The organism is Streptomyces sp. NPDC026673, assembly GCF_040638135.1.
In the GTDB taxonomy this organism is placed as follows: domain Bacteria; phylum Actinomycetota; class Actinomycetes; order Streptomycetales; family Streptomycetaceae; genus Actinacidiphila.
On sequence record NZ_JBEZXR010000040.1, the window covers coordinates 1 to 57,671 of the forward strand.

Genomic DNA, 57,671 nt, shown 5'->3' on the forward strand with positions numbered 1-57,671 from the left:
GCGCCCGCCTCGACGCCGAGGTACGCGTCGGCGGCGAATCCGGCACCGGCGAGACCGTGCTGCTCCGCCTGCACGGCGAACTCGCCGACCACGCCGAGAGTGTCGTGCTGCCGCTGCTGCTGCCCGACGCCCCCGTCGTGGTGTGGTGGCCTGAGGACGCCCCGGCGAACCCCGCCGAGGACCTGCTGGGTCAGCTGGCCGCGCGCCGGATCACCGACGCGGCGGCCACCGAGGACCCGGTCGCCTCGCTGGGGCTGCGCGCCGAGACGTACATCCCCGGCGACACCGACCTCGCCTGGACCCGGATCACCCCGTGGCGCAGCGTGCTGGCCGCGGCCCTGGACCAGAAGCAGGCCGCGGTCAAGGGCGCCGTCGTCGAGGGCGAGGCGTACAACCCGAGCACGGAGCTGCTCGGGCTGTGGCTCGCTCGCCGGCTCGGTGTGCCCGTCAAGCGGAAGATCTCCGACGGCCCCGGCATCACCGCCGTACGGCTGGCGACCGCGGACGGGGAGATCTGCCTCGACCGTCCGACCGGCTCTCTCGCCGAGCTGGCCATCCCGGGTCAGCCGGACCGGCACGTGGCGCTGCAGCGGCGGGCGACCTCGGACCTGATCGCCGAGGAGTTGCGCCGGCTCGACCCCGACGAGGCGTACGCGGCCTCGGTCAAGTTCGGCGTGGACCAGCTGGTGCGCGCCGAGGACGCTGCCGCCGAGCCGGCCGCCGCTGCGGCGGGGCCCGCGCAGAACGGCGGCCCGGGCAAGAAGGCGGTCGCCAAGTGACGGCACCTCAGGTGGTCGTCCACCGGGACAAGGAGCTGATGGCGCAGGCCGCGGCGGCCCGGCTGATCACGAAGATCGTGGACGCCCAGGCCGCCCGCGGCTCCGCCTCGGTGGTGCTGACCGGCGGCCGTAACGGCAACGCCCTGCTCGCCGCCCTGGCCGGTTCCCCGGCCAGGGACGCGGTGGACTGGGCGCGGCTGGATCTGTGGTGGGGCGACGAGCGGTTCCTGCCCTCGGGCGATCCCGAGCGCAATGACACCCAGGCCCGTGAGGCGCTGCTCGACCTGGTTCCGGTCGACCCGTCGCGGGTGCACCCCATGCCCGCCTCGGACGGGCCGCTCGGCAACGACGCGGACGCCGCCGCCGAGGCCTACGCGCAGGTACTGGCGGAGGCGGCCGGGCCTGAGGACCACGGCCCGGTGCCCTCCTTCGACGTGCTGATGCTCGGTGTGGGGCCGGACACGCACGTGGCCTCGCTGTTCCCCGGCCACCCCGGGGTGCGCGAGACCGAGCGCACGGTCGTCGGCGTGCACGGCTCCCCCAAGCCGCCGCCGACCCGGATCTCCCTCACCCTGCCCGCCATCCGCGCCGCCCGCGAGGTCTGGCTGCTGGCGGCGGGTGAGGACAAGGCGGGCGCCGTGGCCATCGCCCTGTCCGGGCCCGGCGAGATCCAGGCCCCGGCGGCGGGCGCCCACGGGCGGGCCCGCACGCTGTGGCTGCTCGACCGCACGGCGGCCGCGAAGCTGCCCCCGCAGCTCTATCCGCCGTCGTCCCCGTGACGCCGTAACCGGTTGGCGGCAGAAGGCGGAAGACGCCGGGCGGGCTCCTCGGAGCCCGCCCGGCGTCCGCGTCTCAGCGGCCGCGTAGCGACCGGTAGGCGGCCACGAGGGCCTGGGTGGACGCGTCCAGCCCGGCGACGTCCGCGCCCACGGTCAGGGCGGGCTCCACGCGCTTGGCGAGGACCTTGCCGAGTTCGACGCCCCACTGGTCGAAGGAGTCGATGTCCCAGATCGCGCCCTGGACGAAGACCTTCTGCTCGTACAGCGCCACGAGCTGGCCCAGCACGGACGGGGTCAGCTCCTTGGCGAGGATGGTCGTCGTCGGGCGGTTGCCCTGGAAGGTGCGGTGCGGGACCTGCTCCTCCGGGACGCCTTCGGCCCGGACCTCCTCGCTGGTCTTGCCGAAGGCCAGCGCCTGGGTCTGGGCGAAGAAGTTCGCCATCAGCAGGTCGTGCTGGGCGGCGAAGGCCGACTCCAGTTCGTCCACGGGGTTGGCGAAGCCGATGAAGTCGGCGGGGATGAGCTTCGTGCCCTGGTGCAGCAACTGGTAGTAGGCGTGCTGCCCGTTGGTGCCGGGGGTGCCCCACACGACCGGGCCGGTCTGCCAGCCGACGGGCCTGCCGTGGCGGTCCACGTACTTGCCGTTGGACTCCATGTCGAGCTGCTGCAGGTAGGCCGTGAACCTCGACAGGTAGTGGCTGTACGGCAGGACCGCGTGCGCCTGCGCGTCGAAGAACTGGCCGTACCAGACGCCCAGCAGGCCCATCAGCAGCGGCGCGTTGGCCTCCGGAGGGGCGGTGCGGAAGTGCTCGTCGACGAGGTGGAAGCCGGCCAGCATCTCCCGGAACTGCTCCTCGCCGATGGCGATCATCAGCGAGAGCCCGATGGCGGACGGGTACGAGTAGCGGCCGCCGACCCAGTCCCAGAACTCGAACATGTTGTCGGTGTCGATACCGAACTTGGAGACCTCCGCCGCGTTCGTGGAGACCGCCACGAAGTGGAAGCGGACCGCGGCTTCGTCGCCGCCCAGCCCGTCGAGCAGCCACTCGCGCGCCGAGGTGGCGTTGGTGATGGTCTCGATGGTGGTGAAGGTCTTGGACGCGACGATGAACAGCGTCTCCGCCGGGTCCAGGTCGTGGACGGCCTCGTGGAGGTCGGCCCCGTCGACATTGGACACGAAGCGGAAGGTGAGCGAGCGGTCGGTGTACGCGCGCAGCACCTCGTAGGCCATCGCCGGTCCCAGGTCGGAGCCGCCGATGCCGATGTTCACGATGTTCTTGATGCGGCGTCCGGTCGAACCGACCCACTTGCCGGTGCGGACGGAGTGCGCGAAGCTCCCCATCCGGGTGAGCACATGGTGGACGCCGGGCACCACGTTGACACCGTCGACCTCGATCTCGGCCGACAGCGGCGCCCGCAGCGCCGTGTGCAGCACGGCGCGGTCCTCGGTGACGTTGATCTTCTCGCCGCGGAACATGGCGTCCCGCAGCTCGGCGACACCGGTGGCCGCCGCGAGCTCGCGCAGCAGACGCAGCGTCTCGTCGGTCACCAGGTGCTTGGAGTAGTCCAGATGGAGATCGCCGACCTGCACGGTGTAGCGCCGCGCGCGGTCCGGGTCGGCGGCGAACAGCTCCCGCAGGTGGGTCGCGCCCAGCTCCTCGCGGTGCTTGGCGAGCGCGTGCCACTCGGGCCGCTGGTCGAGACGGGTTCGGCCCTGCGTGTTGGTATCGGACATCAGTCCACTTCTCCTCGTCCTCCTACTGCAGGTCCAAACTAGTTGATTACTTGCACGCCGTTCTTTCACGTCCGGTGTCCGGCGTGGTGACGATCGGACGAAGAACGGGCAACGCGCACCCCAGCAGCGCGGCCGCGAGCAGCAGCGGGGCGTTCAGTGCCAGGACCTCGGCGGCGACGCCGCCCAGCAGGGCGCCGAGCGGAGCCCCCGCGACGCCCAGGGTGCGCATCGCCGCGCTGACCCGGCCCAGCAAGTTCTCGGGGGTGCGCTGCTGCATCAGGGTGGTCTCGTTGACGTTCCACACCATGCTCAGGGCGCCGAAGACGGCCAGCGCGACCGCGGTCACCGGCAGCGAGCGCACGGTGCCGGCCAGGACCAGGCAGCCGGCCTGGAGGGCAAGGCCCGGCGCCAGGCTCTTGACGCGGCCGCCCAACAGCGCCGAGAGCCGCCCCGCGGCCGCTCCCCCGGCCACGCTGCCGACACCGTACGCGACCAGCACGAGCGCGTACCCGGTGTGGCCGGCGTGGAGCCACCCCGTGACATGGAGGACGAGGGTCGCCACCAGAGCGCCGATGCCTATGTTGACGACGGTGTTCGCCGTGCACAGCGCCCGCAGCACACGATCCCGCCACAACACCCGCAGGCCCTCGGCGATGTCCTGCCGCAGGGTGCGGCCCGGGGCCCGCGCGGGTCGCTCGGGCGCCGCCGGCCGCAGCGAGGCCACCAGCACCGCGGCGGCCGCGTAGGTGAGGGCGTCCACCCCGAAGGGCAGGGCCGCCGCGAGGCCGAACAGCGGCGGCACCAGCGGTGCGGCCAGGAACGTCCCGGCCACGGTCTGACCGGTCATCAACCGGGCGTTGGCACGGCCCAAGGCGCCGGTGGGGACCACCGCCGGCAGCAGAGCCGTCGCGGCGTTGTCGAAGAGCGTCTGCAGCGACGTCAGGGCGAAGGCCAGCGCGAGCAGCAGCACGATGCCCGCCCGGTCCAGCCACACGGCGAGCGCGAAGGCCGCCATGAGCGCCCCTCGTACGGCGTCCACGGCCCACATGGCGCGCCGCTGGTCCACCCGGTCGGCGACCGCGCCGCCGAGCAGCCCGAACAGGATCCACGGCACGAACCCGGCCGCGGTGACCAGCGAGACCAGCAGCGGCGAGTCCGTCAAACCCACGGCGAGCAGCGGCAGCGCCGCCCCGCGCAGCCCGTCACCGAAGCGCGAGACCGCCGCGGCCGTCCACAACCGCCCGAATCCGCCCCGCCACGCGGGCGCGCGTTCCTCCTGGCGCACGGTCCCGACGCTCATGATGCCCCCCGCGGTCACTCGTCGATCTGTCGTGACAGACCGTAGCGGGGGCCACTGACAATTCCCCTTCGCCGCAGGTCGGAGGGCTCTGTTCAGAAGCCGCCGCGGTGCAGTCGCTCTCCGTAGTGCTGCTCCAGGACGAGATTGCGCTCGAAGCCGCCGGGAACGTTGGCCGAGACGTAGACGGGCGCCTGGTGGCCCTCGGCCGTCATGAGGCCGACGGCCTCGGCGACGGCCATCTGGACGAGCAGGGCGGAGGTGATGGTGGAGATCCCGCACAGCGAGCCGCCGTCGGGCAGCGGGAGCAGGGCGTCACCGGTCGGCGCGCCGTTGTCGAGGACGACGTCGGCGAGGTCCGCGAGGTGCTTGCCGCTGGGGTGCAGGGCGGGGACGGAGCGGGTGTGCTGCAGCGAGGTGAGGGCGATCAGCGGGTGACCCGCCTCCTTCACCTGCAGGGCGAAGTCGACGATGGAGTTGTTGACGCCGGAGTTGGAGATGACGACGAAGACGTCCCGCGGATGCGGGGCGCTCAGGTCGTACAGGCGCTTGCCAAGCCCCGGTGACCGCTCGAGCAGCGGGTCGGAGAGCACCGAGAGGTCCTCACCGCCGCGCAGCACCAGGTCGGACAGCCCGATGCGGTTGGTGGGGATCAGTCCCCCGGCGCGTCCCGCGATCTCCAGCGCCGTGGCCTGCGAGTGGCCGGTGCCGAAGGCCTGGACGACACCGTCCGCGGCAACGCAGTCGGCGAGCAGCCGGGCCGCGGCGGCGACGGAGTCCTTGTTGGCGGCGACCACGCGGTCGATGACCGTCCTCGCCTCGTCGGCGAACCGGGCAGCGGTGGTCGTCACGTCGTCGGCCATGGCCGATTCCCCCTGAGTCAGGTGATCCGGTGGATGCTCACCGAAACGATGGACGAGAGGTCTAGTCCACGTCAATCCCCCGGGGGTGACGTCCTGTCGGAGCCGCCCGAAGCCTCACGGTCCGGCCCGGTTCAGTCCCCGCTCGCCCGCAACCGGGCCAACGCCAGCGCGCCGGCGCCACCGTCACGCACCGGCTGGACGTGCAGGTCCATCTCCTCCGCCCGGGCCACGACACGGCCCAGCAGCGGACCCGTCGGCCCCAGCAGCCCCCCGGTGACGACCAGGGGCTCACCCGCACGCGGGTCGAGCGCGGCGACGGTGACGGCGAGTTCGTCCGCGGCGTCGTCCAGCAGCGCTCCGGCGACCTCGTCGCCGTCCCGGTCTGCGGCGACGGCCAGCGGACTCAACCGGGCGAGCCTGACCGGCGGTTCGGCGTACACCATGGGAACCAGGCGGTTGCGCAGCGCATGGCACTCCTGCCCGCCGGGACGCTCCTGGGCCAGGTACGGCCCGCCGGGAGAACCCATGTAGTGGGACAGCACGCCCTCGACGAGGATCGTCCACGGCCCCCGCCCGTCCAGCGCGCGCAGCGCGGCCCGCATGACCTCGCGGCCCAGCCAGAACCCGCTGCCCTCGTCGCCGACCAGCCATCCGTTGCCGTCCGCGACGAGGGTCTGGTGGCGCTTCTCGATCCGCGCCGCGACCGCCCCCGTCCCGGCGACCAGCGCCAGGCCGTCCGCGGGCGTGCCGGGCGCGGAGGCGAAGGCGACCTCGATGTCGCCGCAGACCGTCACATCGAGCGCGCCGATGCCGTGGCTGTCGAGCGCCGCCCGCAGGCAGGAGGTGGCGAGCGGATGGCCGGTGTCGGGGCCGGTACCGAGCGCGGCGCCGGCGAAGCCGCCCACCACGGCCGTGACCTCACCCCTGCGGTCCTCCGGGACCGCGCCGCGGATGGCGTCCGCGAGGTGCTGCGTCAACGCCACCCGTTCGACGGTCATCGCGTTGCCGGGCCCGCCCTCGCCCTCGCCGAGTACGGCCCCTTCGGGCGCGACCTCGGCCAGGTAGGCGCGCGTCCGGGTTCCGCCCGCATCGATGCCGATCACCAGAGACACGACACGGAGTATACGTATCGGTAACGCTCAGTCGAAGGGACGCGACGGGCCCGGTCCGCGAAAGAAGGGTCTTCCTCGCGAGCCGGGCCCGTGGAGCATCAGCCGTTACGGCTCAGATCTCACCGCGGAGTTTGGCGAGGGCCTCGGCGAGGATCGCCTCGCCGTCGGCGGCGCTGCGCCGCTCCCGCACATACGCCAGGTGCGTCTTGTACGGCTCGGTGCGCGGCGGCGCCGGCGGGTTCTCCTCGTCCTGTCCGGCGGGGAAGCCGCAGCGCGGGCAGTCCCAGGTCTCCGGGATCTGCGCGTCGCTCGCGAAACTCGGCCGGGTCTCGTGCCCATTGGAGCACCAGAAGGAGATGCGGAGGCGCGGCGCGGACTCGCCCCGCTCGGCCTCTCCCATCGGCCCCGCCCCGACCCGACTACCACGGATCGCGTTGCCACTTGCCACGGTCGTAACTCCCTGCGTGATGGTGCTGCGAGGTCGCCCAATTTACGGAGACCGGTCCACCCCCCGCGCCTGCGGGGAAAGGGCACCGTATCCCATGACGCGCTCCCATGATAAGTCGCGCCGGCGACGAGGCGTCAGTTCTCCCCGGAAGCCGAGGACTCGGTCACTTCTGGAACTTCAGCAGAAGCCCGAGGGCGACAATGCACGCAAACCACAGCAGACCGATGACAACGGTGATCCGGTCGAGGTTGCGCTCGGCCACCGAGGAACCGCCGACGGACGACTGCATGCCACCACCGAACATGTCGGACAGGCCGCCGCCCTTGCCCTTGTGCATCAGCACGAGCAGCAACAGCAGCAGGCTGAAGATGATGAGGGCGATGGAGAACCCGATGACCACAGCTGGACCAACTCTCTCGGTGACCTAGGACGACGCGGGGGCCGGTCCGCTGCCTGGCAGCGTTCCGACCCCCGACAGAGTACTTCGGGCAGGGCCCGACAGCCTACTGCCGCGAAACTTACTGGTCGCGGAAGCGGATGATCTTGGTGAAGTCCTCCGGGACCAGGCACGCCCCGCCGACCAGCGCACCGTCCACGTCCGGCTGCGACATGATCGCCGCGACGTTGCCCGGCTTGACGGAGCCGCCGTACTGGATGCGCACCTTGTCGGCCACCTCCTGGCCGTAGAGCTCGGCCAGGCGGACGCGGATCGCCCCGCAGACCTCCTGGGCGTCCTCGGGGGTGGCGACCTCGCCGGTGCCGATGGCCCACACCGGCTCATAGGCGATGACCAGGGTCTCGGCCTGCTCGGCCGGGATGTCCTTCAGCGCGCCGTCGACCTGGGCGAGGGTGAACGGGACCTGCTCGCCGGCCTTGCGGACGTCCAGCGCCTCGCCGACGCAGACGATCGGCGTCAGCTCGTGCCGGAAGGCCGCCTTGATCTTGGCGTTCACGAGCTCGTCCGTCTCGCGGTGGTACTGGCGGCGCTCGGAGTGGCCGATGACCACGTAGGAGCACTTCAGCTTGGCGAGCATCGCGCCGGAGATCTCACCGGTGTAGGCGCCGGACTCGTGGGCCGACAGGTCCTGGGCGCCGTACTTGATCCCCAGCTTGTCGCCCTCGACCAGGGTCTGCACCGAGCGCAGGTCGGTGAAGGGCGGCAGGACGACGACGTCGACGGCGTCGTAGTCCTTCTCGTTCAGCGCGAAGGCGAGCTTCTGGACGTGGGCGATGGCCTCGAGGTGGTTGAGGTTCATCTTCCAGTTGCCCGCCATGATCGGCGTGCGCGAGGTCATCGGTCAGTCCTCCAGTGCGGCGAGGCCGGGGAGCGTCTTGCCCTCGAGGTACTCGAGGCTCGCGCCACCACCGGTCGAGATGTGGCCGAAAGCGGTTTCGTCGAAGCCCAGGATACGGACGGCCGCGGCCGAGTCGCCGCCGCCCACCACCGTGAACGCGGGGCTGTCGATCAGCGCCTGGGCGACCGCGCGGGTGCCCTCGGCGTAGTCGGGGTGCTCGAAGACGCCCATGGGGCCGTTCCAGAAGACGGTGGCCGCGTCGGCGAGCTTCGAGGCGAACAGCTTGCGGGACTCCGGACCGATGTCCAGGCCCTCCAGGTCGGCCGGAATGGCGTCGGCGCCGACGACCACCGGGTTCGTGTCGACCGGGTTCTTCAGGTCCGGGAAGTCCGGGGCGGCGACGACGTCCACCGGCAGGACGAACTCCACGCCCTTGGCCGCCGCGCGCTCCAGGTACTCCGTGACCGCGGGGATCTGGTCCTCCTGCAGCAGGCTCTTGCCCACCTCGTGGCCCTGGGCCTTGAGGAAGGTGTAGGCCATGCCGCCGCCGATCAGGATCCGGTCGGCCCGCTCCAGCAGGTGGTCGATGACCCCCAGCTTGTCGGAGACCTTGGCGCCGCCGAGCACCACCGCGTAGGGACGGGAGACGTCCGCGGTGAGCTTCTTCAGCACGGCGACCTCGGTGGCGATCAGCAGGCCCGCGGCGTGCGGCAGCCGGGCCGGCAGATCGTAGACGGAGGCGTGCTTGCGGTGCACCGCGCCGAAGCCGTCGCCGACGTACAGCTCGGCCAGCGCGGCCAGCCGGTCGGCGAAGGCGCCGCGCTCGGCGTCGTCCTTGCTGGTCTCGCCCGCGTTGAAGCGGAGGTTCTCCAGCAGCGCCACCGAGCCGTCGGTGAGGGCGTCCACCGTCTCGCGGGCGCTGTCGCCGACCGTGTCGGTCGCGAAGGCCACCCGCGTGCCGAGGAGTTCTCCCAGCCGCGCCGCGACGGGGGCGAGCGAGAACTGCGGGTCGGGCGCGCCCTTGGGGCGGCCCAGGTGGGAGGCGACGATCACCTTGGCGCCGGCCTCGGCCAGCTTGGCGATGGTCGGCGCGACGGCGCGGATACGGCCGTCGTCGGTGATGGTGGTGCCGGACAGCGGCACATTGAGGTCGGCGCGCACGAACACGCGCTTGCCGCCGACCCCCTCGTCGATGAGTTCGTCGATCGTCTTCATGGTGAAGGCTCCCCTGCCTTGGTCCTGCCTGGTCGGATCGCTACGTCATGGGACAGGGCCCGGACGACGGTGCGTCGTTCGGACCCTGTCCTCATCGCATGGCGGACTGCCGAGCCGGCGTCAGAGCTGGCCGCCGACGAAGACCGTGAGGTCGACGAGGCGGTTGGAGTAGCCCCACTCGTTGTCGTACCAGCCGATGACCTTGACCTGCTTGCCCTGCGCCATCGTCAGCGAGGAGTCGAAGGTGCAGGAGGCCGGCCAGTTGACGATGTCCGAGGACACGATCTGGTCCTCGGTGTACTCCAGGATGCCCTTGAGCTGGCCCTCGGCGGCCTTCTGGAACGCGGCGTTGACCTCGTCCTTGGTGACCTCGCGCTCGAGCTCGATCACCAGGTCGGTCACGGAGCCGGTCGGGACCGGGACGCGCATGGCGATGCCGTCCAGCTTGCCCTTGAGCTGCGGGAGGACCAGGGCGGTGGCCTTCGCGGCACCCGTCGAGGTCGGGATGATGTTCTCCGCGGCGGCACGGGCGCGGCGCAGGTCCTTGTGCGGGAAGTCCAGGATGCGCTGGTCGTTGGTGTACGCGTGCACGGTGGTCATCAGACCCTTGACGATGCCGAAGTTCTCGTCGAGGACCTTGGCCATCGGCGCCACACAGTTGGTGGTGCAGGACGCGTTCGAGATGATGTTGTGCTTCGCCGGGTCGTACTTCTCGTTGTTGACGCCCATCACGATGGTGATGTCCTCGTCCGAGGCCGGCGCCGAGATGATGACCTTCTTGGCGCCGCCGTCGAGGTGCTTCTTGGCGTCGGCGGCCTTGGTGAAGATGCCGGTGGACTCGATCACGATGTCGACGCCGAGCTCGCCCCAGGGGATGTCGGCGGGGTTGCGCTCCGACAGCACCTTGATGGTGTGCCCGTCGACCGTGATGGAGTCGGCGGTGTGGGACACCTCGGCCTTGAGGCGGCCGAGGATCGTGTCGTACTTGAGCAGGTGCGCGGTGGTGGCCGTGTCACCCAGGTCGTTGACAGCCACGATCTCGATGTCCGCACCCTGGTCCAGGGCGGCACGGAAGAAGTTGCGACCGATGCGACCAAAGCCGTTGATGCCTACGCGGATCGTCACGAACCGATCTCCTCGCTGGTGTGCCGGAGGCCATTTCGCTCCGGCTGCGACGTATTGGGATGTCCCCGACCAAGGACGACCCTACCTCCCCGGGCACCGGCCGGTGACATCGGCGCCACCGGTGCCCGCCGTACGGAACGGTAACCGGACACCGCCGGCCGGCCCGGCGGCCTCAGCCCACCATCTCCTCGGTCAGGTTGGACTCGGTGCCCGGGATGCCGAGGTCGGAGGCGCGCTTGTCGGCCATCGCCAGCAGACGCCGGATCCGGCCCGCCACCGCGTCCTTGGTCAGCGGCGGTTCGGCGAGCGAGCCCAGCTCCTCCAGCGAGGCCTGCTTGTGGTCCATGCGCAGCCGCCCGGCCGCCGCGAGGTGCTCGGGCACGTCGTCGCCGAGGATCTCCAGCGCCCGCTGCACACGCGCGCCCGCGGCGACCGCGGCGCGGGCCGAGCGGCGCAGGTTCGCGTCGTCGAAGTTGGCCAGGCGGTTGGCGGTGGCGCGCACCTCGCGGCGCATCCGGCGCTCCTCCCAGGCGAGCACGGACTCGTGCGCGCCCAGCCGCGTCAACAGCGCGCCGATGGCGTCACCGTCACGGACGACGACGCGGTCCACGTTCCGCACCTCGCGCGCCTTCGCGGCGATCTGCAGCCGGCGGGCGGCACCGACCAGCGCCAGCGCCGCCTCGGGGCCGGGGCAGGTGACCTCCAGGGAGGACGAACGGCCCGGCTCGGTGAGCGAGCCGTGGGCGAGGAACGCGCCGCGCCACGCCGCCTCGGCGTCACAGGTGGCCCCGGAGACGACCTGCGGGGGCAGCCCGCGGATGGGGCGGCCGCGACCGTCGACGAGCCCGGTCTGGCGGGCCAGCTGGTCACCGCCGGCGACCACCCGCACCACGTACCGGCTGCCGCGCCGCAGCCCGCCGGGCGCCATGACCACCAGGTCGGAGGAGTGCCCGAAGATCTCCAGGATGTCCTTGCGCAGCCTGCGGGCGGCGATGCCCGTGTCCAGCTCCGCCTCGATCACGATGCGCCCGCTGACCAGGTGCAAGCCCCCCGCGAACCTCAGGATCGCCGAGACCTCCGCCTTGCGGCAGCAGGTCCGGGTGACGGGGAGCCGGGAGATCTCGTCCTTCACCGCTGCCGTCATCGCCATGGGCCGATCCTTCCATGCATACGAAAAATCCGGTCGAACGCGGCCGCCAGCAGTTCCGGATCGTGCCGCGGCCCGTCGGGGGCGGCGATCCGGGCCAGCTCCACCGTGCCCGACAACCGCTCGGCTGCCTGTATGAGGCTGTCGCGGTCGAGTACGGCGGCCTCGTCGGCCAGCACCACGTCGATGGTGAGTTTAGGGGCGTGTCGGGCCAAAACCTCCAAGTGACGCTGCGGAGAAAAGCCCTCGGTCTCTCCCGGTTGCGGCGCGAGGTTGAGCGCGAGCACCTTGCGGGCCCTCGTCTCCATGAGCGCGGACACCAGATCCGGCACCAGCAGGTGCGGCATCACGGAGGAGAACCAGGAGCCGGGGCCGAGCACCACCCAGTCCGCGTCGAGCACCGACTGCACGGCCTCGGGAACGGCCGGCGGGTCGTGCGGCACCAGTTGCACCTCCTGCACCTCACCCGGAGTGAGGGCGACGGTGGCCTGGCCGCGGACGGTGGAGACCTCGTCCGGCCGCTCCGGGTCGTGCCCGCGCACCGTCGCGGTGAGCTCCAGCGGCACCCCGGACATGGGCAGCACCCGGCCGTGGGCGCCGAGCAGCCGGCCGACCCACTCCAGGGCGGCGACCGGATCGCCGAGCTGCTCCCACAGCGCCACGATCAGCAGGTTGCCCACGGCGTGGCCGTGCAGCTCGCCCTGGCTGGCGAAGCGGTGCTGGACGACCCGGGACCAGGTGCGGCCCCACTCGTCGTCGCCGCACAGGGCGGCCAGCGCCTTGCGCAGGTCGCCGGGCGGCAGCACCCCCATCTCCTTGCGCAGGCGGCCACTGGAGCCGCCGTCGTCGGCGACCGTGACCACCGCGGTCAGGTCCTGGGTGATGCGGCGGAGGGCGGAGAGGGAGGCGGACAGTCCGTGCCCGCCTCCCAGTGCCACGACCTTGGGCGCCGCCCCGCTGCGCCGTGCCGACCGGCGCAAGCGCCGAGTCGTCCTGATCACTCGCGCCCCATGTCCCGGTGGACGACGACCGTCTCCACTCCGTCGGCGGACAGTCGGGCGGCGAGCCGCTCGGACATGGCGACGCTGCGGTGCTTGCCACCGGTGCAGCCGACGGCGATCGTCACATAGCGCTTGCCCTCGCGGCGGTATCCGGCGTTGACGATGTGCAGCAACTCGGCGTAGCGGTCCAGGAACTCCTTGGCGCCGGGCTGGTTGAACACATAGGTGGCGACCTCGTCGTTGAGCCCCGTGTACGGCCGCAGCTCCGGCACCCAGTGCGGGTTGGGCAGGAAGCGGCAGTCGGCGACCAGGTCGGCGTCGACGGGCAGACCGTACTTGAAGCCGAAGGACATGACGGTGGCCCGCAGCTCGGGCTCCTCCTCGCCGGCGAACTGGGCGTCCATCTTGGAGCGCAGTTCGTGGACGTTGAGGCTGGAGGTGTCGATCACCAGATCGGCGTCGCCGCGCAGTTCGCTCAACAGCTCCCGCTCCTTGGCGATGCCGTCGACGATGCGGCCGTCACCCTGCAGCGGGTGCGGGCGGCGCACGGACTCGAAACGGCGCACCAGCGTCTCGTCGGACGCCTCCAGGAAGAGCACCCGGCGCTTGACGCCCTTGGAGTCCAGGTCGGCGAGGGACTCGCGGAGGTTGTCGAAGAAGCGCCGGCCGCGGACGTCCACGACCACGGCGATCCGCGCCACGTTGCCCTGGGAGCGGGCACCGAGGTCGACCATGGTGGGGATCAGGGCGGGCGGCAGGTTGTCCACGACGAACCAGCCGAGGTCCTCCAGGCACTTGGCCGCGTGGCTGCGGCCGGCACCGGACATGCCCGAGATGATCACGAGTTCGGGGATGGCCTCGGCCGCCTCGCCCGCTCCGCCGGTTGTCACCTGTGCTCCGCCTCCGTCGTTCGTGTTCATGAGCTGTGCCCCCGTTCCGTGGGGACGGTCACCGGACCGGCCGTCCCCTCTTCCTCAATGATCTCTCCTGTGGCGGTGTTCACCGCGGGCCCGGCCGGAGCGGCCCCGGCCAGCGCGGCGAGCACGGCCTCGGCGGTGCGCCGGCCGACCCCGGGGACCTCGCAGATCTGCTCCACGGTCGCCGCGCGGAGGCGCTTGAGCGAACCGAAGTGCTTCAGCAGCGCCTGCCGGCGGCTCTCGCCGAGGCCGGGCACCGAGTCCAGGGCCCCGGCCTTCATCGACTTGGAGCGCTTGTTGCGCTGGTAGGCGATGGCGAAGCGGTGGGCCTCGTCACGGACCCGCTGCAGCAGATACAGGCCCTCGCTGGTGCGCGGGAGGATCACCGGGTCGTCCTCGCCGGGCAGCCAGACCTCCTCCAGGCGCTTGGCGAGGCCGCAGACCGCGACGTCCTCGATGCCCAGTTCCTCCAGGGCCCGCCGGGCGGCGGCGACCTGCGGTTGCCCGCCGTCGACGACGACCAGTTGCGGGGGGTAGGCGAACCTGCGCGGCCGGCCCGTGTCCGGGTCGATGGGGCCGCCGGCGACCTCGCCGCCGGTCTCCGCGGCGCCGTCGCCGTCCCCGTCGACCCACTCGCCGGTCTTCTGCTTCTCGAGCAGATAGCGGCGGAAGCGCCGGGAGACCACCTCGTGCATCGACCGGACGTCGTCCTGGCCGGCGAAGCTCTTGATCTGGAAGCGGCGGTACTCGCTCTTGCGGGCCAGCCCGTCCTCGAAGACCACCATCGAGGCGACGACGTCGTCGCCCTGGAGGTGGGAGATGTCGAAGCACTCGATGCGCAGCGGCGCCGAGTCCAGGTCCAGCGCCTCGGCGATCTCCTCCAGGGCGCGGGAGCGCGTGGTGAGGTCGGAGGCGCGCCTGGTCTTGTGCAGCACCAGCGCCTGCTGGGCGTTGCGCTGCACGGTGGCCATCAGGTCCTTCTTGTCGCCGCGCTGCGGTATCCGCAGGCTGACCTGGGAGCCGCGGCGCTCGGTGAGCCACTGCTGCACCGGCTCGTACGGGTCGGGCAGGGCGGGCACCAGTACCTCCTTCGGCACCCCCTCGCCCCGCTCCTCGCCGTACAGCTGCTGCAGGGCGTGCTCGACGAGCTCGGCGGTGCCGACCTCCTCGACGCGGTCGGTGACCCAGCCGCGCTGCCCGCGCACCCGGCCGCCGCGGACGTGGAAGATCTGCACGGCGGCCTCCAGCTCGTCCTCGGCGACGGCGATCAGGTCGGCGTCGGTCGCGTCGGCGAGGACGACCGCGCTCTTCTCCAGGGCGCGCTTGAGGGCCTCGATGTCGTCCCGGAGCCGGGCGGCCTTCTCGTACTCCATCGCGGCGGCCGCGTCCTTCATCTGCTGTTCGAGGCGGCGCAGATAGGTGCCGGTGCGGCCGGCCATGAAGTCGCAGAACTCATCGGCCAGTTCGCGGTGCTCCTCGGCACTGACCCGGCCGACGCAGGGCGCCGAGCACTTGCCGATGTAGCCGAGCAGGCAGGGGCGGCCGATCTGCGCGGAGCGCTTGAACACCCCTGCGGAGCAGGTGCGGACGGGGAAGACCCGCAGCAGCAGGTCCACCGTCTCGCGGATCGCCCAGGCGTGGGCGTAGGGGCCGAAGTAGCGCACGCCCTTGCGCTTGGGGCCGCGCATCACCTGGACGCGGGGGTACTCCTCGTTCAGGGTGACGGCGAGCGAGGGATAGCTCTTGTCGTCCCGGTACTTCACATTGAAGCGCGGGTCGAACTCCTTGATCCAGGAGTACTCCAGCTGCAGCGCCTCGACCTCTGTGGTCACCACCGTCCATTCCACGGAGGCGGCGGTGGTGACCATCGTGCGGGTGCGCTGGTGCAGGTTCGCGATGTCCTGGAAGTACGAGGAGAGCCGCTGGCGCAGGCTCTTCGCCTTCCCGACGTAGATCACCCGGCCGTGCTGGTCCCGGAACTTGTACACCCCGGGGGAGTCGGGGATCTGTCCCGGCTTGGGGCGGTAGCTGGAGGGGTCGGCCATGCCACCACCCTACTGACTGGCGGTGACATTCCCGTTGCCTCAGGCCGAGCTTCCCGCGACGAGCTTGCCGTCCTTGACCTGGACGTCGACCGCCGTCAGGGGCTTGGTCGCCGGGCCCTTTTCGACGGCGCCGGTGGCGGCGTCGAAGACGCTGCCGTGGCAGGGGCAGGAGAGGGTCGTGCCGTCGACCTTGTCGCAGACGCAGCCCTGGTGTGTGCAGACGGCGCTGAACGCCTTGTAGCTGCCCTTCGTGGGCTGCGCGACGACGATCTTGGCCTCGCGGTAGAGCATGGCGCCGCCGACCGGGACCTCGCCGGCCGCGCCCAGTTCGACGGGGCCGTCGTTGGTCGTGGAACCGGCGCCACCGCAGGCGGTGAGGCCGACCCCGGCGACGCCGGCGAGGGCCGCGCCCTTCAGGACGGTGCGGCGGCAGGCGGGGAGATCGGTGATGTCGGCCATGTGGGGACTCCGCTTCGGCACGTAAGGAAAGAGCTTGAAAGCTGCACCTTACGTGCCGAAACTCTGAGTCGCCTATCAGGCCTTCGCCGCCGCCTTCTTCCGCGGAGCGGCCCTCTTCTTGGCCGGGGCCGGCGGTGCGTCGGAGATCCTCTCGGCGCCCAGGATGTCCCTGAGGAACTTGCCGGTGTGGCTCGCGCCCACCCCCGCGACCTGCTCGGGAGTGCCCTCGGCGATCACCAGACCGCCGCCGCTGCCGCCCTCGGGACCCATGTCGATCACCCAGTCGGCCGTCTTGATCACATCGAGGTTGTGCTCGATGACGACCACGGTGTTGCCCTTCTCGACCAGCCCGGAGAGCACCTTGATCAGCTTGCTGATGTCCTCGAAGTGCAGGCCCGTGGTCGGCTCGTCCAGCACATAGACCGTGCGGCCCGTCGAGCGCTTCTGCAGCTCGGAGGCAAGCTTCACGCGCTGCGCCTCGCCGCCGGACAGGGTCGTGGCGGACTGGCCGAGCCGGACGTACCCGAGCCCGACCTCGGTGAGGGTGCGCAGGTGCCGGGCGATCGTGGGGACCGCCTCGAAGAAGTCCAGCGCCTCGGAGATCGGCATGTCCAGCACCTCGGCGATGGACTTGCCCTTGTAGTGGACCTCCAGGGTCTCCCGGTTGTACCGGGCGCCGTGGCAGACCTCGCACGGCACATAGACGTCCGGGAGGAAGTTCATCTCGATCTTGATGGTGCCGTCGCCGGAGCAGTTCTCGCAGCGGCCGCCCTTGACGTTGAAGGAGAAGCGGCCCGGCAGATAGCCGCGCACCTTCGCCTCCATGGTCTCCGCGAAGAGCCTGCGGACATGGTCGAAGACACCGGTGTACGTGGCCGGGTTCGAGCGCGGGGTGCGGCCGATCGGCGACTGGTCGACGTGGACCACCTTGTCGACCAGATCGTCACCGTCGACCCGGGTGTGCCGGCCCGGGACGCCCCGGGCGCCGTTCAGCTCACGGGCCAGGTGGGTGTAGAGGATGTCGTTGACCAGGGTCGATTTGCCGGAACCCGACACCCCGGTGACCGCCGTGAACACCCCGAGCGGGAAGGACACGTCGATGTCCCGCAGGTTGTTCTCACGGGCGCCGTGCACGGTCAGCCGGCGCTCCCCGTCGACCGGGCGACGCATCTCCGGAATCGGGATCTGCCGCTTGCCCGCCAGATACTGGCCTGTCAGCGACTCCTTGTTGCGCAGCAGCGCGTCGAGCGAACCGCTGTGCACGACCTTGCCGCCGTGCTCTCCCGCGCCGGGGCCGATGTCCACCACCCAGTCCGAGGTCTTGATGGTGTCCTCGTCGTGCTCGACCACGATCAGGGTGTTGCCCAGGTCGCGCAGCCGCACCAGGGTCTCGATGAGCCGGTGGTTGTCGCGCTGGTGAAGGCCGATCGACGGCTCGTCCAGCACATAGAGCACGCCGACCAGGCCCGAGCCGATCTGTGTGGCCAGCCGGATGCGCTGGGCCTCGCCGCCGGACAGGGTGCCGGCCGCGCGGTTGAGCGAGAGATAGTCCAGGCCGACGTCGACCAGGAAGCGCAGCCGCTCGTTGACCTCCTTGAGCACCCGCTCGGCGATGGTCTTCTCGCGTGCGCTCAGCTTCATGCCGCGCAGGAACTCCGAGCAGTCGCTGATCGACATCGCGGCGACCTCGGCGATGGACTTCTCCTGGACGGTGACCGCCAGCACGATCGGCTTGAGGCGCGTGCCCTCACACGTGGGGCAGGGCACCTCGCGCATGTACCCCTCGAAGCGCTCGCGGCTGGAGTCGCTCTCGGACTCCGCGTGCCGGCGCCGGACGAAGGGGATCGCGCCCTCGAAGGAGGTGGTGTAGGAGCGCTCGCGCCCGTAGCGGTTGCGGTAACGCACCGCGATCTGCGTCTTGTGACCGTTGAGCAGGGCCTTCTTCGCGCGCTGCGGCAGCCCCGCCCAGGGGATGTCGGTGCGGAAGCCCAGCTCGTCGGCGAGTGCGCCGATCAGGCGCTGGAAGTAGTCCCGGGTGTGGCCGAGCGACCAGGGGGCGATGGCGCCCTCGTCGAGCGACTTCTCCTCGTCCGGGATGATGAGCTCCGGGTCGACCTCCATGCGGGTGCCGATGCCGGTGCACTCGGGGCAGGCGCCGAAGGGCGAGTTGAACGAGAAGGAGCGCGGCTCCAGCTCCTCGAACGACAGATCGTCGTACGGGCAGTAGAGGTGCTCGGAGAACATCCGCTCACGCTGCGGGTCGTCCTCGGGGAGATCGACGAAGTCCAGGATGACCATGCCGCCGGAGAGGCCCAGGGCGGTCTCGACCGAGTCGGTCAGCCGGCGCTTGGCACTGTCCTTGACGGTGAGGCGGTCGACGACCACCTCGATGGTGTGCTTCTCCTGCTTCTTCAGCTTCGGCGGGTCGGTCAGCTGGACGGTCGCGCCGTCCACCCGGGCGCGGCTGTAGCCCTTGGTCTGGAGGTCGGAGAAGAGGTCGGCGAACTCGCCCTTGCGCTCGCGCACCAGCGGCGAGAGCACCTGGAAGCGCGAGCCCTCCTCCAGCTCGAGCACCCGGTCGACGATCGCCTGCGGCGACTGGCGGGAGATCGGGCGGCTGCATTCGGGGCAGTGCGGCTTGCCGATGCGGGCGAAGAGCAGACGGAGGTAGTCGTAGACCTCGGTGATGGTGCCGACGGTCGACCGCGGGTTGCGCGAGGTCGACTTCTGGTCGATCGAGACCGCGGGCGACAGGCCCTCGATGAAGTCGACGTCCGGCTTGTCCATCTGGCCGAGGAACTGCCGCGCGTACGAGGAGAGCGACTCCACGTAACGGCGCTGGCCTTCGGCGAAGATCGTGTCGAACGCCAGCGAGGACTTACCCGACCCGGACAGGCCGGTGAACACGATGAGCGAGTCCCGTGGCAGGTCGAGCGAGACATTCTTCAGGTTGTGCTCGCGAGCGCCACGGACGGTGAGACGATCGGCCACGCCAGTGCGCACCTTTCAAAAGACAGACAAGGGGACAGCACCCCCAGACAGCCTAAACGGGGCGCCAACGAGTTTTCTTCCGGTTGCGACGACTGCGAGCCTATAGCACGCACATTCGATTTCCGGCATCGGTGCGGCAGCTTCACCCGAACGAGTGTCCCGCGCTAGCGTCTCCGCGGAGACGTCGATCACGTCCGAACCAGGAGGCCCCGTGTCCGTCCAACGACCCGACCCCGACCACGATGCGGCCGAGCTCCGAGAGGCCACCGAACGGCTGATCGACACCGTGGCCGCGATGCCCCCGGCCTCCGTCACCGAGCCGTCCCGGCTGCCCGGCTGGACCCGCGGCCACGTCCTGGCCCACCTGGCCCGCAACGCGGACTCCCTGGTCAACCTGCTGATCTGGGCGCGCACCGGGGAGGAGACCCCGCAGTACGCGAGCACCGACAGCCGGAACAAGGACATCGAGGACGGCGCCGGCCGCACGCTCGCCGAACACCTGGACGACCTGCGCGCCTCCGCCGGCCGGCTGGCGGAGGCCATCGACGAGATCCCGCCGCAGAACTGGGCCGCGCAGGTCGTCATGCGCTCGGGACGGGTGATCGCGGCGGCGGAGATCCCGTACCTCCGGCTCATGGAGATCTACTTCCACCACGTCGACCTGGGCCTTGAGTACACCTGCGCGCACCTCCCCGAGGACTTCGCGTCCCGGGAGCTCGGCGCCATCATCGACGACCTGTCGGGCCACGAGGGCGTCGCGGCCGTCCGCATCCACGACACCGAGAGCGGCGAGAAGTGGGTGATCGGCGCCGCCAACGAGCCCGAGCTCACCGTCGGCGGGCCGCGGCACGCGCTGCTGGCCTGGGTCAGCGGCCGCTCCGAGGGCGAGGGACTGACCGCCAGGCCGGACGTGCCCCTGCCGGTGCTGCCGCCACTAGGCTGACGCCATGACGTACAGCGGCGAGGTCACCGTCGGGGGCGCACCCGACGTGCACGAACTCAAGGACCTCATCATCACCAAGGTCGCGGTCGGCCCCATGGACAACAACGCGTACGTGTTGCGCTGCCGCGCCACCGACGAGCAGTTGCTCATCGACGCGGCGAACGACGCGCACACGCTCATCGAGGTCGCCGGCAACGACGGTCTCGCGTCCGTCGTCACCACGCACCGGCACGCCGACCACTGGCAGGCGCTGCAGGCCGTGGTCGACGCCACGGGCGCCCGCACCTACGCGGGCCGCCACGACGCCGAGGGGATCCCCGTCCCCACCGACGTGCCGGTCGAGGACGGCGACCGGATCCGGGTCGGCCGGGTCGAGCTCACCGCCCGGCACCTGGTCGGCCACACGCCCGGCAGCATCGTCCTGGTCTACGACGACCCGCACGGGCACCCGCACATCTTCACCGGGGACTGCCTGTTCCCCGGCGGCGTGGGCAACACGCACAACAACCCGGACCACTTCGCGAGCCTCTTCGAGGGGGTCAAGGCCAAGCTCTTCGACCGGCTCCCGGACGAGACCTGGGTCTACCCCGGCCACGGCAAGGACACCACGCTCGGCGACGAGCGCCCGCACCTCGACGAATGGCGCGAACGGGGCTGGTAGGAACCCCGGGCGCCGTCCCTGCGGCGGCGCCACCCCCGCGCACGTGGGTCGTTGGACCCACGTGCGCACCTCCCCCTCCACCCCCTCCATGGCCCGGATCGCCGCCGCGTCGGCGGCCGGGACCGCGATCGAGTTCTACGACTTCTTCGCCTACGGCACCGCGGCCGCCCTCGTCCTCGGGCCGCTGTTCTTCCCCGACGCCTCGCCGCTCGCCGGCACCCTCGCCGCGTTCGGCACCTTCGCGGTGGGCTTCGTCGCCCGTCCGCTGGGCTCGGTCCTCTTCGGGCACGTCGGCGACCGCGTGGGGCGGCGCCCCGTGCTGGTCGGCTCCCTGCTGCTGACCGGGCTGGCGACCACCGCCGTCGGCTGTGTGCCCGGCTACGCCGCGATCGGCCCGGCCGCTCCCGCGCTCCTGGTCGCCCTGCGCTTCCTGCAGGGGCTGGGGCTCGGCGGGGAGTGGGGCGGAGCGGTCCTGCTGGCCGCCGAGCACGCGCCGCCGCGGCGGCGCGGACTGTGGACGAGCCTGCCGCAGACCGGTCCCGCGGTGGGCTTCCTGCTGGCGAACGGGATCGTGCTCGCGCTGTCCGCGGGGCTGAGCGACGCGGCCTTCCGCTCCTGGGGCTGGCGGGTGCCGTTCTGGGTGGCGGGCGTGCTGGCGCTGGGCGGGCTCGCGCTGCGGGCCGCGCTGCCGGAGACCCCGGAGTTCACGGCGGCGGCGGGACGCGGGGACCTGGCCCGGGTGCCCGTCTCGGAGCTGCTGCGCGAGCACGGGCGCCTGGTGCTGCTCACAGCGGGCGCCATGGCGTGCGGCTACGCCGTCTTCTACACGGTGACCACCTGGTCGCTGGCGTACACCACGGAGTACCTCGGCATGGACCGCACGGCGGTGCTGGGCTGCGTGCTGGCGGCTGTCCTGCTCAAGGGGGCGCTCACGCCGCTGGCGGGGCTGATGGGCGACCGCTTCGGACGGCGGCGGATGGCGCTGCTGGGTACCGCCGCGATGGGCGTGGTGGTCTTCCCGTACGCCGGACTGCTCGCGAGCGGCTCGCCGGTGGCGATCGCCGTGGGGTCCGCCGCGGAGCTGATCGCCTTCATCACGGTCTTCGCCGTGCTGGGCGCGTACCTCCCGGAGCTGTACGCGCCCCGGGTGCGCTGCACCGGCGCCGCCCTGGGCTACAACCTCGGCGGCGTCCTGGGCGGCGCCCTGACCCCGCTCGTGGCGACCCGGCTGGTGGCGGGCACCGGCACTCCGTGGCCGGTTGCGGTGTACGTCTCGGCCGTGGCGCTGCTCAGCCTCGGGTGCTTCGCGGCGCTGCCGGAGACGCGGGGTGCGGCCGCGGCGGACGCGAAGGCGGGGTGCACGGCGGACCGCCGCGCACCCCGCCCGGGCTGAGGAGCCGTGGGTCAGGCGTCGATGTGCTCCTCGTCGCGCTTCTCCGCGGCCGCCTGCTTCTTCGACGCCCGGAGGCTGGTCACCGTGGTGACGGCGAGGACGACGACGATGAAGCCGAGGGAGAACGGGATGCTGATCTCCGGGACGTGGACCCCCACCTCGTGCAGGGCGTGGAGCACGAGCTTCACGCCGATGAAGCCGAGGATGATCGACAGCCCGTAGGAGAGGTGGACCAGCTTCTTCAGCAGACCGCCGATGAGGAAGTACAGCTGACGCAGGCCCATCAGGGCGAAGGCGTTTGCGGTGAAGACGATGTACGGGTCCTGGGTCAGACCGAAGATCGCCGGGATGGAGTCCAGGGCGAACAGAACGTCGGTGGTGCCGATCGCCAGCATGACCACGAGCATCGGGGTCATGATCCGCTTGCCGTTCTGCTGGATGAACAGCTTGGTGCCGTGGTAGCGGTCGGCGACGCCGAAGCGGCGTTCGGCGGCCTTCAGCAGCCTGTTCTCCTCGAACTCCTCGTCGTGCTCCTCGGCCCGGGCCTCCTGGACCAGCTTCCACGCGGTCCAGATGAGGAAGGCGCCGAAGATGAAGAACACCCAGGAGAAGCTGGCGATGATGGCGGCGCCCGCGGCGATGAAGATCGCGCGCAGGACCAGTGCGATGAGCACGCCGAAGAGCAGGACGCGCTGCTGGTACTGGGACGGCACCGCGAACTTCGCCATGATCAGCACGAAGACGAAGAGGTTGTCGACGCTGAGCGACTTCTCGGTGATGTAGCCCGCGAAGAACTCGCCGGCGGGCTGTCCGCCGGCGAAGAACAGCAGGCCGAGCCCGAAGAGGGCGGCCAGGACGATCCAGACGATGGTCCAGATCCCGGCTTCCTTGACCGACACGTCATGGGGTTTTCGCCCGATGAAGAAGTCGGCGGCGATCAGGGCGCACAGACCGGCGATGGTCAGCACCCACAGGGTCAGGGATACATCCACGCGATGCCTCCGGCAGATGGGCTGGCGATTGTCAGCGTTGTCGCTGCCGGAGGTCTCCTCCACCCGGGCCGCTGGGCCGGGGCCGGTGTCCCGGGGCCTTTCGGCCCGTGATGACGGGATGCACCGCAAAGCAGGGAGTACTCCCCTCCGCGTAAAGGAGAGTACATGAAATCCCAAGGAAAGGTAAAGAGAGTAAAGTGATGGTCAATCAGGAGGGAATGATCGCATCCCCCCGGAGCGCCCGGACCCGTGATCAGTGGCGGCCCGGATCGTAGGTCCGGCGGGCGGCGGCCACCTGGCGCAGCACCTGCGGCACGATCCCGCTGCCGGGCGGGGCCAGCAGCGGCTCGTACGTCCAGGCGTGGCCGACCCAGGGATCGGCGAGGTGGTCGTCGGGCACAGGGGTGAGCCGCATCATCGAACGCCACAGCGGGTCCAGGAGCGGACCGTACTCGCGGGCGTCCTCGCGGTCGCCGACCAGGATCAGGTGGACGCCGACCCGGGGGCCCTCGTCGGCGAGGTAGCGCAACTGGTTGACCGTCCGGTCGTCGAACCCGTACGGGAAGTCGTTGACGACCAGCACCTGGCGGGCCGGATCGACACCCGGCGGCAGCTCGGGCGGCGCGTCGGCACGCAGCGCCATCTGCACCAGGTCGACGCGCTGGGTCAGCCGGGCGAGGAGCGCCGCGACCCCGGCGGCACCGGTGGCCGGCGGCTCGCGCAGGGCGCCGGAGTCCGTGAACGGGGCCAGCGCCGCCACGGCGGAGCCCGCCGGGTCGATGACATGGACGGCGCACTCCCCCGCCGGGTGGGAGGCCAGCAGCCGCGCGGCGAGCGCCACGGCGACGTCCATCGCCCTGCGGCGGTCCTGGGCGCTGTCCACCCACAGCCCGCGCTCCAGCGGCATCCGCAGCAGCAGGGGGATGCGCAGATCGGGCCGCTCGGGCAGATGGAGGTCGCCGATCCGGACCGCCATCGGCGGCTCGGCGGGGGTGCGGTAGCCGTGCCACACGGGGCTCCCCCAGCCCGCGTAGGGCGGCGGCAGCGCGGGTTCGACCACCTCGGACTCGGCGATGAGCTGGACCAGATCGCGGTCGAGCACGGCGCGGGCCCGGTCCGTCAGCTCTGCCTGGCGCGCCCTGGCCTGGTCGCGGGCGGCCTCGGCGGCGGGGCCGACGCGGGTGCGCGGGTCGGCGAGGATCGTGTCCAGCTCCTGGTCGAGCCGGGACTCGGCGAAGTCGACGGCGCTGCGGTACGCGGCGATCGTCCGGGCCAGGTCCTCGAACATGCCCCAGACCTGGTTGTACAGCCGTTCCTCCATGCTCCAGCCGGAGGCGTCGCCCGCGACGGGCGCCGGGGTCGGCGGCACCGTGTGCGGGGGTACGGCGTCCGCCGGGGGCGGCGTGGGAGGGGCGGGGGGCGGTGGCGCCGGGGCGGCCGGGGGCGGCGTGGGGGACGGTACGACGGGCGCGGGCCGCACCGCGTCCGTCATGCGGGCGGCCACGGCGTCCGCCTCGGGGCGGCCCAGTCCCTGGTCGCGCAGGAGCTCTGCCAGCCCGCCCGCGTATCCCTGGCCGAGCGCGCGGACCTTCCAGCTGCCCTGGCGGCGGTAGAGCTCCAGGGCGACGATCGCCGTCTCGGTGCCGAGACCGGTGACGGTGAAGCTCACGACCGGCGCCCCGTCCGGGCCGGCGACGGTCAGATGGGGAGCGGGGCAGGCCCCGAAGCGGGTCGGCGCCCCGGCGACCGGCGGCAGCGCCAGCAGGACGTGAACGCGGTCCACGCCCGCCGGGACGGCGGCCAGGTCGGCGGTGAGGCGCTGCTCGGCGGCGAGCCGCGCGGGCACCTCGATGCCGGGCAGCCGCGGCGCCCCGGGATGGGCGACGGCCTCGGGGCCGCTCACGCGTCCCTGGCCGTCGCCCAGCGAGACGCCGGCCACCACCGGTGTGCCGGCCGACACCCGTATCTCCAGCAAGGTGCCGGGTAGCGGATGGTTCTGCCCGTGGACCAGCTCGGTGGTCATGCCCGCGCCCCCCTGTGCCCGATCAGAGGGCCGGCAGGATCGCCGGCATGAGGTCCTGGAAGGTACGGCCGTTGGCCGGGGTGCCGATCGCGGTCATCGACCAGCCGGCGTCACTGCGCTGCACCTTCGCCATGATCTGCGCGGTGTAGGAGCCACCGCCGGTCAGGGTGTAGCGGGCGAGCTCCTGGCCGTTGCTCTCGTCGACCAGGCGGCAGAAGGCGTTCTGCACCTCCTGGAAGGACTGCCCGGTGAAGGAGTTGACCGTGAAGACGATCTGGTCGATGTGCACCGGCACGCGCTGCAGGTCGACCAGGATCGCCTCGTCGTCGCCGCCCTGCCCGGCACCGCCGACCAGGTTGTCGCCGGTGTGCCGCACCGAGCCGTCGTCGCTGACGAGGTGCCGGAAGAACACCACGTCCACGGGCTGCTTGTCGGCGAAGAGGACCGCGGAGGCGTCGAGGTCGATCTCCCGGGTGCGGCTGCCGAAAAGCCCGCGCCGAGGGGCGGCCTGCCAGCCGAGCCCCATCCGGACCGACGTGAGCGTCCCCCCGTCCGACTTCTGCAGGCTGATCTTCTGACCCTTGGTCATGTTGACCGTCACGCGCTGTCCCCTCTCAACCGTTTTGCCGTCGTGCGGTTGCTCCGCACCCTATGGGGAGACGCACGGGTAGGGCACCGTGGTTCGGCAAGAGATTCGACAGCCGGTACGGTCAGGCCACGCCTGCCTCCCTCATCTGCCGCAGCTCCTTCTTCAACTCGCCGACCTCGTCGCGCAGCCGGGCGGCGACCTCGAACTGCAGATCCGCGGCGGCGGCGTGCATCTGGTCGGTCAGCTCGCCGATGAGCTCGGCCAGTTCGGCGGCGGGCAGGCTCTTGGCGGCCCGCTTCTCCCCCGCCTTCGCGGACAGGCCCGGCACCGGCGCCTTGCCCCGCGAGCGCTGGCGGCCCGAGCCCAGCAGCTCCTCGGTGTCGGCGTCCTCGCGGGCGAAGGAGTCCAGGATGCCGGCGATCTTCTTCCGCAGCGGCTGCGGGTCGATGCCCCGCTCCTCGTTGTAGGCGATCTGCTTGGCCCGGCGCCGGTTCGTCTCGTCGATGGCCTTCTCCATCGCCGGGGTGATCTTGTCGGCGTACATGTGGACCTGGCCGGAGACGTTGCGCGCCGCGCGGCCGATCGTCTGGATCAGGGAGGTCCCGGAGCGCAGGAAGCCCTCCTTGTCGGCGTCGAGGATGGCGACCAGCGACACCTCGGGCAGGTCCAGGCCCTCGCGGAGCAGGTTGATGCCGACCAGGACGTCGAACTCGCCGGCCCGCAGCTCGTTGAGCAGCTCCACTCGGCGCAGGGTGTCGATGTCGCTGTGCAGATACCGCACCTGGATGCCGAGTTCCAGCATGTAGTCGGTGAGGTCCTCGGACATCTTCTTGGTGAGGGTGGTGACCAGGACGCGTTCGTCGCGCTCGGCGCGCACCCGGATCTCGTGCACCAGGTCGTCGATCTGCCCCTTGGTGGGCTTGACGATCACCTCGGGGTCGACCAGGCCGGTCGGGCGGATGATCTGCTCGACGACACCGTCGCCCCGGGAGAGCTCGTACTTGCCGGGGGTGGCCGACAGGTAGACCGTCTGACCGACCCGCCCCAGGAACTCCTCCCACTTCAGCGGCCGGTTGTCGAGGGCGGAGGGCAGCCGGAAGCCGTGGTCGACCAGGGTGCGCTTGCGGGAGGCGTCGCCCTCGTACATGGCGCCGATCTGGGGCACGGTGACGTGCGACTCGTCGATGACGAGGAGGAAGTCCTCGGGGAAGTAGTCGATGAGGGTGTCGGGCGCGGAACCCGCCTCGCGGCCGTCGATGTGCCGCGAGTAGTTCTCGATGCCGGAGCAGGTGCCGATCTGCCGCATCATCTCGATGTCGTACGTGGTGCGCATCCGCAGCCGCTGGGCCTCGAGCAGCTTGCCCTGCTTCTCCATGACCGCGAGCTGCTCACCGAGCTCCTTCTCGATGCCGGCGATGGCGCGCTCCATGCGCTCGGGGCCGGCGACGTAGTGGGTGGCGGGGAAGACGTACAGCTGCTGGTCGTCGGTGATGATCTCGCCGGTGAGCGGGTGCAGCGTGTAGAGGGCCTCGATCTCGTCGCCGAACATCTCGATGCGGACGGCGAGCTCCTCGTAGACCGGGAAGATCTCGATGGTGTCGCCGCGCACCCGGAAGGTGCCCCGCGTGAACGCCACGTCGTTGCGCGCGTACTGAATGTCGACGAACCTGCGCAGCAGGGCGTCCCGGTCGATCTCGTCGCCGACCTTGAGCCGCACCATGCGGTCGATGTACTCCTGGGGCGTGCCCAGGCCGTAGATGCAGGACACCGAGGCGACCACGACGACGTCGCGACGGGTCAGCAGCGAGTTGGTGGTGGAGTGGCGGAGCCGCTCGACCTCCTCGTTGATCGAGGAGTCCTTCTCGATGTAGGTGTCCGTCTGCGGGACGTACGCCTCGGGCTGGTAGTAGTCGTAGTACGACACGAAGTACTCGACCGCGTTGTTCGGCAGCAGCTCGCGGAACTCGTTCGCCAGCTGGGCGGCCAGGGTCTTGTTGGGCGCCATGACCAGGGTCGGGCGCTGCAGCCGTTCGATCATCCAGGCCGTGGTCGCCGACTTGCCGGTGCCCGTGGCGCCGAGCAGGACGACATCGTTCTCGGCCGCGCGGATGCGCCGCTCGAGCTCGTCGATGGCGGCCGGCTGGTCGCCGCTGGGCTGGTAGGGGCTGACGACCTCGAAGGGCGCCACACTGCGTTCGATGTCTGATACGGGCCGCATGGGTCAACGGTACGACCCCCCACTGACAACCGGTCCCGGAGCGGCCCGGGGCGGCGGCCGCGGCGCGGGCCGGGCGGCGGGGGCGTCCGCCGGGACGACGGAGTGAAGCCGGCCGGCGGCGGGGCGTGAGCCGGCCCGGGGACGCCCGGCCGGACGCGGACGCGGACGCGGGTCCAGACGGACGTGTGCCCGGGCGGACGCGGTCACCGGACGGACGCGGTCACCGGGCGGCCCGTGCGGGCGCCTGCGGGGAACCGACCTCGCCGGTGCGCTCGAGCTTCTGCCAGCGCAGCCGGCCACCGGTCAGGGCTGTCACGCAGGAGTGGATCAGCACGAGGTACATCAGCTGGCGGTAGACGATCTGCTGCAGCGGCAGCATCAGCAGGTAGCGGTATCTCTCGCGGTCCAGGCGGAAGGCGTAGGCCGCGCACAGCAGCTGCGCGGAGAGCAGCGCGGTCCACGCGAGGACCGACTTCACCGGGTCGACGAAGACGGCGCCGTAGAGGGTGAGGAGGTCGATCAGCGGCGCGAAGACCGGCGTGACGATCTGGAAGAGCACCACCAGCGGCATGCCGACCCGGCCGAAGCGTCCCGAGGGCCCGCGGTCCACGAGTGAGCGCCGGTGCTTCCACAGCGCCTGCATGGTGCCGTAGCTCCAGCGGTAGCGCTGCCGCCACAGCTGGCCGATGCTGCCGGGCGCCTCGGTCCAGGCGCGGGCGTTCTCGGCGTACACGACGCGCCATCCCGCGCGCTGCAACGCGATGGTGACGTCGGTGTCCTCGGCGAGGGTGTCGCCGCTCATGCCCCCGGCCTCGAGCAGGGCGGTGCGCCGGAAGCCGCCCGCGGCGCCGGGGACGGTGGGCATGCAGCCCAGAACGTCGTACATGCGGCGGTCGAGGTTGAATCCCATGACGTACTCGATGTGCTGCCAGGCGCCGATCACCGTGGTGCGGTTGCCGACCTTGGCGTTGCCCGCGACGGCTCCGACAGAGGGGTCGGCGAAGGGCTGGACGAGCCGGTGCACGGTGGCGGGTTCGAAGACGGTGTCGCCGTCCATCATCACGAGCAGTTCGTGACGGGCCTGTTCGACGCCGTGGTTGAGTGCGGCGGGCTTGCCCGCGTTCTCCTGGCGCACGACGCGCACCTGGGGCAGGCCCATCGCCTCGACGATGTCGGCGGTGCCGTCGGTCGAGCCGTCGTCCACGACGATGATCTCCACGGGGTGCGTGCTCGCCGCGAGCGAGCCGACCGTGTTGGCGATGCACTCCTTCTCGTTGTACGCGGGCACGATGACGCTGACCGGCTCGGTGACCCGCGGCCCCCAGCTGAAGCGGCGGTTCCCGCGGAGCCGGGCGTGCCGGCGGGCGAGGACGAGCATCATGGCGAGGCGCGCCAGGACGGCGGCGCCGACCACGACAAGCAGCCAGAACAGGACGGGCATGGTGAACTCGGCGAGGGCCACGGCCCAGATGAGGGCGCGGCCCTGCCACAACTCGGCACCGCGGGCCCGGTGGTTGGCGGTCGTCGCCCCGAGGCTCGCGGTCAGCGTGGTGAAGGTGTAGCCCTTCGCCTTCATGGTGTCGATGTACGTGCCCAGGGCTTCCACGGTCTGCGAGCGGTCGCCCCCGGCGTCGTGGAAGAGCACGGAGGCGCCCCTGCCGTTCTCCGGAGTGGCGTCGCGGATGATCCTGGCGACGCCGGGGCGTCGCCAGTCCTCGCTGTCGGTGTCGACGAAGGCGCTGATGTACCCCTTGGTGCCGAGGTACCGGTAGACGGGCCAGGTGGTGTCGTCGATGGCGTCGGGTTCGGAGGAGTAGGGGGCGCGGAAGAGCGAGGTGGTGATGCCCGCGGCACCGGCGAGGGCGAGTTGGGTCTGGGCGAGCTCCCGGTCGATCCGTGCCCTGCTCTGGTACGACAGGTCGACGTGGGAGAAGGTGTGGACGCCGATCTCGCTGCCGGAGTCGACGATGTCGCGGATCAACGCCGGGTGGCGGGCGGCCATCTGGCCCACGACGAAGAAGGTGCCCGGCACTTGGTGCGCGCGCAGCACGGCGAGCACCTTCGCGGTCCACCGGGGATCCGGCCCGTCGTCGAAGGTGAGCGCGATCGTCCTGGGGGGCAGGGTGTGGCTGACGGGTTCGCCGTCGGGTGCGAAGGTGAGGACGGGGCCGCCTTCGAGGACGGAGGCCGGCACGTCGCCGGAGCCCCCGGACTCGTGGACGCGGCCGTCGTTGCCGATCTCGGAGTGCAGATAGCCGTCCAGCAGCATCACGCACACCAACACGAAGAGTCCCAGCACGGCCATGACGACACGGGGTCTGGGCACGGCCTGCCTGCCGGCCGAGGCCACCCTGGTGATCGTGCCGGGCGCCGCGTGCCGTCCCGTGCGCGCCATGTCCGCTCAGTCGTCCCAGCCGTCGCCGGGGTCCGTGGCGTCGCCCGGGGGGAACGCCGGGGCGTCCGGTGCGGGCGTCGCCGGGACGGACGCCGGAACGCTGGGGGTGGCGGCGGGCGTACGGGGGGCCGTGGGCCGCGGGGAGGCACTGGGGGTCGCCGTGGCCTGGGCCGCGCCCGCACCGGTGGACGGGGTCCCGGAGGGTGCCGCGCCCTCGCCGGTGGCGGAGGGGGTGACCTCGGTGTCGGCGGCGCGGCGCGGAACGGCGGGAACCCGGACCGCCGGAGGGGTCGTGGGAGCGGCGGCCGAAGCACTCGCGGCCGGTCGCACGGCGTGCCCGCGTCCGCCGCCCGCCTCGGCCCGCACCGAAGCGCCGGCCGGGACGTCGGCGCCCGGAATCAGGGTCTGGGGCGCGAACGGAGTGCCTCCCGCGAAAGCCATGCCCAAGAGCGCGGCATATCCCGCGCAAGCCGCCCCCACAGCCAGTCCGGCACGCCGGATAATGCGCGCACGGCGGCCCGAGGCGTCGACGAATACGGGCCCGTCTTCCGTGGACCGCCTAGGGGGACACGCCCTTCGGGAGATGGGATGCATGGGCGGAATGCTAGCAGCAATTCCACTCGAAGAATTCCCGGTATATGTTCGAGAATGGCGTCACCAGCGAGCCTCACGGGCCTTTCGGGAATTTTCCGGAAGTGCGATCCGAAATTCCCGGGGCGGATAGTCTCTCCGTCATGAAGAGCCGCACGGCACAGCTGATCACCGGACTCGTGGCGGTCGCCATCGCCGCCACGACCGCCTCGCTCCTCACCGGACCCGCGCCCGCCGGTCCCCCGGCGCCCCGCCCGTCCGAGGGGCGGCAACGCCCGGCCGAAGTGGCCTTCACACCGTATGTGGACGCCTCGCACTCCACCGCGTACGACATGGCGGGCACGGCCCGCGGGACCGGGGCCGACGGATTCACCCTCGGGTTCGTCACGGCGCGCGGCAGCTGCGCCCCCACCTGGGACGGCCGGGACGGCATCGCCCACCAGGACCTGACGGCCCGGATCACCGCGCTGCGGGCCACGGGCCGCGACGTGCGGATCTCGTTCGGCGGCGCCGACGGCACGGAGCTCGCCGGCGCCTGCGACGACGTCGGCGAACTGACCTCCGCCTACGCCGATGTGATTGACCGTTACCGACTGACCCGGGTCGACTTCGACGTCGAGGGGGACGACCTCACGGACGTCGACGCCAACACCCGCCGGGCGCGCGCCGTCGCCGGCCTCCAGCGGGAGGCGCGGCGGGAGGGCCGGACGCTGTCGGTCTCCTTCACCCTGCCCGTGATGCCGTCCGGGCTGACCGCCGAGGCGTCGGCGCTGCTCGCGGACGCCCGGCGCCAAGGAGTGCGTGTCGACGCGGTCAACATCATGGCGATGGACTACGGCGAGGCGTACACCGGCGGCATGGGCGGATACGCGATCCAGGCGGCGACCGCGGCGCACGGGCAGCTCAAGGAGCTGCTGGGACTGTCCGGCACGGCGGCCTGGCGGTCCCTCGTGGTGACCCCCATGATCGGGGTGAACGACATCGAGGGCGAGGTCTTCACCGTGCGGGACGCGACCGTGCTGGCCGCCTTCGCCCGCGACAAGGGGCTCGGCGGCCTGTCCATGTGGTCGGTGAACCGTGACCACCCCTGCGAAGACGGCACCAAGGGCGCGGTCCTGACCCTCTGCAGCGGTGTCGACCAGACGTCACTGGCGTTCGCGCGGGCGCTCGCCAGGGCGTGAGGGGCGGGCCGCACGGGAGGGGCGCGTGGTGCGGCGGCCCCGGACGGGCACGGGCTCCGGGAAGGCGTCGGGGACGGGCGGGTCGAGCGCCACGACGACCACCGCGAGGAAGAGGAAGACCACCGGGCCGATCAGCACCGGGGCGAGGAGCGCGACGGGACCCGCCCCGTTCGAGCCCTCCCGGGCGCTGCTGTGCAGGTGCACCGTCAGCGCCGCCATGCCGGTGTAGTGCGCCGCGGTGATGGTGAAGCCCAGAAGGACGCCGGCGAGCGCGCCTGCGTACCTGCGCCTGACGGAGACCGCGCACCACAAGGCGACGACGGCGCCCGCCACCGCGACGGCGACGGACATCCCCACCGTGGACGGCGCGTGCTCCAGGTCGCCCCGCAGCCGCAGGCCCCGCATGCCCGTGTAGTGCATCGCGGCGATGGCGAGTCCCGTGAAGCAGCCGCCGGTCAGCACCGCGGGCACCGTGCGTCCGAGGAAACCGACGGCGAACACCCCGACGGCGGCGACCGCGATGGCGACCAGCAGGCTCGCGAAGGTGACGAGCGTGTCGTACGCGATCCGCACCTCGCCGATGGTGAAGCCCATCATGGCGATGACGTGCAGGGTCCAGACGCCGGAACCGATGGCCGCGGCCCCGAGCGCGAGCCAGCCGGCCCGTCGCGAAGGGTGCACGGCAAGGGCCCGGGTGATGCAGCGCAGCCCCAGGGCGGCGCCTAAGCAGGCCATCAGGAAACCCCCGAGAGGGGTCGCCCATCCATAGGTGAATCCGTCGACCGTTCCATATGTGCCGTTCACGGCACCCTCCCCTTGCCGTCCCGGTCCCCCGCTCTCTCCGCCCCCGCGGTGACACAGGCTAGGGTCGTCCGCGAGTCCCGCGTGGGCTCCTCATGGCGACTTCATCGCGCGGACATCCGTGCGTCACATGGCCCCGGGCAGCGCGGTGATGCGCTCCAGCGGGCCGTACGGCCCGGCCGCCAGAGCGCCGCGCAGGGCGGCGACGACCTCCGCGGGACTGCGGGTGAGCGCGGCGGGCGCGACCCGCACCACCCGGAGCCCCAGCGACTCCAGCCGGCCGCGCCCCGTTCCCGGGCCGAGGTCCAGCACGAGGCCGTCGCGCACCCAGTATGCGTCGGGCGATCCCAGGAAGGCGCCGTCGAGTTGGAGCGTGGGACGCCACAGCGGCTGCCGCAGCCCCGACCTGGCGACCAGCGCGCGGGCCAGCGGTGTGGCGGAGGCGGCCCGGGGGCCGGGGTCCAGCGCGCCCAGCAGGGCGGCCACGGCCGGACGCCGGGCCAGCACGGCGCCGCCCAGTTCCGCGGTGAGCGCGGGGGCGGGCACCCCGAGCGCCGTGACCAGTTCACGGACCACCTCCAGGGCCCACTCGGGATCGACGGACTCCCGTACGCCGTCGGCCGCCGCGCGCACCACCGGTGCCACCGGCACGCCGTCGACGGCGTCGGGCGCGGGGAGCCCGCGGCCGTGGTGGACCCGCACCCAGGTGTGGGTGCGGATGCGGCGCTCACTGGGCACCAGCACGTCCACCACCGGGAGCCCGCACGGCGGGACGGCCACGGCGACACCGTGCAGCGCGAGCCCGGCCGCACCGGTGATCATTGCGGGGACCTGCGGGAACCCGGCGAAGGCCAGCGCCGCCCTGGACCGCTGCGCGGCCGTGAGCGGACCGGGCTGGAGGACGACCACCCGGGGCAGCGGCCGCTGCCACCGCCCGCCGGGACGGCACCACTCGCGCATGCGGCTCTGCGGCACGCCCGCCGCGGAGAGCTGGGCGACGGTGGCGACCCGGTCCTGCTCACGCGAGAGCCGGCGGACGGCGGCGGTGAAGTCGTTTCGCGTCATGCGCGCCCCATCCCCCGCGCGACCGATCAACTACCGCTTGTGACAGACCTGTCGAGAACGGCCACCCTCCCGGGTGGTGTGGGGTGCCGCGGGTTGCCGTCGCCGCACCGGGACCCGGGCGGGCCGCCACCGGGACCGGCTGTCGGTGCCCCGCCCTAGGCTGGGAACCGTGACGTATCCGCAGACCCCTTCCGCCGAGGTGGCCTGGACGGTGCTCGAGGCACCGATCGGGCCGCTGCTGCTCGCCGCGACCGGACAGGGCCTGGTCCATGTCGCCTTCCGGATCGGGGAGGAGGCGGCCCCCGCCGCGCTGGAGCGGATCTGCTCCCGACTGGGTGCCGCGCCGGTGCGCCGGCCGGGCCCGGCGAGCCCCGCCGGGGCCCGGCTGGACGAGGCGATACGCCAACTGGAGGCGTACTTCGCCGGAACGCGGCACGCCTTCGACCTCGACCTGGACTGGTCGCTCACGACGGGCTTCAACCGCCGTGTGCTGCGCGAGCTGTCCGCGGGCGTCCCGTACGGCAGCGTGGTCGGCTACCAGGACCTGGCGAACCGGGTCGGCGAACCGGGGGCGGCCCGGGCGGTCGGGGTCGCCATGGGTGCCAACCCGCTGCCGGTCGTCGTCCCGTGCCACCGGGTGCTGGAGAGCGACGGGGGGATCGGCGGCTTCGGCGGGGGCCTGCGCATGCTCGACATCAAGCGCTCGCTGCTGGCCCTGGAGGGCGTCCTGCCGGAGCCGCTGTTCTGACGGGGCGTCCACGCAGTTGCCGGGGCGGACCGCGTCGTCCGATGTCCGCCGGATCGTCCGATCACGGCCGCGCACAGGGTGAGGTATCCGGCCGCGGCCTCCAGGGGGAAGCCATGACTTTTCACATCACCGAGGGCGCCCCGGACTCATCGGTCCTGCTCCATGTGCCGCACAGCTCCCGCGTCGTGCCCGGGCACGTTCGCGAGCGCATCCTCCTCGACGACGCCGGACTGGCCGCCGAGCTGGACCACATGACGGACTCCCACACGGACCTGATCGCCGCGCACGCCGCCGCGCGCACCGAGGCGTGGCAGTTCACCAACCGCCTGTCGCGGCTGGTCGTCGACCCGGAGCGGTTCCCGGACGAACGGGAGGAGATGAGGGCCGTCGGCATGGGCGCCGTCTACACGCGCACCTCGCACGGGGCGCCGCTGCGACAGGACGACCCCCGGCACGAACGGACCCTGCTGGAGGCCTACTTCGAGCCGTATGCGGCCGCCATGACCGCGGCCGTGCAGGACCGCCTCGAGGCCACCGGGCGGGCGGTCGTCATCGACGTCCACTCCTACCCCGGCGCACCGCTCCCCTACGAACTGCACGGCGACGGGCCCCGGCCCGCCGTGTGCCTGGGCACGGACGCCTTCCACACCCCGCCCTGGCTGCTCGAGGCCGCCCGTGACGCCTTCGCGCCGTGCGGCGAGGTCGGTCTCGACTCGCCGTTCGCCGGCACCTATGTGCCGTTGAAGCACTACGGCGCGGTCCGCGAGGTGTCGGCCCTCATGGTCGAGATCCGCAGGGACCGCTACATGACCGAGCCCGGCGGCGCCCCCACCGCGGGACTGGGCCCGATCGCCGACGCACTGGCCGCTCTCGTCACGGCCGTGGGCGCGCACCGCGGCAGGAGCGGAAGCGGAAGCGCCGACGACGGCGGGAGCGGGGCCGACGGTCTCAGGTGACCCGGAAGCCGGTGAACTCCACCAGGCCCCGGTCCCCCGTACCGCCGTTGCCCGCGGTCATGAAGATGCCGGCGTCCTGGGTCCGGGCGGCCGCCGGAACGGTCACCGTGGCGACCTTCCGCCAGGTCGTCCCGTCGTCGGTGCTGCACTCCCCGGTGTACCGCCGGCCCCGGCGGCGCAGCCGCAGCAGCACCGGGGCGCGCACCCCGGCGGCCCGCCGGTAGCGGTTCAAGCGGCCGCCGCCGTCGGAGTCGTAGGACAGCGTCACCCCGTGCCCGGGCGTCACCGCCAGGTTCAGGAAGCCCGGGGCGGCCGGATCGGCGAGGTCGTCACGGACGACGATGCCCGCCCGCGCCCATTCCGCGGTCTTCGCCTGGGTGTCGACCCTGGTGGTGACCGTCCCGCCGTCCCGCAGCCCGCCGGGCCGGAAGACGGCGGCGAACTCGGCCGTGCCCTTCCACAGATCGCGCCCGGCACCGTCGATGGCGAAGCGGTCGCCGAGTTGCCCGAAGACCGCGCCGGCGCCGTTCACGGTGCGGTACACGCGGTCCAGCACGCCGGCGACGTACAGGTTCCCCGCGGCGACCGCGGGCACCCGCGCGCCGCCCGGAACCGGCTCGTAGGCGGCACGGGCCTCGTACGGCACCGGCGACAGCGGCCGCTCGGGGCGCGCCTCGGGCGCGGTGACGCGCCAGGTCGCACGGCCCGCGCCGGCGGCCGCCACGCGCGGCAGCGACAGCGGTCCGCGCGGCACGGCCCGCACCCCGTCCGCGGTCAGGGAGAAGCCGACCGTGCCCGTGGGGGCCAGCCCGTTGGTGTTGGCGAACTCCGCGGTGACCAGGGCCCGGCCGCCGGGCTCCAGCGTCGCGGGTTCCGCGGTCACCGTCAGCGTGCCCTGGTACGGGGCGGCGGCCAGGATGCCGTAGGCCCGTCGCGCCAGCGCGTGCGGGTCCCCGGTGGGCCGGATGGGATAGCGCCCGCCGCGTACGGTCCAGGGCTTTTCCGCGCGGTACCAGTCGATGGGCCGCGGTGCGCGGCGGGTGCCGAGCGCGGTCGCGCACTCGTCCAGGAACGTCCGCCAGCGCGGCAGGTAGAAGTCCGCGATCAGCCCGTTCCAGTCCCGGTTGGCGTACTCGTGCAGGGACACCGATGTCGCGCGCCCGCCCCAGGTCGTCACCAGGACCCGGGCCGTGCGCTCCAGCTCCGCGCGCCGCCCGTCGGTGTCCCCCCACTCCCGCGCCTCCGCGAGCCACGGCCCGAGCAGGAACGCCCGGTGGCCGCCCGCGACCTCGTCGGCCAGCCGCATCAGCCGCAGCCACAGGTCGGACAGCTCCCGGAAGACAGCGGTGTCGCCGCGACCATAGGCGGCGCGCAGCTGAGGCAGGAGCTGCCGGCTGCGGTTGGCGACGGCCTGCCGGGCGACGTCGATGAGGTCGTAGCGGTAGGCGTCGCGCTCACGCGCCCCGGCGGACACCGCCAGCAGGGCGGCGAACGCCGTGTCGAAGGCGGCGGGATCGTAGGTGAGGGCGTTCGGCGCGTACACGCTCGCGGAGTCCGCGGTCAGCGAGGGGCGCGCGGCGAAGAGGCTGTCGTGGGCGTCGGCACGCTCCAGCGCGTCGTGCCGGTAGGCGGTGCGGCGCAGTGCCTGCCAGGCGACGCGGGCCTGGCCGTCCTCGGTGCCGTACCGCGACCGCGCATAGGTGTCGAACCAGGACGGCAGGTCCACCCGCTGCTCGTGCCAGGGCAGTTCGCAGAACAGCTCGAAGGCGGCCGGATCGCGCTCGGCGGCCTCCGGGAGGTAGCAGACGCCCGCCAGGGCGCTGCCGGGCTTGTCCCGCCAGGAGAAGAAGCGGTCCGTCCACACGTGGGTCTTGGCGCCGATCGTGGTGCGGCCGCCGAAGTTGGGGATGGAGCCGAAGGTGTAGGGGGTGCCCGCCCAGTCGCGTTCGCGGTCGGTGACCGAGGCGAACCGGTCGGACACGCCGTCCACGACGAGCATCCGCTCCTTGTCGACGGCGGCCAGCAGATCGGCTCGCGGGTTCTTCTCCCAGCCGAGGATCACCCAGGTGGCCCGGGGATGCGCGGCGCGCAATGCCGCCTGCACACCGCGGGCCGCCGCGGCCACCGGCACGTCACCCGCGGTGCCGCCCTCGTGCAGCAGGTCCATCTTGAAGTACGCCGCCTCGCCGAACAGCTTCCTCTGGTGCCGGTAGAACGAGGCGGCCACGGCGGCGAAGACGTCGGTACGGGGGTCGAGCCAGTCGGGGCGCGCGAATCCGTGCCAGGTGCCCTGCGGGACCACGCGCGCCCCCGGGTTGCGCCGGGCGAAGCCGTCCGGGACGGTGCCGAAGTAGCCGGGCAGCACCGGGGCCATGCCCAGTTCCCGCAGCCGCGCGGTGATCCTGCGGCCCAGCGCGGCACGGGCGTCGACGATGCCCCCGCTCAACGGGCCGCCGTACCCCGAGAGGTTCTGCAGCAGCCACCACGGCTGGTGGGACGGCGCCGGCAGCCAGGCCAGGGCCTCCTTGTCGGAGTAGCCGAACTCGCGCAGCACGCGCCGGTACACGGCCTCGGCGCCCGCGACCACCAGCACCTCGTTGCAGCCGTGCAGCGCCAGGACGTCGATGAAGCGCTCCCAGCGCCGCCAGTCGGCGTACGGTGCGGTGTAGCCGTCGTTGGTGTCGTTGAGGACGAGGCGGTGCGGCACCGTGGCGGCCCGGGCGATGCCCCCGGAGGGTGGCGCCGGCAGGGTCGCGGGCAGCGCGTCCAGGCTGTCGCCCACCCAGGACACGCCGACCCCGCACACGTGTTTCAGATACCAGCGCACACCGCACAGGAGTGTGGCCGGGGAGGTCGCGGCCACCTCGATCCGGCCCCGTGAGCCGCCGATCCGGAAGCGGTCGGACCCGTCCCGGTCCTTGACGCCGCCGCCACCGCCGCCACCGCCGCCACCGCCGCCACCGCCGCCACCGCCGCCACGGCCATCCCCGTCGCCCCGCCCCTCCGCGACGAGCCGGAACTGCCCCGCGTGCCGCGGCAACAGCCGTCCCAGCGCGGCACGGGCGGGAGCCGCCTCAAAGCGGCCGGCGTCAACGGGCGTGGCCGCCACCGTCGCACCCGCCACCGCCGTCGGGAAGACCGCACCCGCCGCGGTCGCGGCGGCGGAACCCAGCACCATCCGCCTGGTCACTCGAGTCACGGTCGGCTCCCGACAGTTGAGGCAGCGCCAGAACACGTGCCTCGGAACCGTAACGGGAGGGACGATACGGATCAATGTGACGCGAGGGATGTTCGCCGCAAAAGAGGGCGAACTCCCCACTCTGGCTCACGCCGAGTCGGGGAAGCGGGCCGCCTGCAGATAGTCCGGCTTGGGGTCGAGCGCCGCCGCCAGCCGGAAGTGCCGCAACGCCTCGCCGGAGCGGCCGGACCGCTCCAGGGTGCGGCCGAGGACGAAGTGCGCGTACGCGTTGTCCGGCTCGCGCTCCAGGACGATCTGGAACTCCAGCTCCGCGGGGCGCAGCTGCGCGGAGAGGAAGAACGCCCGCGCGCGCAGCAGCCGCGCCGCCGTGTTCTCCGGGTGGGCGGCTATCACCGAGTCCAGCAGCTTGACCGCCCCGCGGGCATCGCGCGCCGCCAGCAGCTGCTCCGCCGCGCGGAAGTCGATGACGTGGTTCTCGGGGCTCTGCTCGGGCACAGCCGCCTCCTTCCCCGGGCACTCAATGGGTCACAACTACCCAACATCACCACCCGCATATGCATTCCCCCCGGGGAACGGCGGGCGGACGCTCAGGCGTCCTCGCCGGCCGGCCGGCGCTCCGCCGGCACCGCGGACCCGATCGGGTCGTCCTTCGCCGCCTCCAGGGCAGCCGGCGCCACACCGCCGCCGGCCTCCGCGACGGGTTCGGCGGCAGGTGCCGGGACCGGAACCGCCGCCGGTGCCGAAGCCGGAGCCGGAGCCGGAGCCGGAGCCGCCTCGGGCTGCGGCCGGTCGCCCCCGGCCGCCCGCTCGAAGAACCGCAGCATCTCCACCGGGAACGGCATGACCAGCGTCGAGTTCTTCTCCGCGGCCACCTCCACGACCGTCTGCAGCAGCCGCAGCTGCATCGCGGAAGGCGTCGCGTCCATCGTGGACGCCGCCTGAGCGAGCTTCTGCGAGGCCTGCAGCTCGCCGTCGGCGGTGATGATGCGAGCCCGGCGCTCGCGGTCGGCCTCGGCCTGCCGCGCCATCGACCGCTTCATCGACTCCGGCAGGGCGACGTCCTTGATCTCCACCCGGTCGATGTGGATGCCCCAGTCGACCGCCGGGGTGGCCAGCAGCAGTTCCAGGCCCTCGTGGATCGCCTCGCGCCCCGACAGCAGGTCGTCCAGCTCGCTCTTGCCGATCACCGAGCGAAGCGAGGTCTGCGCCACCTGCAACATCGCGAACTGGTAGTTCTGCACGTGCACCGTGGCCTTGATCGGATCGATGACCCGGAAGTACAGCACCGCGTCCACCCGTACCGAGACGTTGTCCCGGGTGATGCCCTCCTGCGAGGGCACCGGCATGGTCACCACCTGCATGTTGACCTTGGTCATACGGTCCATGAGCGGCACCAGCAGACGCGGCCCCGGCTGCTTGGCCTGTGGCCGCACCCGTCCGAAGCGGTAGACCACACCCCGCTCGTACTGCTTGATCACCCGGAAACTGCTCTTCAGGCCGCCCAGTCCGAGCACGACTGCGGCAATCCCGATCACGGCCGACACGGCTTCCATCGCCATCCCCCTCATGTCCGCGGCGCAGCGACGCCGCTGTCCCACAGACGCTCACGGAGGGGGCTCCGGATCAATTCTTGACGATCTTTTGACGCAACTGCTCCCACACCTGCCGGACCCGGGGCTCCAGCGCCTCCAGAGGCCCGTCGTTGTCGATCACCACATCGGCGACCGCCAGCCGCTGCTCCCGGGTGGCCTGGGCCGCCATCCGGGAGCGGGCGTCCTCCTCGGTCATGCCGCGCAGCCGCACCAGCCGGTCCAGCTGGGTCTCGGGAGCGGCGTCCACCACCACGACCAGGTCGTACAACGGCGCCAGGCCGTTCTCCGCCAGCAACGGCACGTCGTGCACGACGACCGCGTCCGGGCCGGCGGCCTGCTCCAGCGCCGCGGAGCGGTCGCGCACCAGCGGGTGGACGATCGCGTTCAGCGCCCGCAGCCGCTCGGGGTCGGCGAAGACGATCCCGCCCAGCTTCGGCCGGTCCAGAGCGCCCTCGGCGGTCAGCACCCCCTCGCCGAACTCGGCGACCACCGCCGCCAGCCCGGGGGTACCCGGCTCCACCACCTCACGCGCGATCCGGTCCGCGTCGACCAGCACCGCCCCGTACGAGGACAGCAGCCGCGACACCTCGCTCTTGCCCGCCCCGATCCCGCCCGTCAACCCCACTTTGACCATGGCGCGAGACTACCCGCGCCCCCGCACCCGGACGAGCCGGGTCAGGAGCCGTCGTCCTCGCGGTCGGCCAGGAACCGTTCGAACTCCGCCGCCAGGTCGTCCGCCGACGGCAGCTCGACCGGTTCGGCGATCAGGTTCTCCCGGTTGCTGCCGCCCGCCAGCGCGTCGTACTGGTTCTCCAGGCCCTGCACGACCGAGACCAGCTCGGCGTCGCCCTCCTCGACCTGCCGGTCGATCTCGGCGCGCACCGTGTGCGCCTCCATCCGCAGCGCGTGCGCCACCTGCGGCAGCACCAGTCCGGTGGCGGCCGTCAGCGTCTCCACCACGGCCAGCGCGGAGTCCGGGTAACCCGAACGCGCCAGGTAGTGGGGCACATGGGCGGCCACGCCCAGCACATCACGGCCCGCCTCCGCCAGCCGGAACTCGACCAGCGACTCCGCGCTGCCCGGCACCTGCGCCTCGTCGAACCAGCTGCGATGCCCCGGCACCAGGTCAAGCCGGTTGCCGTGCGGCGTCAGCCCCACCGGACGCGTGTGCGGAACGCCCATGGGAATCCCGTGGAAATTGATCGCCAGCCGCACCCCCAGCCGCTCCACGATCTGCACCACCGCCGCGGCGAAACGCTCCCACTCGATGTCCGGCTCCTGGCCCGACAGCAACAGGAACGGGCTGCCCGTACTGTCACGGAGCAGCCGCAACACGATCTCCGGCGCCTCGTACTCCGTCCAGCGGTCCCGCTTGAAGGTCATCAGCGGACGGCGCGCGCGGTAGTCCACCAGGCGGTCGGCGTCGAAACGCGCCACCACCCGGTGCTCCTGCCGCTCCAGCAGCTCCTCGACGACCTGCGAGCCGGTCTCCCCGGCGTCGATGTACCCCTCGAAGTGGTACAGCAGCACCGGTCCGGTCTCACCGAACGCCTCGTCGACCGCCTCTGCCCCGCCCGGCTCGTATGCGTACAGCCCCTGCGGATCCAGCACTGCGCACCCTTCTTTCTCTCCTGATCAACTCTCTGTGCAACGGGCCGCACAGCCCGCGCATTCCCGCCCGGACCCGGCAACGCGGAAGGACCCGCCCTCCGGGGGAGAGCGGGTCCTTCCGTGGTGCGTGGGCGATCAGCCGCCCTGCGATCAGCTCTGGCCGCCGGCCAGCTTCTCGCGGAGCGCGGCAAGCGCCTCGTCCGACGCGAGAGCGCCGGACTGGTCGCCGGACTCCGAGGAGTACGAGCCACCGGTCGGGCCGGCCGGAGCCGCCTCGCCGGCCTGGGCCGCAGCCTCGGCGTCCGCCTCGCGGGACTTGATGACCTGCGCCTGGTGCTGCTCGAACCGCGACTGCGCCTCGGCGTACTGGTGCTCCCACGCCTCGCGCTGGGTCTCGTAGCCCTCGAGCCAGTCGTTGGCCTCGGGGTCGAAGCCCTCGGGGTAGATGTAGTTGCCCTGGTCGTCGTAGGACGCGGCCATGCCGTACAGGGTCGGGTCGAACTCCACCGAGGCCGGGTCGGCACCGAAGGACTCGTTGGCCTGCTTCAGCGAGAGGCTGATGCGACGGCGCTCGAGGTCGATGTCGATGACCTTGACGAAGATCTCGTCGTTGACCTGGACGACCTGCTCCGGGATCTCCACGTGGCGCTCGGCCAGCTCGGAGATGTGGACCAGACCCTCGATGCCCTCGTCCACGCGGACGAACGCACCGAACGGCACCAGCTTGGTGACCTTGCCGGGGACGACCTGGCCGATCTGGTGGGTGCGGGCGAACTGCTGCCACGGGTCTTCCTGGGTCGCCTTCAGCGACAGGGAGACACGCTCGCGGTCCATGTCGACGTCCAGGACCTCGACCGTGACCTCCTGGCCGACCTCGACGACCTCGGAGGGGTGGTCGATGTGCTTCCAGGACAGCTCGGACACGTGCACCAGGCCGTCCACGCCACCCAGGTCCACGAAGGCACCGAAGTTGACGATGGAGGAGACGACGCCGGAGCGCACCTGACCCTTCTGGAGGGTGGTGAGGAAGGTCTGGCGGACCTCGCTCTGGGTCTGCTCCAGCCAGGCGCGACGGGACAGGACCACGTTGTTGCGGTTCTTGTCCAGCTCGATGATCTTGGCCTCGAGCTCCTTGCCGACGTACGGCTGGAGGTCGCGGACGCGACGCATCTCGACCAGGGAGGCGGGAAGGAAGCCGCGGAGGCCGATGTCGAGGATGAGACCACCCTTGACGACCTCGATGACGGTACCGGTGACGATGCCGTCCTCTTCCTTGATCTTCTCGATCGTGCCCCAGGCGCGCTCGTACTGGGCGCGCTTCTTGGACAGGATCAGGCGACCCTCCTTGTCCTCCTTCTGGAGGACCAGGGCCTCGATCTCGTCGCCCACGGCGACGACCTCGTTGGGGTCGACGTCGTGCTTGATCGAAAGCTCGCGCGAGGGGATGACACCCTCGGTCTTGTAACCGATGTCGAGCAGGACCTCGTCCCGGTCGACCTTCACGATGACGCCGTCGACGATGTCGCCGTCGTTGAAGTACTTGATCGTCTCGTCGATCGCGGCGAGGAAGGCTTCCTCGGAACCGATGTCGTTGACCGCCACCTGCGGGGTGGTACGAGGGGCCTCGGTGCTGCTCGTCATTAGGAAAAGGGCTCCGGTACGGACATGAAGTCGTAGGTACTGCTACGCCGAGAGCCCGTTTCGCTCCTGCCGATTCCGGACAGCCCACAAGGCCGAGAGGTTTACAACAGATGTGAGCGCAGCCTGCTCCGTCCGAGGCGCGCAGGCCCGCAGCGCAACTTGTAGCATACGGGGGCAGCCGGGCACGGTCAATGCGCGAAGAGCACACCACGGGCTTAACACCCCGTACCGGGCACTGGCACATAGACGTGCTGCGGCGACACCGCAGCCACAGGTCACCACAGAGGGTACGACGACCACCGCGATGATCCAAGCACCGGCCCCCCGGCCCGCCCCCGAAGAACCCGAGGCCACGCGCCGTGTCGCAGACGACACGGAGAGCAGCCGAGCCAACCGCGGATGGTGGGACCGCAACGCCGACGAGTACCAGAGCGACCACGGAGAGTTCCTCGGCGACACCGAATTCGTATGGGGCCCGGAAGGAGCAACGGAGGACGAACTCCACCTCCTCGGACCCGCCGCGGACCTCCGGGGCGCCGCCGTCCTCGAGATCGGCGCCGGCGCCGCCCAGTGCTCCCGCTGGCTCGCCGCCCGCGGAGCCCGGCCGGTCGCCCTCGACCTCTCCCACCGCCAGCTCCAGCACGCCCGCCGCATCGACGACGCACACGACGCGAACACGGCACTCCCCCCGTTCGCCCTCGTCCAGGCCGACGCCGGCGCCCTCCCCTTCGCCGACGCCTCCTTCGACCACGCCTGCTCCGCCTACGGCGCCCTGCCCTTCATCGCCGACACCGCCCACGTCATGCACGAGGTCCGGCGCGTCCTGCGCCCCGGCGGCCGCTGGGTCTTCTCCGTCACCCACCCCATCCGTTGGGCCTTCCCCGACGAACCCGGCCCCGAAGGACTCACCGCCTCCGCCTCCTACTTCGACCGCACCCCCTACGTCGAACAGGACGACACCGGACACGCCGTCTACGTCGAACACCACCGCACCCTCGGCGACCGCGTCCGCGAACTCGCCGCCGCCGGCTTCCGCCTCACCGACCTCGTCGAACCCGAATGGCCCACCTGGAACACCGAGGAATGGGGCGGCTGGTCCCCGCTGCGCGGCCGGATCATCCCCGGCACGGCGATCTTCGTCTGCGTCGCGGCATGACCCGCGGCCCCGCGGCCGACCGCGAGGACGCCCTCGCCGCACTCCCCGTACGCACCGCCCTGCCCGCCCTCCACGACGCCCTCGACCGGCACGGATGCGCCGTGCTCGCCGCCCCGCCCGGCACCGGCAAGACCACCCTCGTCCCACTCGCCCTGGCCGGACTCCTCGACGACGGCCCCACCCGGAACGTCCTCGTCGCCGAACCCCGCCGCATGGCCGCCAAGGCCGCCGCCCGCCGCATGGCCTGGCTCCTGGGCGAGGAGACCGGCGGCCGCGTCGGCCACACCGTGCGCGGCGACCGCAAGGTCTCCCCCGGCACCGTCGTCGAGGTCGTCACCACCGGCGTCCTCCTCCAGCGACTCCAACGCGACCAGGAGCTCCCCGGCACCACCACCGTCCTGCTCGACGAGTGCCACGAACGCCACCTCGACGCCGACACCGCCATGGCCTTCCTGCTCGACGTACGCACCGCCCTCCGCCCCGACCTGCGCATCGTCGCCGCCTCCGCCACCACCGACGCCGACGCCTGGTCCCGCCTGCTCGGCGACGCGCCCGTCGTCCACGCCCAAGGCCGACTCCATCCCGTCGCCGTCACCCACGCACCCCCGCCGGGCGGCATCCGGCCGCCACACGGCATGCGCGTCGACCCGGCCTTCCTCGACCACGTCGCCGCCACCGTCCGCACCGCGCTGCGCACCGCCGACGGCGACGTCCTGTGCTTCCTCCCCGGCACCGGCGAGATCGCCCGCGTCGCCGGCCTGCTCGGCGGCATCGACGCCGACGTCCTCCAACTCCACGGCCAGGCACCCGCCACCGTCCAGGACGCCGTGCTCCGCGGCGGCGACGGCACCCGGCGCCGCGTCGTCCTCTCCACCTCCGTCGCCGAATCCAGCCTCACCGTCCCCGGCGTACGCGTCGTCGTCGACTCCGGCCTCGCCCGCGAACCCCGCACCGACCACGCCCGCGGACTCGGCTCCCTCACCACCGTCCGGGCCTCCCTCGCCACCGCGACACAGCGCGCCGGCCGCGCCGGACGCGAAGCTCCCGGCACCGCCTACCGCTGCTGGAGCGAAGCCGAGGACGCCGCCCGTCCCCGCTTCCCCTCCCCCGAGATGGCCGTCGCCGACCTCACCCCCTTCGCCCTCCAAGCCGCCGCCTGGGGCGACCCGGAGGCCACCGGACTCGCCCTCCTCGACCCGCCGCCGCCCGGCGCCCTCGCCGCCGCCCGCGACACCCTCACCGCCATCGGCGCCACCCGCCCCGACGGCCGCACCACCGACCGCGGCAGCCGCATGGCCCGCATCGGCCTCCACCCCCGCCTCGCCCGCGCCCTCCTCGACGGCGCCCCCCGCACCGGCACCCGCCGCGCCGCCGACATCGTCGCCCTCATCGCCGAACAGCCCCCGCGCGACTACGGCGACGACCTCACCGCCGCCTGGCGCACCGCCCGTCGCGCCCACGACGCCTACGCCGACCGCTGGCGCCGCGAAACCCGCCGCCTCACCGCCGCGGCCCCCGACCACCCCGCCACCGCCCTCACCGACGACACCGCCGCCGGACTCGTCACCGCCCTCGCCTTCCCCGAACGCGTCGCCCGCCGCCGCGGCACCGGCGCCGGCAGCGGCAGCAGTGGCGGCAACAGCGGCACCGGCTATCTCATGGCCTCCGGCACCGCCGCCGAACTCGCCGACGGCACCCGCCTCGGCACCCCCGAATGGCTCGCCGTCGCCGTCGCCGACCGCCCCACCGGCTCCCCCTCCGCACGCGTACGGCTCGCCGCCGTCATCGACGAGGACACCGCCCGCACCGCCACCGCGCCCCTGCTCACCGAGACCGACGAGGTCACCTGGACCGACGGCGACATCACCGCCCACCACGCCGTACGCCTCGGCGCGATCGGCCTCACCAGCCGCCCCCTCGCCGACCCCGACCCCGCACTGCTGCGCTCCGCCCTCCTCGACGGCCTCCGCCGCGAAGGACCGCGCCTGCTCAAGTGGACCCGCGACGCCGACACCCTGCGGCAGCGCCTCGCCTTCCTCCACCGCGAACTCGGCGCCCCCTGGCCCGACGTCTCCGACGAGGCCCTGCTCGCCCGCGCGGACGACTGGCTCGCCCCCGAACTCGCCACCGCCCGCCGCCGCGCCGACCTCGCCCGCGTCGACGCCGCCACCGCCCTGAACCGCATCCTGCCCTGGGCCACCGGCGACGCCGCCCGCCTCGACGAACTCGCCCCCGAACGCGTCGAGATACCCTCCGGCTCCAAGGTCCGCGTGACCTACGACGACGAGCGCCCCGTCCTCGCCGCCAAGCTCCAGGAGCTCTTCGGCTGGACCGCCACCCCGCGCATCGCCGGCGGCCGCGTCCCCCTCCTCGTCCACCTGCTCTCCCCCGCGGGACGCCCCGCCGCCGTCACCGCCGACCTGGCCTCCTTCTGGCGCGACGGCTACCGCGCGGTGCGCGCCGAACTGCGCGGCCGCTACCCCAAGCACCCCTGGCCCGAGGACCCCACGACGGCGGTCGCCACCCGGCACACCACCGCGCGGCTCAATGCTTCGGGCCGACGAAGCGGTCCATGAGCGCGACGGACTCCCGGCGGGCCACGGAGATGTTGCAGGCGTTGGCCCGCTTCCACGCGACGCCGAGGGCGTCGAGCGTGTCGGTGCACAGGCGCCGGATGTCCTCGGACCTGTTGGTGAAGAAGTAGCGCGGGTACTCGTACCGCCTGGGCTCACCGGCCACGATCCGCGTGGTGTGGTTGACGACGCGGCTCCCGTCGGAGTGGATCAGCCCGCGCACGAAGTCCCAGGGGTGCTCGTCGACGACGGCCTGCTGCCAGGGCTCCAGAACGATGCGGCGCTCGTGCTTCCGGCCCGGGCCGTGCTGCGGGAAGAGGCACGGCCAGTGGTTGCTGTACGAGGTGACCATGGTGCAGCCCTGCGTGTGGACGCGGCAGACGGCGTTCCCGGGACGGACGGCCCGCACGGCCTCCTCGCAGGCGTCGATCAGGCCGGGCCAGGCATCCCCGCAGGCGATGCGGAGGGCGTAGCCGCCCCGGGGCTGGGGGCTGATGCATCCGTCGCCGAGGTAGAGACCGAGCAGATAGGCGTAGGCGGGGCCCGACGCCCGGCCGGTGCAGGCCCGAACGTCCCGTCCGGGTTCGATCCGGGTGCGCCAGGCGCGGATGGCGGAGCGGGACACCCCGGTCATCCGGCTGACGGAATTGAGGCTGTGACCCCGGGCGACGAGTGCGAGGGTCCGGCGGCGCGTTTCCAGGTCGTACACATGGTCGACTCTGGCGTGATCGTCGCCACGTACGGCCGATTACAAGCGCCGCTCACTCGATCCAGCGAAGATCACCCTGAGTGATAAACGCCTTGAATTTGAAGGCTGTGTACCCCGGGTGGGATTCGAACCCACGCTATATGGTGTTTGAGACCATTGCCTCTACCGCTGGGCTACCGGGGCTTCCTTTGAACCGAAGGCTAGCGTATACCCTCCGTGTCCTAAACATACCGGAGATAGGTAGGCTCTTGGGGCAGCACCTGCCCTGGAACGAGGAGTCCCGTGAGCGCCGCCGAGCCCGTTGACGAGCAGTCGCACGTACCGCCGCAGACCACCCGCGTGGTGATCGCCGAGGACGAGGCTCTGATCAGGCTCGACCTCAAAGAGATGCTCGAGGAGGAGGGCTACTCCGTCGTCGGTGAGGCGGGTGACGGCGAGACGGCCGTGAAGCTCGCCGAGGAGCTCCGGCCCGATCTGGTGATCCTGGACGTGAAGATGCCCGTGCTGGACGGGATCTCCGCGGCGGAGCGGATCGCCAAGGAGAAGATCGCGCCGGTGCTCATGCTGACCGCCTTCTCGCAGCGCGAGCTGGTGGAGCGGGCCCGGGACGCGGGCGCCATGGCCTACCTGGTGAAGCCGTTCAGCAAGAGCGACGTCGTCCCCGCGATCGAGATGGCGGTGTCGCGCTTCACGGAGCTGCGGGCGCTGGAGGAGGAGATCGCGGACCTGAGTCTGCGGCTGGAGACCCGGAAGCTGGTGGACCGGGCGAAGAGCGTTCTGCAGACGAAGTACGGGCTGACGGAGCCGGCGGCGTTCCGCTGGATCCAGAAGACGTCGATGGACCGCCGGATGACGATGCAGGCGGTGGCGCAGGCCGTGCTGGACGAGGTGGACGGCGGCGCCAAGTAGCGCCGGCCGGAGTCGGGAGCGCTTCAGGCCGAGTGGTCGGGCCAGTCGCGTCGTGGCAGAGGGATGTCCTTCGAGGGCATCCCTTTGTCGTTGGTGACGGCGAGCCGGTCGAGGACGGCGTCGCGGGGGATGTCGAACCAGAGGTCGTACTCGGCGCGGTCGTGTGCGCCGATGTCGATCACGAGGGGCTGGCGCTTGATCTGCATGGCCTCCCAGTCCATGGAGTGCCGGGTGCCGTCGGCGAGGACGAGGCGGTGGAGGTCGTTGTCGAGGCGTGCGCTGACGGAGTCGTCGACGATGACGGCGACGCGGATGCGGCAGAGGCGGCCTTTGGCGGGGTGTTCGGCGTGGGTGCCGATGATGACGGCGATGCCGCAACGCAGCGCCAGGGCGCGGAATTCGAGGTTCCCCGGGTGCACGGCGGTTGTGTCGAGGGGGATTTCGAGCTGACGGAGGGGTTGGCCCGCCGCGGCCGGGGAAGGGGTGGGCCATATCGCCGCGGCGGCGACGGCCGCTACCGTGACCCCGGCCAGTGCTCCGGTCAGGGCGGTCACGGCGGGCCGGCGGGCGAGGCGCCGCACAAGTGCGCCAAATCGGACCTTTGATTCCATCTTCACCTCACAGGTCGTCCGGTTACCGGTAAGGACCGTTCTGTTTCCGGCACATGACCCAGGTCACCGTCCGATCACATATCTTCCTACGACCTATCTGTGTGCCTGATCAGCGGATTACATTCCCGCCAACCCGCATGATGTTCACGCGGTCGCAATCCGGAGGGCCTACGGCCCGCCGACTCGTAATCTCATTGAGCGGCTCCAGGGGGTCGTAGTGCTCAACAAGAAGCTCGTCAAGCTTGCTATCCCGATGGCAGTTGGCGCTCTCGCGCTCACCGCGTGCGGTGGCGGCAAGGACGACAACGGCGGTGGCGGCGGCAAGCCGACCTTCTCCATTGGCTTCCAGGGTCCGCTGTCCGGCGACAACAGCGCGCTGGGCATCAACGAGGACAACGGCCTGAAGCTGGCCGTGGAAGAGGCCAACAAGAAGGGCGACCTGCCCTTCACGCTGAAGGTCGTGGACGGTGACGACCAGGGTCTGCCGGACCAGGCGCCCGCCGCTGCCCAGAAGCTCGTCGGCGACAGCAGCGTCGTCGCGGTCGTGGGTCCCGCCTTCTCGGGTCCGACCAAGGCGTCGGGTGGCATCTACGCGCAGGCGCAGCTGGCGGCCGTGACGCCGTCGGCGACGAACCCGGCGCTGACCTCGCTCGGCTTCTCGTCGTTCCTGCGCGGCGCGCCGAACGACAACGAGCAGGGTGCCGGCATGGCCGAGTACCTGACGAAGGCCAAGAAGGCCAAGAAGGTCTTCGTCATCGACGACAAGAGCGAGTACGGCGTCGGCCTCGCCGAGGTCGCGGTCAAGAGCCTGAAGGACGCGGGCGTCACCGTGGTGACGGACAGCGTTCCGGCGAAGACCCCGGACTACACCGCCGCCGCGACCAAGGTCGTCAACGCCAAGGCCGACGCGCTGATCTACGCGGGTTACTACGCCGACCTGGCGCCGTTCGCCAAGAAGCTCGCCGACGGCGGCTTCAAGGGCATCGGCATCTCGGGTGACGGTTCCAACGACGCGAAGTTCGTGGAGCTGGCCGGTGCCGCGGCCAACAACTGGTTCCTGACCTGCCCGTGCACCGACGCGACGAAGAACGAGAGCACCAAGGCGTTCACCGAGGCGTACACCAAGAAGTTCAACACGGCCCCGGGCACCTACTCGGCCGAGTCGTACGACATCGCGAACCTCATCATCTCCGAGATGAAGAAGCTCGGTAAGGACGTCACCCGCGAGAAGCTGCTGGCGGCGCTGAAGGGCGTCAACTACAAGGGTCTGACCAAGGAGTTCGCCTTCGACGACAAGGGCGAGCTGAAGGTCAAGAACGTGTACCTGTACCAGGTCGCCGACGGCAAGATCGGCTACCTGGGTGACGTGGCCACCCTCAGCAACGGCTGATCCGGCAACTGACACCTGAGGTGGGGGGCGTGGGGCGCGGCACGGATTCCGGCCGCCGCCCCGCGCTCCCCATCGCTGTGTCGGACGCGCTCTCGCTGCCCTTCACCGGCTTCAGCAAGGATTCCCACGCACCATGAATCTCTTCCACAACTTCTGGGACTACTTCATCCCAGGCTTGACGACGGGGTCCATGTACGCCGTCATCGCGATCGGGTACACCCTGGTCTACGGCGTGCTCCAGCTCATCAACTTCGCGCACAGCGAGGTGTTCATGATGGGCGGCTTCGGTTCGCTCGTCGTGCTCTCGGAGCTCGCCCCCCAGTCCCCTCACGGCTTCAACTCCGTGGTCTGGGTGATCGTCGGCATGATCGCCGGCGCTCTGGTCGGAGCGCTGACCGCGTTCGGGCTGGAGAAGGCGGCCTACAAGCCGCTGCGCAAGCGCAATGCCCCGAAGCTGGTCTTCCTGATCAGCGCCATCGGTGCGTCGTTCTTCCTGTACAACCTGGCGGGCAAGCTGTGGGGCCGCAACCCCGTGCCGATGCCGGAGCTGTACACCAATGGTGAGGTCTTCAGCGTCTTCGGCACTCCGGTGAAGATCACTCAGCTGATCATCATCGGTTCCGCGGTCGCGATGATGATCGGCCTGGACCTGGTGGTCAACCGCACGAAGATGGGTGCCGGCATCCGGGCCGTCGCGCAGGACGCGGAGACGGCCGGTCTGATGGGTGTCGACATCGACAAGATCATCTCCCGGACCTTCATCATCGGTGGTCTGCTGGGCGGCGCGGCCGGATTCCTGTACGGCTTCGGCATCTCGGGCCAGGTCTGGTTCACGGTGGGCTTCCTGCCGGGCATCAAGGCGTTCGCGGCGGCGGTGCTGGGCGGTATCGGCAACATCCGCGGCGCCATGCTGGGCGGCCTGCTGCTGGGCATCGTCGAGAACCTCAGCTCGCCGGTCTTCGGCACCCAGTGGATCGACGTGACCGCGTTCGTGGTCCTGATCCTGGTGCTGATGTTCCGTCCGACGGGCATCATGGGCGAGCGTCTGGGGAGGTCGGCATGAGCGAGGCGACTGCTGGCAAGTCCTTCTCGGTGGACGTGGCGAAGCTGCGCCGCCGAGCGTGGTATCAGGAGCCCCGCTGGGCCCGGCTGTTCGGCATGGTGGTGCTGGGCTTCACCCTGGCGCTGATGACGGGTGCCGACGGGAATCCGGCGGAGAAGCTGTCGGCGTTCACGGCGGCGTTCGAGTCGGCACGGCTGTGGATCTGCCTGGCGATCACCGTCGGCCTGTGGGCGCTGCTGGAGTTCGGCACTCCGGTGCGCGACGCGGCCCGGCAGGGCTCGCAGGGCGTGAGCAAGTCGCTGGAGCCGGCCCGGGCGGTGTTCCGCGCCAACCGCTGGGCGCGGCTGGGCGGCCTGGCGGTCGTCCTGGCGCTGGCGATCATCATTCCGGCCACCACGAGCCTGTTCTGGCAGGAGGTCCTGGTCACGCAGATGGGCGTGGTCATGATCATCGCGGTCGGTCTGAACGTGGTGGTCGGCTGGGCCGGTCTGCTCGACCTGGGCTTCATCGCCTTCTACGCGATCGGCGCGTACTCCTGCGCCTACTGGACCGGCCACATGCCGGTGAAGCCGCCGTTCACAGTGGGCGCGCTGGAGTCGATCCCGTTCGCGATCGTCACCTGCCTGATCGCCGGTGTCCTGCTGGGTGCGCCGACGCTGCGGCTGCGGGGTGACTACCTGGCGATCGTGACCCTGGGCTTCCACGAGATCGTGTACCTGGTCGCGAAGAACTCGGACGGTTTCACGGGTGGTTCGCGCGGTGTGTTCGGCATTCCGCACCCGTCGATCCACATCGGTCCGATCAAGTACGAATGGACGCTGGACCCGCTGCCGTACTGGTACCTGCTGCTGTTCTTCCTGGTGGTGCTGGTCTTCCTGTACAACCGGCTGGAGCACTCGCGCATCGGCCGCACCTGGACGGCGATCCGGGAGGACGAGGTGGCCGCGGCCGCGACGGGCATCAACACCGTCCGGTACAAGCTGCTGGCGTTCGCGATCGGCGCGTCGACCTCGGGTCTGGCGGGCGTGGTGTACTCCAGCAAGGTCGGCTTCATCAACCCGGAGAACTTCACCATCGTGCTGTCGGTGCTGGCGCTGGCGTACGTGGTCTTCGGCGGCATGGGCTCCATTGCCGGTGTGCTCTTCGGTGCCGCGCTGCTGGTGTGGCTGCCGAACGTGCTGCGGGACTACGTGCCGGAGCAGGACCGCTTCATCTACCTTGGTGCGCTGCTGGTCATCATGATGATCTTCCGTCCGCAGGGTGTGATCCCCTCCCGCCGCAGGCAGCGCGAGCTGCACATGGCGGAGGCGGGCATCGGTGACGCCGATGCGATGACCGAGCCGACGGGAGGCGTGAAGTCGTGAACGCGGTGAAGGACGCGGGCGTGCAGCCCGTCGAGACCGGCGGCCCGGTGCTGCAGGCCCGCGGTGTGACGCTGCGGTTCGGTGGTCTCACCAGCCTGTCGGACGTCAACCTGACGATGCGGCGGGGTGAGATCCTCGCGGTGATCGGCCCGAACGGCGCGGGCAAGACCTCGCTGTTCAACTCCCTGACGGGCGTGTACGTCCCGCAGGAGGGCGCGATCACCTTCCACGAGGAGGGCGGTGCCGAGCGCAAGCTGCTGGGCACCAAGCCGTACCTGGTGAACCGCTACGGTGTGGCGCGTACGTACCAGAACATCCGGCTCTTCGCCGCCCTGACGGCGCTGGAGAACGTCAAGATCGCGGCGGAGTCGCGGCAGAAGTCGGGAGCGATCTCGATCATGCTGGGCTTGCCGTGGGCACGCCGGGACGAGAAGGCCAGCGACCAGCGGGCCCAGGAACTGCTGTCGTACGTGGGGCTGTCGGGCAAGCACAACGAGCTCGCCGCGAGCCTGTCCTACGGTGACCAGCGGCGTCTGGAGATCGCCCGGGCGCTGGCGACCGACCCGAAGGTGCTGCTGCTCGACGAGCCGGCCGCCGGCACGAACCCGACGGAGAAGCTGGAGCTGGAGCAGCTGATCCGCCGGATCAACCGGGATCTGGGCATCAGTGTGCTGCTGATCGAGCACGACATGAAGCTCGTGATGTCGGTCGCGGACCGTGTCATGGTGCTGAACTTCGGCAAGGTGATCGCCGAGGGTCTGCCCGAGGAGGTGCAGCGCGATCCCGCGGTGATCGAGGCGTACCTGGGTGCGGCCGACGAGGAGGCCGTGGAGGCCGTCGCGGAGATGGTGGAGATCGTCGAGTCGCACCACGCGGCCGACGCTCCGGAGGTCCCCGCGCCGCGCGAGTCCGAGGAGGAGGGCCGATGACCGAGGCCGCCAACTTCGACAAGGCGACGGAGTCTTCCGTCGCCGAGGCTCCGGCGATGCTGGAGCTGGTCGACCTGCAGGTGTTCTACGGCGCGATCCAGGCGCTCAAGGGCATCAATGTGACGGTCCGGCAGGGTGAGGTCGTGGCGCTGCTCGGCGCGAACGGCGCCGGCAAGACCACCACCCTGCGCACGATCTCCGGTCTGCTGCAGCCCCGCCACGGCGAGGTGCGGCTGGGCGGCGAGCGGATCGACGGCGTTCCCGCGCACAAGGTGGTGGAGCTCGGCATCGGGCAGTCCCCGGAGGGCCGTCGTGTCTTCCCGGTGATGACGGTGCTGGAGAACCTGGAGATGGGCGCGTACCGGTTCAAGGGCGTCCCCAAGGACGACCTGGACCGGGTGCTCACGCTCTTCCCGCGCCTTGCCGAGCGGCGTTCGCAGCTGGCGGGCACCCTGTCCGGCGGTGAGCAGCAGATGCTGGCCATCGGCCGGGCGCTGATGGGCCGTCCGAACCTGCTGCTGCTCGACGAGCCGTCGATGGGTCTGGCGCCGCTGATCGTCCAGCAGATCTTCGAGATCATCAAGGAGATCAACGACCAGGGCACCACGGTGCTGCTGGTGGAGCAGAACGCCTCGCAGGCGCTGCAGCTGGCCGACCGCGGCTACGTCCTGGAGACGGGCGCGATCGTGATGGAGGACGAGGCGTCGGCCCTGCTCTCCGACCCGCGCGTGCGTGCCGCCTACCTCGGTGAGGGCGCGGCGTAGCGTCCGGCGTCACCTGGTACGGAGAACGGCCCCCGGAGGATTCCGGGGGCCGTTCTCCGTGTGCGCGGCGTTCGCGGTGTGCGGGGTTCGCGGTGTGCGGGCGTCAGGGGGTGACGGTGCCGGGGGCCGCGGGGCGCAGCGCGCAGGTGAGGCGGGCGGAGCAGACGCGGCGGTCCTGCTCGTCGCTGATGACGATCTCGTAGGTCGCGGAGGAGCGGCCGCGGTGGACGGGGGTGGCGACCCCGGTCACCAGGCCGGAGCGCAGGCCGCGGTGGTGGGTGCAGTTGAGGTCGACGCCGACGGCGATCTTGCCGGGGCCGCCGTGCAGCATGGCGCCGATGGAGCCGATCGTCTCCGCCAGGACGGCGGAGGCGCCGCCGTGGAGGAGCCCGTAGGGCTGGGTGTTGCCCTCGACGGGCATGGTGCCCACGACGCGCTCCGCGGACGCCTCGAGGATCTCGATGCCCATGCGGGAGCCGAGGTGGCCGGCGGAGAACAGTGCCACCAGGTCGACGCCGAGTCCCGCGTACTGCTCGATGACCTCGGGGGAGAAGAGGCTGGTGGTGGTGGGCTCGCCCATGGACGGTGGCTCCGATCGTCGTCGTTCGGTGTACTGGCCCGTTTTCTACCGGACGGTCAGTGGGAACCGCCGGGCGGGGTCGTCTGTTCCAGCCGGACGACGACGGACTTGGAGGCCGGGGTGTTGCTGGTGTCGGCGGTGTGGTCGAGCGGGACCAGCACATTGGTCTCGGGGTAGTAGGCGGCGGCGCAGCCGCGGGCGGTCGGGTAGTGGACCACCCGGAAGCCCTCGGCGCGGCGTTCGCTGCCGTCGGTCCATTCGCTGACGAGGTCGGTGTAGGCGCCGTCGGCGAAGCCGAGGGCGGCGGCGTCGTCGGGGTTGACCAGGACGACGCGGCGGCCGCCCTTGATGCCGCGGTAGCGGTCGTCGAGGCCGTAGATGGTGGTGTTGTACTGGTCGTGCGAGCGCAGCGTCTGCAGCAGCAGCCGGCCTTCGGGCACCTGGGGGTACTCCAGGGGGGCGGCGGTGAAGTTGGCCAGTCCGGTGGCGGTGGGGAAGCTGCGGGAGTCGCGGGGGGCGTGGGGCAGGGTGAAGCCGCCGGGGCGGCGGACCTTGACGTTGAAGTCGTCGAAGCCGGGTATCACGCGGGAGATGCGGTCGCGGACGGCGTCGTAGTCGCCTTCGAGCTCCTGCCAGGGCACCCGGCTGCGGGGGCCGAGGACGGCGCGGGCGAGGCGGCAGATGATGGCGGGCTCGGACAGCAGCAGGGGGCTCGCGGGCTCCAGGCCGCCCCTGGAGGCGTGGACCATGCCCATGGAGTCCTCGACGGTGACGAACTGCTCGCCGGCCGCCTGGACGTCCTTCTCGGTGCGTCCGAGGGTGGGCAGGATCAGCGCGCGGGCGCCGGTGACGACGTGGGAGCGGTTGAGCTTGGTGGACACGTGGACGGTGAGGCGTGCGCGGCGCATGGCGGCCTCGGTGACGTCGGTGTCGGGTGAGGCGGCGACGAAGTTGCCGCCCATGGCGAAGAAGACCTTGGCGTCGCCGTCGCGCAGGGCGCGGATGGCGGCGACGGTGTCCAGGCCGTGCTCGCGGGGCGGGGCGAAGCCGAACTCCTTCTCCAGGGCGTCGAGGAAGGCGGGGGCGGGCTTCTCGTAGATGCCCATGGTGCGGTCGCCCTGGACGTTGCTGTGGCCGCGCACGGGGCACACGCCGGCGCCGGGGCGGCCGATGTTGCCGCGCAGCAGGAGGAAGTTGACGACCTCCTTGATGGTGGGCACGGAGTGCTTGTGCTGGGTCAGGCCCATCGCCCAGCAGACGATGACGCTCTTGGCGTCGAGGACCATGCCGAGCAGCCGGTCGATGTCGGACTGCGGCAGCCCGGTCGCGCGCAGCACCTCGTCGGTGTCGGTGGCGCGGGCGGCCGCGGCGTAGTGCTGGAAGCCGTGCGTGTGCCGGGCGATGAAGGCGTGGTCGAGGACGGTGTCGGGAGCCTGGTCCTCGGCTTCGAGGAGCGCCTTGTTCAGTGCGCGGAACAGGGCCTGGTCGCCGCCGAGCCGGATCTGCAGGAAAAGGTCGGCGAGGGGGGTGCCGCCGCCGGCGAGGCCCTTGGGGGTCTGCGGGTTCTTGAAGCGCTGCAGGCCGGCCTCGGGCAGCGGGTTGACGGTGACGATCTTCGCGCCGCTCGCCTTCGCCTTCTCCAGGGCGGAGAGCATGCGGGGGTGGTTGGTACCGGGGTTCTGCCCGGCGACGATGATCAGGTCGGCGCGGTAGAGGTCCTCGAGCAGCACGCTGCCCTTGCCGATGCCTATGGTCTCCGCGAGCGCGGAGCCCGACGACTCGTGGCACATGTTGGAGCAGTCGGGCAGGTTGTTGG

General features: G+C 71.6%; 49 protein-coding genes and 1 tRNA gene (1 of these 50 running past the window's edge). 16 read left to right on the forward strand and 34 right to left on the reverse strand.

The features are described 5' to 3' along the window. Both AB0F62_RS25165 and pgl read left to right on the forward strand, forming a co-directional pair. Positions 1-779: glucose-6-phosphate dehydrogenase assembly protein OpcA (locus AB0F62_RS25165; protein WP_361803292.1), on the forward strand; the 779-nt coding region annotated here is incomplete at its 5' end. Continuing rightward, positions 776-1,558 (forward strand): 6-phosphogluconolactonase, encoded by a 783-nt coding sequence (pgl, locus tag AB0F62_RS25170; protein WP_361803295.1) that lies wholly within the window; start codon positions 776-778, stop codon positions 1,556-1,558. The genes AB0F62_RS25165 and pgl, both read left to right, overlap by 4 nt. Before the next feature lie 73 nt (positions 1,559-1,631). Here pgl and pgi read toward each other — a convergent pair whose 3' ends face one another. The 15 genes from pgi to uvrA form a co-directional block, all read right to left on the reverse strand. Further along, positions 1,632-3,293 (reverse strand): glucose-6-phosphate isomerase, encoded by a 1,662-nt coding sequence (pgi, locus tag AB0F62_RS25175; protein WP_361803298.1) that lies wholly within the window; start codon positions 3,291-3,293, stop codon positions 1,632-1,634. Between the two features lie 46 nt (positions 3,294-3,339). Then, on the reverse strand, positions 3,340-4,593 hold the full coding sequence (locus tag AB0F62_RS25180; RefSeq protein WP_361803300.1) for an MFS transporter: 1,254 nt from the start codon (positions 4,591-4,593) through the stop codon (positions 3,340-3,342). 92 nt (positions 4,594-4,685) lie between these two features. Next, positions 4,686-5,453: an SIS domain-containing protein gene (locus AB0F62_RS25185; protein ID WP_361803303.1), complete on the reverse strand. Its 768-nt coding sequence runs from the start codon at positions 5,451-5,453 to the stop codon at positions 4,686-4,688. A gap of 131 nt (positions 5,454-5,584) precedes the next feature. After that, positions 5,585-6,565, reverse strand: a complete 981-nt coding sequence (locus AB0F62_RS25190) for a BadF/BadG/BcrA/BcrD ATPase family protein (protein ID WP_361803306.1) — start codon at positions 6,563-6,565, stop codon at positions 5,585-5,587. Positions 6,566-6,677: 112 nt separating this feature from the next. Further along, complete coding sequence (locus tag AB0F62_RS25195; protein WP_361803309.1) at positions 6,678-7,013, reverse strand: RNA polymerase-binding protein RbpA; 336 nt, start codon at positions 7,011-7,013, stop codon at positions 6,678-6,680. Between the two features lie 163 nt (positions 7,014-7,176). Then, positions 7,177-7,413 (reverse strand): preprotein translocase subunit SecG, encoded by a 237-nt coding sequence (gene secG / locus AB0F62_RS25200; protein ID WP_018557252.1) that lies wholly within the window; start codon positions 7,411-7,413, stop codon positions 7,177-7,179. A 118-nt stretch (positions 7,414-7,531) separates the two neighbouring features. Further along, positions 7,532-8,308, reverse strand: coding sequence for a triose-phosphate isomerase (tpiA, locus tag AB0F62_RS25205; RefSeq protein ID WP_361803312.1), 777 nt, complete (start codon positions 8,306-8,308; stop codon positions 7,532-7,534). Positions 8,309-8,311: 3 nt separating this feature from the next. Then, on the reverse strand, positions 8,312-9,523 hold the full coding sequence (locus tag AB0F62_RS25210; RefSeq protein WP_361803315.1) for a phosphoglycerate kinase: 1,212 nt from the start codon (positions 9,521-9,523) through the stop codon (positions 8,312-8,314). Positions 9,524-9,643: 120 nt separating this feature from the next. Further along, the gene (gap, locus tag AB0F62_RS25215) at positions 9,644-10,648 is read right to left on the reverse strand and encodes a type I glyceraldehyde-3-phosphate dehydrogenase (RefSeq protein ID WP_361803318.1); all 1,005 of its coding nucleotides are present in this window, start codon (positions 10,646-10,648) and stop codon (positions 9,644-9,646) included. Between the two features lie 172 nt (positions 10,649-10,820). Next, complete coding sequence (whiA, locus tag AB0F62_RS25220) at positions 10,821-11,798, reverse strand: DNA-binding protein WhiA (protein ID WP_319136625.1); 978 nt, start codon at positions 11,796-11,798, stop codon at positions 10,821-10,823. Beyond that, on the reverse strand, positions 11,789-12,796 hold the full coding sequence (gene yvcK / locus AB0F62_RS25225) for a uridine diphosphate-N-acetylglucosamine-binding protein YvcK (protein WP_361803322.1): 1,008 nt from the start codon (positions 12,794-12,796) through the stop codon (positions 11,789-11,791). The genes whiA and yvcK overlap by 10 nt, the downstream gene beginning before the upstream one ends. Next, a complete protein-coding gene (gene rapZ, locus AB0F62_RS25230) occupies positions 12,793-13,716 on the reverse strand; it encodes an RNase adapter RapZ (protein ID WP_361803325.1) in 924 nt (307 codons plus the stop codon). The genes yvcK and rapZ overlap by 4 nt, the downstream gene beginning before the upstream one ends. After that, complete coding sequence (gene uvrC, locus AB0F62_RS25235; protein ID WP_361803328.1) at positions 13,713-15,758, reverse strand: excinuclease ABC subunit UvrC; 2,046 nt, start codon at positions 15,756-15,758, stop codon at positions 13,713-13,715. The genes rapZ and uvrC overlap by 4 nt, the downstream gene beginning before the upstream one ends. A 39-nt stretch (positions 15,759-15,797) precedes the next feature. After that, positions 15,798-16,208 (reverse strand): Rieske (2Fe-2S) protein, encoded by a 411-nt coding sequence (locus tag AB0F62_RS25240; protein ID WP_361803477.1) that lies wholly within the window; start codon positions 16,206-16,208, stop codon positions 15,798-15,800. 84 nt (positions 16,209-16,292) lie between these two features. After that, positions 16,293-19,208: an excinuclease ABC subunit UvrA gene (uvrA, locus tag AB0F62_RS25245; protein ID WP_361803331.1), complete on the reverse strand. Its 2,916-nt coding sequence runs from the start codon at positions 19,206-19,208 to the stop codon at positions 16,293-16,295. A 211-nt stretch (positions 19,209-19,419) separates the two neighbouring features. Here uvrA and AB0F62_RS25250 point away from each other — a divergent pair, with 211 nt between their 5' ends. The 3 genes from AB0F62_RS25250 to AB0F62_RS25260 all read left to right on the forward strand — a co-directional run bounded on the left by AB0F62_RS25250 (position 19,420) and on the right by AB0F62_RS25260 (position 22,205). Next, positions 19,420-20,151: a maleylpyruvate isomerase family mycothiol-dependent enzyme gene (locus tag AB0F62_RS25250; protein WP_361803334.1), complete on the forward strand. Its 732-nt coding sequence runs from the start codon at positions 19,420-19,422 to the stop codon at positions 20,149-20,151. 4 nt (positions 20,152-20,155) lie between these two features. Further along, positions 20,156-20,812: an MBL fold metallo-hydrolase gene (locus AB0F62_RS25255; protein ID WP_361803337.1), complete on the forward strand. Its 657-nt coding sequence runs from the start codon at positions 20,156-20,158 to the stop codon at positions 20,810-20,812. Between the two features lie 88 nt (positions 20,813-20,900). Beyond that, positions 20,901-22,205, forward strand: coding sequence for an MFS transporter (locus tag AB0F62_RS25260; protein ID WP_361803480.1), 1,305 nt, complete (start codon positions 20,901-20,903; stop codon positions 22,203-22,205). An 11-nt stretch (positions 22,206-22,216) separates the two neighbouring features. Here the strand turns inward: AB0F62_RS25260 and AB0F62_RS25265 are convergent, their stop codons facing one another. The 6 genes from AB0F62_RS25265 to AB0F62_RS25290 all read right to left on the reverse strand — a co-directional run bounded on the left by AB0F62_RS25265 (position 22,217) and on the right by AB0F62_RS25290 (position 30,863). Beyond that, the gene (locus tag AB0F62_RS25265) at positions 22,217-23,197 is read right to left on the reverse strand and encodes a TerC/Alx family metal homeostasis membrane protein (protein ID WP_089222004.1); all 981 of its coding nucleotides are present in this window, start codon (positions 23,195-23,197) and stop codon (positions 22,217-22,219) included. 253 nt (positions 23,198-23,450) lie between these two features. Next, positions 23,451-25,220: a TerD family protein gene (locus AB0F62_RS25270; RefSeq protein WP_361803342.1), complete on the reverse strand. Its 1,770-nt coding sequence runs from the start codon at positions 25,218-25,220 to the stop codon at positions 23,451-23,453. A gap of 22 nt (positions 25,221-25,242) precedes the next feature. Further along, positions 25,243-25,821 carry a TerD family protein gene (locus tag AB0F62_RS25275; RefSeq protein ID WP_361803345.1) on the reverse strand — a complete coding sequence of 193 codons (579 nt, stop codon included), beginning with the start codon at positions 25,819-25,821 and terminating at the stop codon, positions 25,243-25,245. A gap of 109 nt (positions 25,822-25,930) precedes the next feature. Continuing rightward, positions 25,931-28,027 (reverse strand): excinuclease ABC subunit UvrB, encoded by a 2,097-nt coding sequence (gene uvrB / locus AB0F62_RS25280; protein ID WP_361803348.1) that lies wholly within the window; start codon positions 28,025-28,027, stop codon positions 25,931-25,933. A 220-nt stretch (positions 28,028-28,247) separates the two neighbouring features. Continuing rightward, positions 28,248-30,422, reverse strand: a complete 2,175-nt coding sequence (locus AB0F62_RS25285) for a bifunctional polysaccharide deacetylase/glycosyltransferase family 2 protein (protein ID WP_361803351.1) — start codon at positions 30,420-30,422, stop codon at positions 28,248-28,250. 6 nt (positions 30,423-30,428) lie between these two features. After that, a complete protein-coding gene (locus tag AB0F62_RS25290) occupies positions 30,429-30,863 on the reverse strand; it encodes a hypothetical protein (protein WP_361803354.1) in 435 nt (144 codons plus the stop codon). Between the two features lie 293 nt (positions 30,864-31,156). Here AB0F62_RS25290 and AB0F62_RS25295 point away from each other — a divergent pair, with 293 nt between their 5' ends. Further along, positions 31,157-32,194, forward strand: coding sequence for a chitinase (locus AB0F62_RS25295; RefSeq protein WP_361803357.1), 1,038 nt, complete (start codon positions 31,157-31,159; stop codon positions 32,192-32,194). On the opposite strand, the gene AB0F62_RS25300 is transcribed toward AB0F62_RS25295, so the two are convergent. Both AB0F62_RS25300 and AB0F62_RS25305 read right to left on the reverse strand, forming a co-directional pair. Then, a complete protein-coding gene (locus AB0F62_RS25300) occupies positions 32,159-32,929 on the reverse strand; it encodes an MHYT domain-containing protein (protein WP_361803360.1) in 771 nt (256 codons plus the stop codon). The two genes, AB0F62_RS25295 and AB0F62_RS25300, sit on opposite strands and share 36 nt — an antisense overlap. Positions 32,930-33,121: 192 nt before the next feature. Then, the gene (locus tag AB0F62_RS25305) at positions 33,122-34,060 is read right to left on the reverse strand and encodes a hypothetical protein (RefSeq protein WP_361803363.1); all 939 of its coding nucleotides are present in this window, start codon (positions 34,058-34,060) and stop codon (positions 33,122-33,124) included. 169 nt (positions 34,061-34,229) lie between these two features. On the opposite strand from AB0F62_RS25305, the gene AB0F62_RS25310 reads away from it, so the two are divergent. After that, positions 34,230-34,808 (forward strand): methylated-DNA--[protein]-cysteine S-methyltransferase, encoded by a 579-nt coding sequence (locus AB0F62_RS25310; RefSeq protein ID WP_361803366.1) that lies wholly within the window; start codon positions 34,230-34,232, stop codon positions 34,806-34,808. Between the two features lie 113 nt (positions 34,809-34,921). Then, positions 34,922-35,764 (forward strand): N-formylglutamate amidohydrolase, encoded by an 843-nt coding sequence (locus AB0F62_RS25315; protein WP_361803369.1) that lies wholly within the window; start codon positions 34,922-34,924, stop codon positions 35,762-35,764. On the opposite strand, the gene AB0F62_RS25320 is transcribed toward AB0F62_RS25315, so the two are convergent. From AB0F62_RS25320 to rpsA, 6 genes are all read right to left on the reverse strand, one after another. Beyond that, positions 35,757-38,963, reverse strand: a complete 3,207-nt coding sequence (locus AB0F62_RS25320) for an alpha-N-acetylglucosaminidase (RefSeq protein WP_361803372.1) — start codon at positions 38,961-38,963, stop codon at positions 35,757-35,759. The two genes, AB0F62_RS25315 and AB0F62_RS25320, sit on opposite strands and share 8 nt — an antisense overlap. 126 nt (positions 38,964-39,089) lie before the next feature. Further along, the gene (locus tag AB0F62_RS25325) at positions 39,090-39,458 is read right to left on the reverse strand and encodes a tetratricopeptide repeat protein (RefSeq protein WP_361803375.1); all 369 of its coding nucleotides are present in this window, start codon (positions 39,456-39,458) and stop codon (positions 39,090-39,092) included. A 92-nt stretch (positions 39,459-39,550) separates the two neighbouring features. Next, on the reverse strand, positions 39,551-40,522 hold the full coding sequence (locus AB0F62_RS25330) for a slipin family protein (RefSeq protein ID WP_361803378.1): 972 nt from the start codon (positions 40,520-40,522) through the stop codon (positions 39,551-39,553). A 64-nt stretch (positions 40,523-40,586) separates the two neighbouring features. Then, complete coding sequence (gene coaE / locus AB0F62_RS25335; RefSeq protein WP_361803381.1) at positions 40,587-41,189, reverse strand: dephospho-CoA kinase; 603 nt, start codon at positions 41,187-41,189, stop codon at positions 40,587-40,589. Between the two features lie 41 nt (positions 41,190-41,230). Then, the gene (locus tag AB0F62_RS25340; RefSeq protein ID WP_361803384.1) at positions 41,231-42,166 is read right to left on the reverse strand and encodes a PAC2 family protein; all 936 of its coding nucleotides are present in this window, start codon (positions 42,164-42,166) and stop codon (positions 41,231-41,233) included. A gap of 150 nt (positions 42,167-42,316) precedes the next feature. Next, positions 42,317-43,807: a 30S ribosomal protein S1 gene (rpsA, locus tag AB0F62_RS25345; RefSeq protein ID WP_361803387.1), complete on the reverse strand. Its 1,491-nt coding sequence runs from the start codon at positions 43,805-43,807 to the stop codon at positions 42,317-42,319. Positions 43,808-44,111: 304 nt separating this feature from the next. On the opposite strand from rpsA, the gene AB0F62_RS25350 reads away from it, so the two are divergent. Next, complete coding sequence (locus tag AB0F62_RS25350; RefSeq protein WP_361803390.1) at positions 44,112-44,963, forward strand: class I SAM-dependent methyltransferase; 852 nt, start codon at positions 44,112-44,114, stop codon at positions 44,961-44,963. Then, positions 44,960-47,539 (forward strand): ATP-dependent helicase HrpB, encoded by a 2,580-nt coding sequence (gene hrpB, locus AB0F62_RS25355; RefSeq protein ID WP_361803393.1) that lies wholly within the window; start codon positions 44,960-44,962, stop codon positions 47,537-47,539. The genes AB0F62_RS25350 and hrpB overlap by 4 nt, the downstream gene beginning before the upstream one ends. Here hrpB and AB0F62_RS25360 read toward each other — a convergent pair. Both AB0F62_RS25360 and AB0F62_RS25365 read right to left on the reverse strand, forming a co-directional pair. Next, positions 47,508-48,245 carry a hypothetical protein gene (locus AB0F62_RS25360; protein WP_361803396.1) on the reverse strand — a complete coding sequence of 246 codons (738 nt, stop codon included), beginning with the start codon at positions 48,243-48,245 and terminating at the stop codon, positions 47,508-47,510. The two genes, hrpB and AB0F62_RS25360, sit on opposite strands and share 32 nt — an antisense overlap. Positions 48,246-48,355: 110 nt before the next feature. Next, positions 48,356-48,428 (reverse strand) — tRNA-Leu (locus AB0F62_RS25365). Between the two features lie 99 nt (positions 48,429-48,527). Here AB0F62_RS25365 and AB0F62_RS25370 point away from each other — a divergent pair. Continuing rightward, positions 48,528-49,154: a response regulator gene (locus tag AB0F62_RS25370; RefSeq protein WP_326576929.1), complete on the forward strand. Its 627-nt coding sequence runs from the start codon at positions 48,528-48,530 to the stop codon at positions 49,152-49,154. 23 nt (positions 49,155-49,177) lie between these two features. On the opposite strand, the gene AB0F62_RS25375 is transcribed toward AB0F62_RS25370, so the two are convergent. Next, a complete protein-coding gene (locus tag AB0F62_RS25375; RefSeq protein WP_361803399.1) occupies positions 49,178-49,573 on the reverse strand; it encodes a hypothetical protein in 396 nt (131 codons plus the stop codon). Positions 49,574-50,018: 445 nt separating this feature from the next. Between AB0F62_RS25375 and AB0F62_RS25380 the strand changes: the two genes are divergently transcribed. The 5 genes from AB0F62_RS25380 (at position 50,019) to AB0F62_RS25400 (ending at position 55,275) form a co-directional block, all read left to right on the forward strand. After that, positions 50,019-51,155 carry a branched-chain amino acid ABC transporter substrate-binding protein gene (locus AB0F62_RS25380; protein WP_361803402.1) on the forward strand — a complete coding sequence of 379 codons (1,137 nt, stop codon included), beginning with the start codon at positions 50,019-50,021 and terminating at the stop codon, positions 51,153-51,155. Positions 51,156-51,288: 133 nt separating this feature from the next. After that, a complete protein-coding gene (locus AB0F62_RS25385; RefSeq protein WP_361803405.1) occupies positions 51,289-52,218 on the forward strand; it encodes a branched-chain amino acid ABC transporter permease in 930 nt (309 codons plus the stop codon). Continuing rightward, positions 52,215-53,582 carry a branched-chain amino acid ABC transporter permease gene (locus AB0F62_RS25390; RefSeq protein WP_361803408.1) on the forward strand — a complete coding sequence of 456 codons (1,368 nt, stop codon included), beginning with the start codon at positions 52,215-52,217 and terminating at the stop codon, positions 53,580-53,582. The genes AB0F62_RS25385 and AB0F62_RS25390 overlap by 4 nt, the downstream gene beginning before the upstream one ends. Further along, positions 53,579-54,511 (forward strand): ABC transporter ATP-binding protein, encoded by a 933-nt coding sequence (locus AB0F62_RS25395; RefSeq protein WP_361803411.1) that lies wholly within the window; start codon positions 53,579-53,581, stop codon positions 54,509-54,511. Before AB0F62_RS25390 ends, AB0F62_RS25395 begins: the two co-directional genes overlap by 4 nt. Continuing rightward, entirely contained in the window at positions 54,508-55,275 is a 768-nt protein-coding gene (locus tag AB0F62_RS25400) for an ABC transporter ATP-binding protein (protein WP_361803414.1), read from the forward strand. Before AB0F62_RS25395 ends, AB0F62_RS25400 begins: the two co-directional genes overlap by 4 nt. A 103-nt stretch (positions 55,276-55,378) precedes the next feature. Here AB0F62_RS25400 and AB0F62_RS25405 read toward each other — a convergent pair whose 3' ends face one another. Both AB0F62_RS25405 and AB0F62_RS25410 read right to left on the reverse strand, forming a co-directional pair. Beyond that, positions 55,379-55,855, reverse strand: coding sequence for a hotdog fold thioesterase (locus AB0F62_RS25405; protein ID WP_361803417.1), 477 nt, complete (start codon positions 55,853-55,855; stop codon positions 55,379-55,381). A gap of 56 nt (positions 55,856-55,911) precedes the next feature. Next, positions 55,912-57,671 carry the 3' portion of an FdhF/YdeP family oxidoreductase gene (locus AB0F62_RS25410; RefSeq protein WP_361803420.1) on the reverse strand. The gene runs 550 nt beyond the window's last position, so 1,760 of the gene's 2,310 nt are visible here — the last part of the coding sequence; its start codon lies beyond the right edge, outside the window — the gene reads right to left on this strand; it ends in the stop codon at positions 55,912-55,914.

What these genes read in the sequence shown, in the direction of transcription:
- pgi (WP_361803298.1), bottom strand. Translation starts at nt 3,293, where the DNA reads ATGTCCGATACCAACACGCAGGGCCGAACCCGTCTCGACCAGCGGCCC.
- AB0F62_RS25180 (WP_361803300.1), bottom strand. Translation starts at nt 4,593, where the DNA reads ATGAGCGTCGGGACCGTGCGCCAGGAGGAACGCGCGCCCGCGTGGCGG.
- AB0F62_RS25185 (WP_361803303.1), bottom strand. Translation starts at nt 5,453, where the DNA reads ATGGCCGACGACGTGACGACCACCGCTGCCCGGTTCGCCGACGAGGCG.
- tpiA (WP_361803312.1), bottom strand. Translation starts at nt 8,308, where the DNA reads ATGACCTCGCGCACGCCGATCATGGCGGGCAACTGGAAGATGAACCTC.
- AB0F62_RS25210 (WP_361803315.1), bottom strand. Translation starts at nt 9,523, where the DNA reads ATGAAGACGATCGACGAACTCATCGACGAGGGGGTCGGCGGCAAGCGC.
- whiA (WP_319136625.1), bottom strand. Translation starts at nt 11,798, where the DNA reads ATGGCGATGACGGCAGCGGTGAAGGACGAGATCTCCCGGCTCCCCGTC.
- rapZ (WP_361803325.1), bottom strand. Translation starts at nt 13,716, where the DNA reads ATGAACACGAACGACGGAGGCGGAGCACAGGTGACAACCGGCGGAGCG.
- uvrC (WP_361803328.1), bottom strand. Translation starts at nt 15,758, where the DNA reads ATGGCCGACCCCTCCAGCTACCGCCCCAAGCCGGGACAGATCCCCGAC.
- AB0F62_RS25255 (WP_361803337.1), top strand. Translation starts at nt 20,156, where the DNA reads ATGACGTACAGCGGCGAGGTCACCGTCGGGGGCGCACCCGACGTGCAC.
- AB0F62_RS25260 (WP_361803480.1), top strand. Translation starts at nt 20,901, where the DNA reads ATGGCCCGGATCGCCGCCGCGTCGGCGGCCGGGACCGCGATCGAGTTC.
- AB0F62_RS25270 (WP_361803342.1), bottom strand. Translation starts at nt 25,220, where the DNA reads ATGACCACCGAGCTGGTCCACGGGCAGAACCATCCGCTACCCGGCACC.
- uvrB (WP_361803348.1), bottom strand. Translation starts at nt 28,027, where the DNA reads ATGCGGCCCGTATCAGACATCGAACGCAGTGTGGCGCCCTTCGAGGTC.
- AB0F62_RS25285 (WP_361803351.1), bottom strand. Translation starts at nt 30,422, where the DNA reads ATGGCGCGCACGGGACGGCACGCGGCGCCCGGCACGATCACCAGGGTG.
- AB0F62_RS25290 (WP_361803354.1), bottom strand. Translation starts at nt 30,863, where the DNA reads ATGGCTTTCGCGGGAGGCACTCCGTTCGCGCCCCAGACCCTGATTCCG.
- AB0F62_RS25295 (WP_361803357.1), top strand. Translation starts at nt 31,157, where the DNA reads ATGAAGAGCCGCACGGCACAGCTGATCACCGGACTCGTGGCGGTCGCC.
- AB0F62_RS25300 (WP_361803360.1), bottom strand. Translation starts at nt 32,929, where the DNA reads ATGGCCTGCTTAGGCGCCGCCCTGGGGCTGCGCTGCATCACCCGGGCC.
- AB0F62_RS25305 (WP_361803363.1), bottom strand. Translation starts at nt 34,060, where the DNA reads ATGACGCGAAACGACTTCACCGCCGCCGTCCGCCGGCTCTCGCGTGAG.
- AB0F62_RS25315 (WP_361803369.1), top strand. Translation starts at nt 34,922, where the DNA reads ATGACTTTTCACATCACCGAGGGCGCCCCGGACTCATCGGTCCTGCTC.
- AB0F62_RS25330 (WP_361803378.1), bottom strand. Translation starts at nt 40,522, where the DNA reads ATGGCGATGGAAGCCGTGTCGGCCGTGATCGGGATTGCCGCAGTCGTG.
- coaE (WP_361803381.1), bottom strand. Translation starts at nt 41,189, where the DNA reads ATGGTCAAAGTGGGGTTGACGGGCGGGATCGGGGCGGGCAAGAGCGAG.
- rpsA (WP_361803387.1), bottom strand. Translation starts at nt 43,807, where the DNA reads ATGACGAGCAGCACCGAGGCCCCTCGTACCACCCCGCAGGTGGCGGTC.
- AB0F62_RS25350 (WP_361803390.1), top strand. Translation starts at nt 44,112, where the DNA reads ATGATCCAAGCACCGGCCCCCCGGCCCGCCCCCGAAGAACCCGAGGCC.
- hrpB (WP_361803393.1), top strand. Translation starts at nt 44,960, where the DNA reads ATGACCCGCGGCCCCGCGGCCGACCGCGAGGACGCCCTCGCCGCACTC.
- AB0F62_RS25380 (WP_361803402.1), top strand. Translation starts at nt 50,019, where the DNA reads ATGGCAGTTGGCGCTCTCGCGCTCACCGCGTGCGGTGGCGGCAAGGAC.
- AB0F62_RS25385 (WP_361803405.1), top strand. Translation starts at nt 51,289, where the DNA reads ATGAATCTCTTCCACAACTTCTGGGACTACTTCATCCCAGGCTTGACG.
- AB0F62_RS25390 (WP_361803408.1), top strand. Translation starts at nt 52,215, where the DNA reads ATGAGCGAGGCGACTGCTGGCAAGTCCTTCTCGGTGGACGTGGCGAAG.
- AB0F62_RS25400 (WP_361803414.1), top strand. Translation starts at nt 54,508, where the DNA reads ATGACCGAGGCCGCCAACTTCGACAAGGCGACGGAGTCTTCCGTCGCC.
- AB0F62_RS25405 (WP_361803417.1), bottom strand. Translation starts at nt 55,855, where the DNA reads ATGGGCGAGCCCACCACCACCAGCCTCTTCTCCCCCGAGGTCATCGAG.